Below are 57,671 nucleotides of genomic sequence, written 5' to 3'. Positions count from 1 at the left end.
TTGCTGTCGCATTTGTGTTGCTGCTGAATTTAGATAAACGATTTCTGCGCCTTGATAGGGCTTTATGCGTGCCTTTGTTGCTGGTTAATCCAATGTTTTGGGGAATGGGCAATTATTGGATCGCGGATAATCCTCAGGATGATCGTTTGCTGTCCGCTTATCAGGAACCGGGGCGTCCGGTTTTAGCAACAAAGACACCTAAGAATCTGATCGTGCTTTATGCGGAAAGCATGAAGCGCACATTGGGAAATATTGCGCATGGGGATTATAGTTTTGCTGAAATGAACCGTCTTGCGAAACAAGGTCTGGAGTTCGCCGGTGTACGCCAGGTTGAGAATACCGGTTGGTCAATGGCCGGTTTCGTGACTTCACAATGTGGTATGCCGCTGCAACCTTTCGGATTGCTGAGCCATAATATGTTTAATGAGAAAAAGGATTTCTATACGGGCATCGATTGTCTGAGCGATATATTGGGCGGCAATCAGTACCATACGGAATTTATTGATGGCGGCGATCATAATTTTGCAGGTATGGCGCCATTTTTGAAAACGCATCAATTTTCAGCAGCGTCGGGATTAGCGGAGCATAATAAAATCGCCGGTGATTACAGAAATGACTGGGGGCTTTACGATGATACGCTGTTATCGATAGCTGCTGATCGTGTCCGTGATTTAACGCAAAAGCCCAAACCTTATATGCTTTCAATCGCAACGATTGGTGCACATTTTCCGACTGGAAATCCGACACGCAGTTGCGCAGAAGCCAATATTCGGCAAGGGCTTCCTGAGATTTTGTATGCTGTCAAATGTAGTGGTTATGAAATTGAGCGCTTTGTTGAAACGCTGCGTCGTGAAGGTCTGTTGCAAAATACTTTGCTGGTGATTGTAAGTGATCATTTAATGATGAAAGCGGAGTTCGATGAAGCGTTAAACGCAGAGGACCGGATGAATTATCTGGTTGTGCTAGGGGATGATATCGCACCGGCTACAATCACCAGAGATGCAGCAATGTTTGATGTAATGCCGACAGTGCTGGACTTGCTTGGGTTTGAATTAAATAAGCAACGCGCAGGCTTGGGCGTATCTTTGTTATCTGAGCATAAGACGCTTGCAGAGCAATATGGTTATAGTCAGCTCAATGAGTTTATAACGAATGATACGCTTTTGGCTCATAAAGCCTGGCTGGATTCAAAATCGCAAAGCATTGTCGCTTTACAATAACCAACGCAATCCCGTTTATTGGTGTGATAAACGGGATTTTTGATAGGCTGATTTATCGTTTTGTATAAATAGAGCAATCAGCACAAACCTTTTTTATGAGATTTCAAAGAAAACTTACTTTTATATTTATTGCTTTTCAGGCGCGTCGTATTGCGCTGAATTTAATATAGATAATTGAAAAGACGTGTCTTTAAGGCACTGAAAAATTTCAGATAATTTTATAATCTTTCACTCGCTTATGCAATGTTTCCGGCAATTTGGCTGAGTTTTTGCAATAGCAGCAATACAGTCCTGACACGCGAAATAGCGGACTTGATTCATATTTCACTAACTATAGATGTTTTTACGCGAACAAAGAGGGGTTGACTGTGGAACAATAATAGAACAAATTACAAACATACAGGAACATATGGAGTTCATATCATGTCTGATCTGGTTCGTGATGTTATGTCATTCATTTCTATCGGTTTGTTTGTAGCAACATTTGCTATGTGGGTCGCAGCGTTCTGATCCTGATTGTTCTGCTTGCTCAGAATGTAAAAGTTACACACAGGCGGTGGTCTGCCTGTGAATGATATACAGAATGCATAGATGCATCTGGACATCATGACGGCATTGCGGGAAAAAGAGTTCTGATACTATGCGGAGTCTGTGTGGCTTTCGTTTCTAATATCTGTTCGATTTTCCCTGATTACAGAGCTGCCATGTTTTGAATATGGTTTCGCTGTAATGCTTTGAAATGCGATAGCATCATTAAACCAGTCCGGTGATGGTGTTCGCAATGACGGAGTTTATGCCTTTGCCTTCTGATGTTTCTGCTATTGCCACTTCTGAAATGTCTGCCGGAGCTCCGGCTTTCATTCATTTGCGTGTGCACTCTGCATATTCACTGCTTGAGGGGGCATTGCAAATTGGCAAAATCATTGGTCATGCCAAGGATGATAATGCTCCGGCGATTGCAGTAACAGATACGAATAATCTGTTCGGCGCGTTGGAATTTGCACAGAAAGCATCAAAAGACGGTATTCAGCCGATTATCGGTTGTATTGTTGATATTGCATTTGGCGATCATCAGCCTGAGGGGCGTGCAATCAATCGGCGTGACGCACTGGATTTGTCGCCGGTGGTGCTGCTGGCTTCTAGTGAAGAAGGCTATGCCAATATGGTGCGGCTAGTCAGTCGCTCCTATCTGGAAACAGAATCCGGCGATCCGGTGCATGTTCGTGCAGATTGGTTGCCGGATTTGTCGGAAGACGTAATCTTTTTGACGGGCGGCGCAGAAGGGCCGATTGGTAAGCCACTTAACAATGAACGGGAAGAGCGTGCACGTAGCCGTCTGGATTTTTTAAAAGGCATCTTTGGGGATCGTCTTTATATCGAGCTGCATCGTCAGCGCGGTTATGACCGTATGCTTGAATCCAGACTGGTTGATCTGGCTTATAATTATGAATTGCCTTTGGTCGCGACCAACGAGGCTTTCTTCAAGCAGAGTGAAGATTATGAAGCGCATGACGCGCTGCTGGCGATTGCTGACGGGCAGGTCATTGCTTCAGATGATCGTCGTCGCCTGACGCCGGATCATTATCTGAAATCCCAGAGTGAAATGGCAGCCTTGTTTGCTGATCTGCCGGAAGCTCTGGAAAATACGGTTGAGATTGCACGCCGCTGCCATTGGTACACGCAGACCCGTGCGCCGATCCTGCCGCGCTTTACCGGTGAGTCTGATGATCCGGAAGCCGCATTGCAGGAAGAAGCCGATGAAATGGCGCGGCAGGCACGCGAAGGTCTTGAAGAACGACTGAAGATTTTCGGCCTCGCAGAAGGGCATACCCACGAGGATTATATTAAGCGGCTGGATTATGAAGTCGGCATTATCGTCCGCATGAAGTTTCCGGGCTACTTCCTGATCGTTTCGGACTTTATCAAATGGGCAAAGCTACAGGATATTCCGGTAGGGCCGGGGCGTGGTTCCGGTGCTGGCTCGCTGGTTGCTTATGCGTTGACGATTACCGATGTTGATCCGCTACGTTTCTCGCTGCTGTTTGAGCGTTTTCTTAATCCTGATCGTGTGTCGATGCCGGACTTTGATATCGACTTTTGTCAGGATCGCCGTGAAGAGGTGATCCGATATGTGCAGCAAAAATACGGACGCGATCAGGTAGCGCAGATTATCACTTTTGGTACGCTGCAGGCGCGTGCGGTGCTGCGCGACGTTGGTCGTGTACTGCAAATGCCATACGGGCAGGTCGACAGGCTGTGTAAACTGGTGCCGTCCAACCCTGCCAATCCGGTATCGCTCGGTCAGGCGATTAATGAAGAGCCGCGTATTAACGAGGAGCGTGAGAAGGAGCCGGTTGTCGGCCGTCTTCTCGATATGTCGCTGAAGCTTGAAGGGCTGTTCCGTCACGCTTCGACCCATGCTGCGGGTATTGTTATCGGTGACCGGCCTTTGTCGGAACTGGTGCCGATGTATCGCGATCCGCGCTCTGATATGCCGGTTACCCAGTTCAATATGAAATGGGTTGAACAGGCCGGTCTGGTGAAGTTCGACTTTCTTGGTCTGAAAACGCTTACGGTTTTGAACACGGCTGTTAAGCTGATTGCCCGTAAGGGCGTCAATATTGATCTGCAAACTTTGCCGTTTGACGATCAGCTGACCTATGAAATGTTGTCGCGCGGTGAGACGGTCGGCGTGTTTCAGGTGGAATCTGTGGGTATGCGTAAAGCACTCATCGGGATGAAGCCTGACCGCATTGAGGATATTATTGCGCTTGTGGCGCTTTATCGCCCGGGCCCGATGGAGAATATTCCGACCTATAATGCGCGCAAGCATGGTGAGGAGGAAGTCGCCTCTATTCACCCGAAAATCGATCATCTGGTGAAAGAAACGCAGGGCGTTATCGTTTATCAGGAACAGGTGATGCAGATCGCGCAGGAGCTTTCCGGCTATTCGCTGGGTGAAGCGGATTTACTACGCCGCGCGATGGGTAAGAAGATCCGCGAAGAAATGGACAAGCAACGCGTCCGTTTCGTTGATGGTGCGATTGAAGGCGGTGTCGGTAAGGCGCAGGCCAATACGATTTTCGATCTGCTCGCCAAGTTCGCTGACTATGGTTTCAACAAATCCCACGCGGCGGCCTATGCGATTGTTTCCTATCATACGGCCTATCTGAAGGCGCATTATCCGGCAGAGTTTCTCGCCGCTTCGATGACCTATGATATGAACAACACGGAAAAGCTCAATGATTTCCGTCGGGATGCCATACGTCTTGGTATTGATGTTGTGCTGCCATCGGTGATGACATCCTATCGCCCATTTGAGGTGGGAGAAGGCAAGATTTTCTATTCACTGGCAGCGATCAAAGGTGTTGGCGATGCAGCTGTTGAGCACATTGTTGATAAACGGAAAGAAAAGCCGTTTGAAAACCTTGAAGATTTCTGCGAGCGGGTTGATCCGCGTATGGTCAACCGTCGTGTGTTTGAAAGCCTGATTAATGCCGGTGCGCTGGATTGTTTTGGCGTTGACCGCTCCGCATTAAGCTCCGGCATGGACAGCCTGATGGCCTATACCCAGCGCACGCAGGAAAACGCCAATAGTGGTCAGTCCGATATTTTTGGCACTGGTCTTGTGCCGAAAGAGAAGTTGCAGTTGCCGGTGGTAACACCTTGGACATCAGCGGAGAAACTGCATCGCGAGTTACAGGCCGCAGGCTTTTATCTTTCAGCGCATCCGCTGGATGATTATAATGACGCATTGCAAAAAATGCGTGTTCAGAGCTGGGCAGATTTCTCTAATGCGGTGAAAAAAGGCGCCACCAACGGCCGTCTTGCCGGAACGGTGATTAGCAAACAGGAACGCAAGACCAAGACCGGCAATAAGATGGGCATTATCGCTTTTTCTGATGCAACCGGTCAGTTTGAATCGGTACTGTTCTCGGAAGCATTGCAGCAGTTCCGCGATCTTTTGGAGCCCGGACGTTCAGTGGTGATTACCGTTTCCGCTGAAAACCGGCCGGAAGGGGTGAGTCTGCGTATTGCCACGGTTGTGTCGCTGGAAGATGAGGCCAGCCGTCTACAAAAGGCATTGCGCCTGTTTTTGCGGAATAGCGATGCGCTTGATCAGATCGTGCCTTACTTCAAAACCCGTGGTGACGGTGAGGTCAGTTTTATCGTTATCAAAGATAACGGTCAGCGCGAGGTGGAAGTTGCTTTGCCGGATCGCTATCGCATCAGTCCGCAGATCGCCAGCGCGATGAAGGCCATCAGCGGTGTGGTGGATGTCGAACTGGTGAGCTGATCCGGATTCATCGTAACGACAGGCTTGTACTGCAATATGTGTTTCATATATAGTCTATATATGGATTATATGTGAGGCCTTATGGGTATTGTAAATATTGAAGACGAGCTGCATGAGCAGCTGCGTCTTGCGAGCAAGGTGACCTGCCGTTCTATTAATGCGCAGGCTGCCTTCTGGATTAAAATCGGTATGTTGTGCGAGACCAATCCGACGCTCAGTTTTACTGAAATTATGCGCCGTGAGCTGAATGCTGCCGGTGTTGCTATGTCCTCGCTGAGTGTGAGCGAAGCATGATTAAGCAACCGCAGGAACTGGCTTTATTGGCGGAATCCGGACGCTTGCTGGCCTCTGTCTTTGAAATGTTGGATAATACCGCGCTTGAAGGCGTTTCAACGCTTGAGATTAACGACAAAGTCGAGCGCTTTATTGTTGAGGATTTGCAGTCCCGTCCGGCGAGTAAAGGCCAATATGGCTACGGCTTTGTGCTGAATTCTTCAATCAATCATGTGGTCTGTCACGGTGTGCCGTCTAAGGCAGATGTTTTGAAAAGCGGTGATATTGTCAATTTTGACATTACGCTGGAGAAGAACGGTTATATCGCGGATTCAAGCAAGACCTATTGCGTCGGCGAGGTAAATACGGCTGCCAAACGATTGGTGCGCACGGCTTATGAAGCTATGTGGATGGGCATTGCCACGGTGCGTCCAGGTGCGCGGATTGGTGACATTGGCTGGGCGATTGAGCGCCATGCCAAGCGCAATGGTTATTCGGTTGTGCATGATTATTGCGGCCACGGCATCGGCCGCGAGATGCACGAAGAGCCGCAAATTCTCAATTTCGGCAAACCCGGAACCGGCCTGTTTCTGCAACAAGGAATGGTTTTCACCATTGAGCCGATGCTCAATCAGGGGCGGCGCAACGTAAAGACCGAAGATGATGAGTGGACTGTCACAACAAAAGACGGCTCACTCTCCGCGCAGTTCGAGCATACGGTTGCGGTAACTGCAACAGGCGTATCCGTGCTGACTTTGCGTGCGGATGAAAAGAACTCGCCGCAGGCTAAGCGTCTCGGCTTGATTTCGGCCTGATAAAAGAAAGCCTGCAATTAAAACAGGCTTTCTTATTTTAGCTTTTAATATGCTGCGGTGAAGCGTTGGCGGATATGTTTACCCTGTTCTGCTTCATCGATGATGGCAACAGCCAGATCGCCGACGGTAATTTTGCTTTCGCCTTTATCATCAAAGACCGGAGAATCTTTGCCAAGACGGAATGTACCGCTGGCTTCACCCGGAACCAGCAGAATGGCTGGTGAGACGAAAGTCCAGTCCAGAGTGGTTTCGGCTTTCAGGTCATTAAGCGCCTGACGGGCACCCAGCGCGCCTTCTTTATATTCTGCCGGAAACTCAGGGGAATCCACCAATTGCTGACCGTTAATTTCAAGGCTGCCAGCGCCGCCAACTGCGATCAGACGTTTGATTCCGGCTTTCTTCACTGCTTCGGTAATGGATTTGCTGGCTTTGATATGAATATTGCGGATGTCAGCTTCCTGCCAGCCCGGATTATAGGCGGAGATCACCAGATCATGGCCTTTCAAAAGGGCAGCTAGTCCGTCCGTATCCAGCACATCGGCCTTCACAGCGGTTACATTGGCATTGGCAGCTATTTTTTCAGGGTGGCGCACGAGTGCGCTCACCTGATGACCACGTTTCACGGCTTCATTGAGCAGGGCTGTACCAACATAACCGCTGGCGCCGATGATTGCGATTTTTGACATGATGCTTACCTCATATTATAGATTTGAGAATTATTTTTAATCAGGTTACGATTGGTAACTATGTAATGCACTTTAGAAGAGCTGTGAAGAATGCACTTTAAAGTTGGCAAGTCACATCAAAGTAACTGCCTGTCTCATTCATAAAACGCGCTCTACTGCGCTTATTATGAAGATGGGCAGGGAAAGGGAGAAGGCAATGACCTCTCAGGCCAAGACCGCACAGAAGAAAAATTCCGCTACCCAGAGCGATGAAGCTGAAAAAAATACTTTGCCGCTACTGGCAGAAACAGCGGGATTCGTAACGGATGAAAATGGCACCTGTCCGATCCGCGAAGTGCTGGATCGTGTCGGGGATACATGGAGCCTGCTGGTCATCCTCAATTTGCAGCAGGGTACAGTGCGGTTTAATGCGCTGCGCCGTCTGGTGGAGGGCATCTCGCAACGTATGCTCACAGTCACTTTGCGCTCGCTTGAGCGCGACGGCTTGGTGTTACGTATTGTGCGCCCGACATCACCGCCGGAGGTCGAATATTCGCTGACCGCGTTGGGTATGTCGCTGGCCAAACCGATTGATAGTCTGGGGCAATGGGCCGTTGATAATCGCCATATGATGCGTGAAGAGCGTGCGCGCTTTGATGCCCAGCAGTGAGGAGTCCGGCAGTTAACTCTTAAGAGTATAAATACTCGGCAGTCTATTCGACATAAAACAGCAAAAGCAGTGCAACCAGCATGGCAGGCACAAGGCACAAGGCCGCCATGTTCAAAATTGCGGTCACCGGTTGCTGAAATGAAGCATTCTTTTTATAGAGCGCAGATGCCTTGAACGATTTTACACATTGGTAGATGACCAGATAGCTGCCCATGGCGATCAGTCCAAGTGTCCAGCCAGACAGGACAGTTTGTGTAGGGTGCCCCGGAACGCCGATGACCCACGGGATAATAAGCAGGCCGCAAATCGCTGCGATTAAATCCGGATAGAAGCGTATAATGAGTTTTGTCATATTCAGATGATCTCTGTCCGGAACGCATTTTGAAATCTGTGCTATCGGTTTTGAACTGAAATTCAGAACCATACAAGCAGCTAAGGCAACTTTGCCGGTTCAGCATGGCCGTTATAATGCTGTTTCAATGCTTGATTTCGGGGCATATGGGCTACAGAGCTTGACAAGACCGGCTTTCACTCCTTAAAAGCCGCTCAGGATTTCAGGACATCTTTATAGATTCCCCTGTATCTGTAGACGTGTCCCGTGAATAATTGCCTCATTCGCTGTTGCAATGTTCTGTCAGTCTTCTCAATGAGAGGACAGAGGAGGGCGCGTTTCCTTCGAGCGAGGCAGATAAGCTGCCGCGCCGGTATCACTTATAAAGGGAAATGCGATGAGTAAGCGCGAATCTTCCAAGTATAAAATTGACCGCCGTCTTGGCGAAAACATCTGGGGTCGTCCTAAATCCCCTGTAAACCGTCGTGAATACGGCCCAGGCCAGCACGGTCAGCGCCGTAAGGGCAAGCTGTCCGACTTCGGTATTCAGCTGCGTGCAAAGCAGAAGCTCAAAGGCTTCTACGGCGATATCTCTGAAAAGCAGTTCCGTAAAACTTACGAAGAAGCTGCTCGCCGTAAGGGCGATACCGGTGAAAACCTGATCGGTCTGCTGGAAAGCCGTCTGGACGCAGTTGTATACCGCGCCAAGTTCGTACCGACCATTTTTGCTGCCCGTCAGTTCATCAACCACGGTCACGTAAACGTAAACGGTCGTCGCGTTAACATTCAGTCCTACCGCCTCAAGGCTGGTGACGTTGTTGAAGTTCGCGAAAAGTCCAAGCAGCTGGTTATCGTTCTGGAAGCTGTTCAGCTCGCAGAACGCGATGTGCCAGACTACATCGTTGCAGACCACAACAAACTGACTGCAACTTACCACCGCGTTCCTACCCTGTCCGACGTTCCATACGCCGTTCAGATGGAACCAAATCTGGTAGTAGAATATTACTCGCGTTAATCGTGAGTATGGCGGAGTTCTCCGCTGTGAAATCAGAGCCGCTGCGATATTTCGCGGCGGCTTTTTTGTTTTGGATAAGCCATCTTCCCCTTTCATCAGGGGGCTGCCTTATGTATTGTCACGCAAACTGTAAGAAAAAAAATCTGGAGTGCAGGTCTATGGCAGGCTCAGTCAATAAAGTTATTCTCGTTGGTAATCTCGGTGCGGATCCTGAAATCCGCCGTTTGAATTCCGGTGAGCCGGTTGCAAATCTGCGTATCGCGACATCCGAAAGCTGGCGCGACCGCCAGAGCGGTGAGCGCAAAGATAAAACCGAATGGCACAGCGTTGTGATTTTCAATGAAAATCTGGCCAAGGTTGCAGAACAGTACCTGAAAAAAGGCGCGAAAGTTTACATTGAAGGTCAGTTGCAGACCCGTAAATGGACCGACCAGCAGGGCAATGATAAATACACGACTGAAATCGTGCTGCAGAAATTCCGTGGTGAATTGCAGATGCTCGACAGCCGTGGTGAAGGTGGTGGCGGTGGCGGCGGCCGTTTTGAAGGCGGCGGCAGCGGTGGTGATCGTTTTGCCAGCGGCGGCGGTTCATCGCGTGGCGGTGATTACGGCGGCAATAATAATAGCGGCGGTAATGACTTTGGCCGTTCCAGCCCTCAGCAACAGCAGTCCGGCGGCTTCAGCCATGATTTGGATGATGACATTCCATTTTGATTCAGACACTTAAGTGTTCACAACAGAAAAGCCCGCGGTTATCGCGGGCTTTTTGTTGTTCAGGCTCCGGTAATCAGAGAGCGGACACCATCGGCGACGAATTGCACCGCAAGAGCCGCAAGGATCACCCCGAGCAGGCGGGTGAGGATGGAGCGGCCTGTTTCCCCTAAGAAGCGATCAACGCGCTCTGCGAGCAGAAATACAACATAGGAAATAAGGATACAGGCAAGCAAAATACCGAGCAGCGCAAGTCTGGTGCCAATGGTTGGGAAAGTGCCGCCGAGCAGCACTGTGGCGGAGATCGCGCCGGGACCCGCAATCAGCGGAATGGCCAGCGGGAAGGCTGCAACATTGCGGATGTGGTCTTTGGTAATCGCGACAGTAGCGCTTTTCTCATGGCGCTCCTGACGGCGCTCAAAGATCATTTCAAAAGCAATCCAGAACAGCAGCAAGCCGCCGGCAACACGGAAGGCACCGAGCGTGATGCCAAACATCATCAGGATTTGCGCACCGGCAACGGCAAATAATGCAAGGATAATGAAGCCGATAATACTGGCGCGTTTGGCAACTTGCGCGCGTTCACGGCGATCCATACCGGTGGTGACTGCCAGAAACAGTGGCGCAAGCCCCGGTGGATCAATGGTTACGAGCAGTGTGACAAAGGCGCTGAAAAGACTGTCGTAAAAGCTCATCCGTGTTCCCGTTCTTATGTTTATGCCGCGATTGTCTTGATTATGCATGTCTTTATATTGCCTGCGCAAGATGTGTTGTCGTGCAGGGCAGAGACAGGGTGCTGGCGATCTGAAACAGGGATATTCAGTCCCGCTTTTATAGTTCCTGAGGATAATCACGGATTTGCTTCAGAAATCCTGATAAATATGCCTTTGAGGTGGAAAAACTGCACATTTGATGTGTATGAAAGCCGCTCCGGGGCAGTCGAAATTTCGTGATTTTGATGTTATGGGATAGAGTATAATCAACCAAAACTAATCGATTCTTTACGAAAGATATTTGAATAGTGACAGACCTTACTCCGCCGCCCGGTTCAGACGAATTTAACGGTATTGAACCGATTTCTATTGTGGAGGAGATGCAGCGGTCCTACCTCGATTACGCGATGAGCGTTATCGTCAGCCGCGCGCTTCCTGATGTTCGTGACGGGTTGAAGCCGGTTCACCGACGCATTCTCCATGCTATGAATGAAATGGGGCTTGCCTGGAACCGTTCCTACCGTAAATCTGCCGGTGTCGTCGGTGAAGTGATGGGTAAATACCATCCGCATGGTGACGCCTCGATTTATGATGCGCTGGTACGTATGGCGCAGGACTTTTCCATGCGCGAGCCGCTGGTTGACGGGCAGGGTAACTTCGGTTCCATCGACGGCGACAGTGCTGCGGCGATGCGTTATACCGAGTGCCGTCTGGAAAAAGTGTCTTCGGTTCTGCTTGAGGATATCGACAAGGATACGGTTGATTTTCAGGATAACTATGATGGCCGTGAACAGGAGCCTAAAGTGCTTCCGGCGCGCTATCCTAACCTGCTGGTCAATGGTTCTGGCGGTATTGCCGTTGGTATGGCCACCAACATACCGCCACATAATTTGGGCGAAGTGATCAATGGCTGTATTGCCCTGATCGACAACCCGGATATGACGCTGGAAGAAATGATTGAGATCATTCCTGGGCCGGATTTCCCGACCGGAGGTCTGATTCTCGGTCGCGCCGGTATTTATTCTGCTTATACGACAGGCCGTGGTTCTGTGCTTATGCGCGGTCGCGTAGCGATTGAGCCAATGCGCAATGATCGTGAATCCATTGTGATCACGGAAGTACCGTATCAGGTCAATAAAGCGACCATGATCGAGAAAATGGCTGAACTGGTGCGCGATAAGCGTATCGAGGGCATTTCCGATCTGCGCGATGAATCCGACCGCGACGGTTACCGTGTGGTTGTTGAGTTGAAGCGCGATGCCAATGCGGATGTGGTGCTGAATCAGCTTTATCGCTACACGCCTTTGCAGACGTCTTTCGGCTGCAATATGGTGGCGCTGAACGGTGGCAAGCCGCAACTGCTTAATCTGATGGAAGTGCTGAATGCATTCGTGCATTTCCGTGAGGAAGTTGTCAGCCGTCGTACCAAGTTCCTGCTGAATAAAGCCCGTGAACGTGCGCATGTCTTGGTTGGTCTGGCGATTGCTGTTGCCAATATCGACGAAATTATTGCGCTGATCCGCCGTGCGCCGGATCCGGCAACTGCGCGTGAGCAATTGATGACACGCCGCTGGCCGGCTGCTGATATCGCACCGCTGATCCGTCTGATTGATGATCCGCGTCATGTGCTGAACGAAGATATTACCTATAATCTATCGGAAGAGCAGGCACGTGCGATTCTGGAACTGCGTTTGCAGCGCCTCACAGCACTCGGACGTGACGAAATCGCTGATGAACTGAATAAAATCGGCGAAGAAATCAAAGATTATCTGGCAATTCTCGCCTCGCGTGAGCGCATTCTGTCCATTGTTAAGGACGAAATGGCTGCGGTTCGTGATGAATTTGCTACGCCACGTCGCACAGAGCTGACACTTGGCGGCGCTGATATGGATGATGAAGATCTCATCGCCCGCGAAGATATGGTCGTGACCGTCAGCCATGCCGGTTATATCAAGCGTGTGCCGCTGAGCACTTATCGTGCGCAGCGTCGTGGTGGTAAGGGACGCTCTGGTATGGCGACCAAAGACGAGGATTTTGTTACCCGTCTGTTCGTAGCCAGTACCCATGCGCCGGTACTGTTCTTCTCGTCGCGCGGTATTGTTTACAAAGAAAAAGTCTGGCGCCTGCCAATCGGTACTCCGCAATCTCGCGGTAAGGCATTGATTAATATGCTGCCTTTGCAACAGGGTGAGCGTATCACGACGATTATGCCATTGCCTGAGGATGAGGCAAGCTGGTCTGAACTCGACGTCATGTTCTCGACAACGCGCGGTACTGTGCGTCGTAACAAGCTGTCCGATTTCGTTCAGGTTAACCGCAATGGTAAGATTGCGATGAAGCTTGAAGAAGAGGGCGATGAAATCCTCTCGGTTGATACTTGTACCGTGAATGATGACGTACTGCTCACCGCTGCCGGTGGCCAGTGTATCCGTTTCCGTGTCGATGATGTTCGTGTTTTTGCCGGACGTAATTCGATTGGTGTGCGCGGTATCAATCTGGCGGATGGCGATAAAGTTATCTCCATGGCCATTCTTGAGCATGTGGAAGCAACACCAGCCGAGCGTACAGCCTATCTGAAACGCGTCATTGCGGAACGCCGCAGCCTTGGCTCGGATGAGGTGGAAGATATTGCAGTCGTCGGTGAAGAAGTGACCGAAGATGCGGAACTCAATGACGAGCGTTATGAAGAGCTGAAAGCCCATGAGCAGACTGTTCTGACAGTCAGCGAGTTCGGTTACGGCAAGCGTTCTTCGTCCTATGAATTCCGTATTTCCGGCCGTGGCGGTAAGGGGATCCGTGCGACGGATACATCCAAAGCGGATGAAATCGGTTCGCTGGTTGCGCTGTTCCCTGTTGAAGCAAGCGATCAGATTCTGCTGGTGTCGGATGGCGGACAGCTGATCCGCGTACCGGTTGGCGGTATCCGTATTGCTGGTCGTTCCACCAAGGGTGTGACGATCTTCAACACTGCGGATGGTGAAAAGGTTGTGTCGGTAGAACGTATTTCGGAAACCGACGAAGAAGAGGACGAAGCCTTGGAAACCGCCGGTGAACAGGCCGCGGTACAGGAAACTGCCCAGACGGGTGGTGATGAACCTGCCGCTGAATAAGCTCTAAAATCAAAACGCCCTGTCAATTTTGACAGGGCGTTTTTTATTGTCACTAGAGCATAATTCCTTCAACTTGGATCAGTTTATGGAGAAATTATGCTCTAATTTTAAAGTGTTAGAGCGAGTTTTGTGTGCCAAGTATGGCACACGGCGCTCTAAAGCATTTCACATTCAAGTTGGGAAATTTGAATGGCATGACAATGCGATAAACTAAAGTATCTAGAGCGAGCGCTATAATCCAATCTGGACTAAACCGCTCTAGACAAAGAAAAAAGGCGGTGTCTTCTCACACCGCCTTAAATAAAAGCCTGGACTGGAGGTTCCGGCTGCAACTACCCTCTAATCTAGAGGGGTATTTTGTATGTATTTAGGCCTGAATTGGGCAAAACCAAGATATTATCACTTTGTTCAGGCATGTGTAATGCGTTTTGATCGGGTGCCTCGTGCAACACGGCGTACAGAACTCAGGTCGAAAACAGACTTCTGATTGCTGAGACGTCTGGAGGCACTTTCTTCGATCATCAGGATAATGGCTGCAAACATCATCGCGACGATCATTGAGATTGCGAGAATAAATAGCATCATCATAGTATCCTTTCGCTTATATTACGCACAAGCGAGACAAAGGTTGCATAAAAACTTTCATTTTACGGTATGGGGAACCGGGTAGTGGCTTATATGGCTTGTATTATAGGCGCTTGCTTGTGAACTCTTACTGACAGCCGCATTCATGCTAGGTTCACTTTTCGAACTCGTAAACTTGTGCTTTTGATGTAAGACTGAGGCTTAGATTAAGTGGTAAGTGTCGTTTGATTTAAACAAATGAACCACTTCCGGTGATTGAAATTTGCGAACAGAATGATTAATTTAAAGTCCATGAAAACAGCTCTTTATGCAGGATCGTTTGATCCGGTCACCAATGGTCATCTTGATGTCTTGCACGGAGCCCTCCGGCTGGCCGATAAAGTGATTGTTGCCATCGGCGTTCATCCGGGAAAAACCCCGATGTTCAGCTTTGAAGAACGTGTCGCTTTGCTGCGTGAAGTAGGAGCGCAGGCTTTCGGTTCCGATAACAGCCGTATTGATTATACCAGTTTCAGTGGTCTGGTGGTCGATACTGCCAGGGGCCACAACGCAACGCTGATGATCCGCGGTTTGCGAGATGCCACAGATTTCGACTATGAAATGCAGATGGCCGGTATGAATGCAGGCATGGTGCCGGAAATTCAGACCGTGTTTTTGCCTGCTTCCCCGCATGTGCGTTTTATTACTGCCACACTGGTACGCCAGATTGCGGCAATGGGGGGCGATGTCAGCCGGTTTGTGCCGCCTGTTATTGAAAACGCCCTTCGCACAAAGCTCAAAAAATAAGATCAGCCTTAAACAGGAAACATCATGTCCTTTTTGCGTAAATTACTGGCCGTTACGGCTTTTCTCGCATTTTCAGCCACTGCCGCATTACAGCCAGCCAATGCACAGGCTGCTGATCCGGAAAACACCGTGGTTCTGACACTGAAAGACGGTGATGTAACGATTGCATTGCGTCCTGATCTGGCACCGAAACATGCCGAACAGATCAAAAAGCTTGTACGTGACGGCGCTTATAACGGCGTTGTGTTTCACCGCGTGATCGATGGTTTCATGGCGCAGACCGGTGACGTGGAATTCGGTAATGCAGATAAGAATTTTAATCCGGGTCGTGCAGGCACCGGCGGTTCGTCTTACGGCAATATTCCGGCAGAATTCTCCAAAGAACCTTTTGTTCGTGGAACAGTTGGCATGGCGCGCAGCTCATCCCCGAATTCTGCAAATTCGCAGTTTTTCATCATGTTTGACGAAGGTTCATTCCTGAATGGCCAGTATACCGTTGTCGGTCAGGTCACCAGCGGCATGGAAGTCGTCGATAAAATCAAAAAAGGCAGTAAATCTGCCAATGGTGCAGTTGATAATCCTGACCGTATCGTTAAAGCCATTGTTCTGGCTGATCGTAAATAAAAATAAGGTTGCTTTTTGTTAGACGAAAAGCATTCTGTTTGTGACTTACGCATTATCCAATGCACCTGAACGGGATGAAATACCCGTTCCGGCTTTGCAGGAAATGCTCAAATTCTAACAGGACTGCCGGTTGAGCAGTCGTAAAATATACAGGAGAGGCCCTATGGCTTATAAAGATCCGGAAAATACACTGGTACTGGAAACAACCAAGGGTACTGTTGCAATCGAACTTTATCCTGATCTGGCACCAGGTCACGTTGCCCGTATTAAAGAGCTGGCACGCGAAGGTGCTTATGACGGCGTTGTTTTCCACCGTGTAATCGATGGTTTCATGGCGCAGACCGGCGACGTGAAGTTCGGTAAGCAGGGCGGTTCCAGCTTCAACCCATCCCGTGCCGGTATGGGCGGTTCGGACAAGCCAGATCTGAAAGCTGAATTCAGCAACACCAAGCACGTACGCGGTACTTGCTCGATGGCGCGCAGCCAGAACCCGAACTCGGCAAACTCCCAGTTCTACATCTGCTTCACCGATGCGCCTTGGCTGGATCGCCAGTATTCCGTATGGGGTCAGGTTATTGAAGGCATGGATAATGTCGATACAATCAAGCGCGGTGAGCCGGTAACTGATCCGGATTCAATTACATCCGCTAAGATTGCAGCTGATCTGTAATTTATAATCTGTCTGTAGCTGATTTGAGGGCGCGTTATGGTTCAAACCGTAACGCGCCCTTTATTTTTTGCCCGCTGTTCTATATGGCAGGGCAATGCGAATTTTAGAAAAATTTGAACTCCCTGAAATTGAGGCCAGTGATGCGCGTCGATCTGTTTGATTTTGACCTGCCGGAAGAGCGTATTGCGCTGCGTCCGGTGACCCCGCGCGATCATGCAAAACTGTTGCGCGTCATTCCGGATCAGCCTTTGCAGGATCTGCATGTTGGTGATTTGCCGGATTTGTTGCGTGAAGGCGATGCGTTGGTCTTCAATGATACCAAAGTTATTCCGGCACAACTGGAAGGCACACGCGAACGTGACGGCACTGTCGCAACCGTGAGTGCGACCTTGCATATGCGTACCGGTGCTGACCGCTGGAAGGCGTTTTTGCGTCCTGCAAAGCGCGTAAAGGAAGGCGAACGTATCCGTTTCGGCCACACTGGTTCCAGCTGCTTCTTAGGCACCTTGGATGCTCTGGTTGCAGAAAAACACGACAGCGGCGAAGTACTACTGGTGTTTGATGTCTCCGGCGCTGTGCTGGATGAAGCAATTGCTTCGGTCGGGCATATTCCGCTGCCGCCTTATATTGCATCCAAACGGGCAGAGGATGCGCAGGACAGGCAGGATTATCAGACTGTCTATGCCCGTGAAGAAGGGGCTGTTGCAGCACCAACGGCCGGTTTGCATTTTACGCCGGAACTGCTGGAGCGTATTCGCGCCAAAGGCGTGGAAGAGCATTTTGTGACGCTGCATGTGGGCGCAGGTACATTCCTGCCGGTTAAGGCTGATGATACTGCTGACCACAAAATGCATGCGGAAATCGGCTATGTCTCTGCGGAAACCGCAGCAGCACTCAATCGTGTGCATGAGCGTGGCGGACGGATTATCTCTGTCGGCACCACATCGCTGCGCCTGATTGAAAGTGCAGCAGGCGAGGACGGTATTATTCGTCCGTGGTCAGGCGCGACCGATATTTTCATCACGCCCGGCTATAAGTTCCGCGCGATTGATATGTTGATGACCAATTTCCATCTGCCGCGCTCGACATTGTTCATGCTGGTCTCGGCTTTCAGCGGTTTCGAGACAATGCAGGCGGCCTATGCCCATGCCATTAGCAATGAATACCGGTTTTATTCCTATGGCGATGCCAGCCTTCTGACGCTTCGCACTTAATGGACTATGATATGACTAGTGAAAATTTTGAATTCAAAGTGCTGGCAACAGACGGCAAAGCACGTCGCGGTGAGATTACCATGCCGCGCGGCACCATCCGCACACCGGCCTTTATGCCGGTTGGCACCGCGGGCACCGTTAAAGCCATGTATATGGATCAGGTGAAAGACCTTGGCGCTGATATCATTCTTGGCAATACCTACCATCTGATGCTGCGTCCGGGTGCCGAGCGTGTGGCACGTCTAGGTGGTCTGCATGAATTTGGTGGCTGGCAAGGGCCGATCCTCACCGATTCCGGTGGTTTTCAGGTGATGTCGCTCGCGCAGCTACGCAAGCTGACTGAGCAGGGCGTAACTTTCCGTTCGCATATTGACGGCCGCGCTTATGAAATGTCACCGGAACGCTCGATTGAAATTCAGGGGCTACTGGACAGTGATATCCAGATGCAGCTCGACGAATGTACCGCACTGCCTGCGACTTTCAACGTGATGCAAAAGGCGATGGAGCTTTCTCTTCGCTGGGCTGAGCGTTGTAAAGTGGCTTTCGGCGATCAGCCGGGCAAGGCGATGTTCGGTATCGTGCAGGGCGGCGATAACGTACAGCTGCGCGAGCAATCCGCACAGGCTCTGAAGGATATGGATCTCAAAGGCTATGCCGTTGGCGGTCTGGCCGTTGGCGAGCCGCAGCAGGTGATGCTGGATATGCTGGATGTGACTTGTCCGATCCTGCCGGCGGAAAAGCCACGCTATCTTATGGGCGTTGGTACGCCGGATGATATGCTGAAATCGGTTGCGCGCGGTATTGATATGTTCGACTGCGTGATGCCAACCCGTGCAGGCCGTCATGGTCTGGCCTTTACCCGTCGCGGTAAGGTAAACCTGCGTAATGCGCGCCATGCGGAAGATCATCGCCCGCTGGATGAAATGTCAACCTGTCCGGCATCGAGCCAGTATAGCCGTGCCTATCTGCATCATCTGGTGAAATCTAATGAAGCGCTGGGCGGTATGCTACTGACATGGAACAATCTGCATTATTATCAGTATCTGATGCAGGGTATCCGCGATGCGATTGAGGCAGGCCGCTTCAACGACTTCTTTGAAGAGACAAGGGCAGAATGGGCCAAAGGCGACATTGCGCCTCTGGGATAGGTAAAAGAAAAGCGGGATTACTCCCGCTTTTTTTATTTTGTATTGAGTGCAGTGACAGCCCAAACCCGATGAGGGATAGCCAGCGGATCTTGTGAGAAATCTTTCAGTAAAACTTGAGAGAGTTCATTGTCAAAACGAACCGTCTCTTCCGATGAAAGGCTGGCTTTTACACCCGCACTGGCACGAATACGCCCGCGCCATGCTTCATGGCTGTAATAAACCGGAAGATCAAAAGAGAAGGTTTCAATGGCAGTGAAACCGGCTTCTGCTAAATCCTGCAACCATTGCGGATAAATTCCGCTGCCGCCACCATTGTCCATTTCGGATTATATTTTAGAATAAGCTGTTCGGTTGCTTCAACCACATTGCCTGTAAAGGGCAGCCAGTCGAAATGAGCAATGATGATACGGCCATTGGATTTCAGTACGCGTTTTGCTTCTTGTGCGGCTTTAGGGCGGTCAAACCAGTGCCAGCATTGTCCGGCTGTTAAAAGATCAAAACTATCAGCAGCTTCAGTCAGGTTCTCTGCTGAACCTGTCCTGTAGCGGATATGAACACCGGCTTCCTTATCCAGTTCTGCTGCTTCATCAAGCAAAGCCTGCGCCGGATCAATACCGGCAACAGTCAGCCCTTTTTGTGCGAGGCCACGGGCAACCGTTCCGGTTCCTGTGCCAATATCAAGTGCTGACTGGGCAAGGCTGATGTAGTTTTTCGCGCTTAAGGCATCGAAAAACTCCGGCGGAAAACCGGCACGAAAATTCCGGTAATCAGATGCAGTTTTACCAAAATCGATGGTTTTGCCAAAAGATTGGGTAGCCTGAATATTTTGCTTGCCGGTCATAGTACCCCACAACTCGTCTAAAATTATTCTGCTGCTTGTTTTGCCGCTTCCAGCAAGTCGCTGACCATATCCAGTGTCAACTCGTCATAATGTGAAATGATGCGGCTTGGTTCAAAATGCGACACATGCAGGTCAGTATAGCCGAAATCGACGGCAATCACCGGAATGCCTGCTGCTTTGGCAGCATCAATATCGGCGCGGCTGTCACCGACCATGATCGCCTGATGCGGATTGCCCTTTGCCTGTGCAATCGTGTCGGTCAGATGGCGCGGATCAGGTTTGCGGTAAGGGAAGGTATCCTGACCACAAATGGCGAGGAAACGATGCGCTTCGCCCATGCCTTCGAGCAATGTTTTTGCGCTGATTTCAAATTTATTGGTGCAGACAGCAAGGCCATATCCTGCATCGCTCAACCGGTCGAGGCAAGCCAGCACACCAGGATAGAAAACTGAGCTGCCCGGCATATTGCCGTTATAATGCTCCATAAACAAAGCAAACAGCTTCTGCATATCGGTATCGGTCAGTTGACGGTTTTGTGCCTGATAAGCACGTTCAATCATCACTTTAGCGCCGGAGCCGACAAACTTGCGTAAGGCAACAGGATCAGCAGGCGTCAGGCCGCCAGCGATCAGGCAATGATTGAGGCTGTCGAGCAAATCCGGAGCGGTATCGACCAATGTCCCGTCGAGATCAAACACAATAACGGGGCGCGTTGCGGAGCTGGCGGAGGAGTGAGACATATCTGGCCTTTGACTTGTCATTATTTCATAGAACGGCCATCAAAATGCGCCGCAATCATTACAAAACCTATCTGAAATGTCGCTTATTGATAGTCTTTTTCAGTAAATAGATGAAATGAGAACAATAATATATTTGCCGCGCGTGATGCCCGTGCTACAGCAGTGCGGAAATAAGCGGCATTAATGATGTTTTTGTGCTTAGTTTGCATCAACTTGTTAAGGCTTACAGCGTTTTGCAGTCAAACCTGCAGATGAAATTACGGGAAGCAGATTTATGAGTTCGGTCGATCCGCGTCAGTTGAAAATTGCCGCAGCCGCTGAGGCTTTAACCCATGTGAAAAGCGGTATGAAGCTTGGTATCGGCACCGGTTCCACAGCGGAAGAATTTGTGCGTTTGCTGGCTGTTAAAGTGGCTGAAGGCTTTGAAATCATCGGTGTGCCAACCTCCGAGCGGACTGCTGCTTTGTGTGCTGAACTGGGCGTGCCGCTGACAACGCTGGAAGAAACCCCGCATCTTGATCTGACCATTGATGGTGCGGATGAAGTCGATGGTGATCTGTCACTGATTAAAGGTGGCGGTGGCGCTTTATTGCGCGAGAAAATTGTCGCCGCTGCATCTGATGCTATGATCGTTATTGCTGACGAATCAAAAGTCGTGGACACACTCGGACGATTCCCGCTGCCGGTTGAAGTGAACCGTTTTGGCCTTGCCGCAACCAAGCTTGCGATCGAAAAAGCCATTAAGGAACTTGGTCTGGAAGCACCGTTGAGCCTGCGTATGAAGGACAGTGAAATTTTTGTGACTGATGGCGGGCATTATATTCTTGATGCATCTTTTGGCCGTATTCCGGATACAAAAGCATTATCAGACGCACTCTTCGCCATTCCTGGTGTTGTTGAGCATGGTTTGTTTATCGGGCTTGCGCGTGCTGCGGTTATCGCGGGCACCTCAGGTATCCGAACACTGTAGAGCGCACTCCGAAAAGTGTGAAACGGTTTTCGGAATCAAATGCGCGTAGAAACAAAAACACAGACTGGTTTCAACGGTTCAATATTAACTGAAACCGCTCTCGTAATTCTGAAATTCATATCTGTCCGGTAACGGTCAGAAACAAAAAAAAGATCGCATAGCCGTTGTTCCAAATGAAACCGGAAATGCACTCAAAAAAAACGGAGTATTGACCATATGACCAAGGCAATTGGCTATCGCCGTCTTATTGCGCCACTCGCGGCGCTCACAGTGTTGGCTGGCGTCAATTTCGCGCAGGCGCAGGAGGCTTCAACGTCTCATCTGGCTGCTGCGCGTGCTGCAATTGCAGCAATCGGCGCTACCGAACAGTTCGACGGCATTCTGCCACGCGCTGCACAGGCATTGAAGGCTGAGTTGATTCAGAAAGATCCGAATCTGGAAGCTATCATCACCAAAACCGTTGATGATAAAGCGATTGCACTGGCTGCACGTCGTTCCGATCTGGAAACTGAAGCTGCCCGCGTTTACGCAACTTCCTTCACAGAAGATGAGCTGAAATCCATCAGCACATTCTACACTTCTGAAGCCGGTAAAAAACTGATCTCCGAAGGTCCGATTGTTACCCGTGAAGTGCTGAAAGCTGCTGAAGTCTGGCAGAACGGTATTGCCCGTGATTTGGCGATGCAGGTTGGCGAAGTTCTGTCGAAAGCTGCCGGCAGTGCAGCCCCGGCTGCTGCCGAATAAAGGCAAGTAGTGCAGCCCACGGCTAGCTGCCGAATAAGCTTTATAAGTTTATGTAAAAAGCCCGGCCTCTGTGCCGGGCTTTTTGTTTTTATAGATTTGTGGCTTTCAGTCACTGCCCTTGTTAAATCATGTGCTAAGCAACATATTCTGAAACAGATCAAAAACTTCGGAGAATAAAATGACCAGTTATGACTATGACCTGTTTGTGATCGGCGGTGGTTCCGGCGGTGTTCGGGCAGGGCGCCTTGCAGGTAGCATGGGAAAGAAAGTCGGACTGGCTGAAGAATATCGCATGGGCGGCACCTGTGTGATCCGTGGTTGCGTACCCAAAAAGCTCTACGTTTATGCCTCCCAGTTTCCTGAGCATTTCAACGATGCTGCCGGTTATGGCTGGACGGTAGGTGAAAGCAGCTTTGACTGGTCAAAACTGGTTGCCAATAAAGTCACTGAAATTGCCCGCCTTGAAGGTTTCTATGTCAAAGGTCTGGACAATTCGAAGGTTGAGATTCTGCGCCATCGCGCTGTGCTCAAAGATGCACATACGATTGAGCTGGTTGGTGCGGGCAAGACCGTGACAGCTGAAACCATTCTGATTGCCACCGGTGGTCATCCGTTTATGGATGATGCCATGCCGGGGCATGAGCTATGCGTCAATTCCGATCAGATTTTCGATCTGTCGGAACTGCCGAAATCCATCGTCATTCAGGGCGGCGGTTATATTGCGGTGGAATTTGCCGGTATTTTCAATGGTCTGGGCGTTGAAACTACGCTGATCTATCGTGGTAAGCAGATTTTGAAAAACTTTGATAGCGATGCATTCCGCCTCGTTACAGATTCTATGATTGAAAAAGGCATCCGTATTGTTACGGAAACCAAAGTGGACGCAGTTGCGGAAGCTGAAGGCGATTATCGCCTGAATGTGACCCTCAGCAATGGTGAAGTGATTGCTGCGGATCAGGTATTGCAAGCAATCGGCCGTGTACCGAACACCAAAGGTCTTGGCCTTGAAAATGCCGGTGTGAAACAGGCAGATGACGGCTCGATCATCGTTGACGACTACTCCCGCACCAATATTGAGAATATCTGGGCTGTGGGCGATGTGACCAACCGTGTTCAGCTGACACCGGTCGCTATTCATGAGGCTATGTGCTTCCTTGAAACTGCATTTAAGGGCAATCCGGTTCGTCCTGACCATGAATTGATTCCGACCGCAGTTTTTTCTCAGCCGGAAATCGGCACGGTCGGTATGTCGGAAGAAGAGGCCGCCAAGCAATATGCGAATGTTGAAATCTATCGCGCATTGTTCCGCCCGATGCGCAACACGCTGGCCGGTCGTTTTGACAAGATGCTGACCAAGCTTGTTGTGGATGGTGATAGCCGCAAAGTGCTGGGCGCCCATGTGGTCGGCCCTGATGCCGGTGAAATGGCACAGCTGCTCGGTGTAGCCTTGAAAGCTGCGGCAACAAAAGATGATTTTGATCGCACTATGGCACTGCACCCTTCCGCAGCGGAAGAGTTTGTAACGATGTACACACCAAGCTACAGGCTGGTGAATGGCGTGCGCGAAGGCTAAATAATTAGCTCTGAAAATAAGACAGAGTGGCAGACCGGCGGTGCAAATCGCCGGTTTTTCATTGGAAAATTACAATAAGCTCTCTGAATTTTGGCAAAAATGACACGCGAGCCTGCACGTGTGCATTTGCGTCTGGTTTATTGTCTTGGGGTGGATTATATACGCAGGGTTGTTATCGCAATGGTGCGGTACAGCAGGGGATATTGAAAAAAAACTTTAACTAAAAGTTTGAAAATAACACAGGTGCTATAATGACGAAGAACTGGACACCGCAATCCTGGAGAGGCATGCCGATTAAGCAAGTGCCTTCTTATCCGGACGCGCAGGCTTTGGCCGATGTCGAGGCTCGTCTGCGTACATATCCGCCTTTGGTTTTTGCAGGGGAAGCGCGCAAGCTTACCAAGCAATTGGCCGAAGTGGCTGAAGGTCGCGCCTTCCTTTTACAGGGTGGCGATTGTGCAGAAAGCTTTGCGGAACATGGCGCGGACAATATCCGCGACTTTTTCCGCGTATTTCTGCAGATGGCTGTTGTGCTGACTTTTGGCGGCTCACAGCCTGTGGTTAAAATTGGCCGTATTGCCGGTCAGTTTGCCAAGCCGCGCTCCAGCGATATTGAATCAATCAATGGTGTGGAATTGCCGTCTTACCGCGGCGATGTCATCAACGGTATTGAGTTCAATGAAGCCTCGCGCATTCCTGATCCGAACCGTCAGGAAATGGTTTACCGCCAGTCTGCGGCAACGCTCAACCTGCTGCGTGCATTCGCACAGGGTGGCTATGCCAATCTGGAAAACGTGCATAAATGGACGCTCGGCTTTGTCTCTGACAGCCCGCAGAACGAGCGTTACATTGCGCTGGCTAACCGTATTTCTGAAACCATCAACTTCATGCGCTCTATCGGTATTACTGCAGACAGCAATCATGCGCTGCGTGAAACCGATTTCTACACCAGCCATGAAGCATTGCTGCTTGGCTATGAAGAAGCGCTGACCCGTGTGGATTCCACTTCGGGCGACTGGTATGGCACATCCGGCCACATGATGTGGATCGGTGATCGTACCCGTCAGCTTGACCATGCGCATATTGAATATTGCCGTGGTATCAAGAACCCGATTGGTATGAAATGCGGCCCGTCATTGGATGCCGATGATCTGCTGCGCCTCATTGACCGCTTGAATCCGGAAAATGAAGCCGGTCGCCTGACCCTGATCGCCCGTTTTGGTTATGACAAGGTAGAAGATCATCTGCCGCGTCTGATCCGTGCGGTTGGGAAGGAAGGCCGTAAGGTTGTCTGGTCTTGCGATCCGATGCATGGCAACACCATCACCGCAGCGGGCTACAAGACCCGTCCGTTTGATCGTGTTCTGAAAGAAGTACAGAGCTTCTTTGCAGTGCATCAGGCTGAAGGCACCCATGCCGGTGGTATTCATATCGAAATGACCGGTAAGAATGTGACCGAATGCACCGGCGGTGCACGTGCTATTTCTGCGGAAGAATTGTCCGATCGTTACCATACCCATTGCGACCCGCGCCTCAATGCGGATCAGGCTCTGGAGCTGGCGTTCCTTGTGGCAGAACTTCTTAAAAAAGAACGTGATTCACAGCCTCAAAAAATTGCGGCAAGTGCATAATTTTTAACGCATAAAATGAATTGCGGGCGGGGCTTGGTTCCCGCCCGTATTGTATCTTTTGACGGGTTTATTGCGGGGCATAATGGAACGCATATTCAAAGCATTTATCAACTCTATGCGGGCGCTGAACCATCTGGCACGCTTTGAAAAGCCGGTACAACAGGAGCTGGTTTTGCTGCTGGTGTCTTTGCCTGTGGCTTGGTTTGTGGCGACAGACATGGCTTCTTATCTGCTGCTGGTCGGCGCAGTGGTATTTCTGCTGCTGGTGGAAATCATCAACACTTCTGTGGAAGCGACCTGTAATGCAATTAGTCGTGATTTCAAAAAAGACATCCAAATTGCTAAAGATTGCGGATCGCTTGCCGTGCTGATCGCCTCAATCATATGCGCTGCGGTCTGGATTTATCATCTCTGGCCTTATGTGCCGACGCTGATGTTTCCTGTTTAAATATAGCCATATAAATTAACGTGAAGAATGAAATGGTTATGGGGCACAACAGGAGGAGAAAATAATGAGTGAGCATCAATTTGACGGGCCGCAGATGCAGAATGTTCGCTATGAGCGGGCAGATATGTCAGATGCCGATTTTCATGGTGTAAACCTTGCAAATGCTCAGTTTTACGCTGTTTTGACCAAGGCCAAATTCACAGACACAAATTTAAGTGATGCGGTTTTTGACGACGTTAATCTCTCGGGCGCGCGTTTGAACAATGTCAATTTGTCAGGAGCTTCCATTTCAGATGCCAATCTGTCCAACCTCGTTATAACTGACGCTACCTTAGCAAATGCAGAGATCAGAAATGCTGATCTGACGGGTATGCGGATAAACGGAATTCTGGTGAGCGATCTGTTCAAAGCCTATGAGCAGGTAAAAGGCTAAAAATACGGGTGCTTACTGTCCTTTATGCCGTTGAATAACCGCAGTTCTATTCGACAGTCTGCGCCCGTTTCTCATTGCAAGAAAATGGCAGTCGCGGTAATGCTGGTGACATGAGCACATTGACCACATCTCCCGATAAATTACGTATCGCAATCGCCCAGCTGAATCCGGTTATGGGCGATCTGCAAGGTAACCTCGCTAAGGCGCGCGAAGCCCGTAAAACGGCTGCTGATGCGCAAGCTGACCTGATCCTGTTTACGGAACTGTTTATCTGTGGCTATCCACCGGAAGATCTGGTTTCCAAACCGGCTTTTGTAAAAGCTTGCGAAAAGACCGTGCAGGCTCTGGCGCTGGAAACCGCTGATGGCGGACCCGGTATTATTATCGGTTCACCGTTGCAGCGTGAAAGCGGCTTGCATAATGCGGTGATGGTGCTGGATGGTGGCAAGGTGATTGCCGAGCGCTATAAGGTTGATCTGCCAAATTACGGTGAATTTGACGAGCAGCGCAATTTTCAGGCTGGCGCTATGCCGGGGCCCGTGAATTTTCGTGGTGTGCGCTTAGGTATTCCGGTTTGTGAGGATATCTGGGGCGAGCTTGGCGTGTGCGAAACGCTGGCTGAAAGCGGTGCAGAAATTCTGCTGGTGCCGAATGGTTCCCCTTATCATCGTTCCAAGATGGAAGTGCGTCATCAGGTGGCTGTGCGTCAGGTTGTTGAGACCGGTTTGCCGCTGGTCTATGCCAACCAGACCGGCGGGCAGGACGAATTGCTGTTCGATGGCGGTTCTTTTGTCATCAATGCCAATCATCATCTGGCGGTGCAATTGCCGCAATTTGAAGAGCTGGTGTCTATGACCGACTGGACACGTGGCGAGGATGGCTGGTCTTGTGCCGACGGCGACCGTACCTGGCTGCCGGAAGGTGAGGAGGCCGATTATCTCGCTTGTATGCATGGCCTGCGCGATTATGTGAATAAAAACGGTTTCAAAAGCGTTGTGCTTGGTCTGTCCGGCGGTTTGGACTCAGCGATTTGTGCCGCGCTGGCTGTCGATGCCCTTGGTAAAGACCGTGTGCATACGGTGATGCTGCCTTATCGCTATACCTCTGATATCTCGCTGAAAGATGCGAAGGATTGTGCCGAGGCGCTTGGCTGCCGTTATGACATTGTGTCGATTGCAGAGCCTGTTGAGGGCTTCCTCAATGTGCTTGAGCCGATGTTTGCGGGTACAGAGAGTGGTGTAACGGAAGAAAATCTTCAAAGCCGTGCCCGTGGCGTTATTCTGATGGCGATTTCCAACAAGTTCGGCTCCATGGTTGTAACCACCGGCAATAAATCGGAAATGGCTGTCGGTTATGCCACGCTCTATGGCGATATGAATGGCGGCTTCAATCCCATCAAAGATCTTTACAAGATGCAGGTCTATGCGCTGGCTGACTGGCGCAACCATTATCTGCCGGAAGGAGCTATGGGGCCTGAAGGCGAGGTCGTGCCGCAGAATATCATCGACAAAGCACCTAGTGCGGAATTGCGTGACAATCAAACCGATCAGGATTCACTGCCCCCATATCCGGTGCTGGATGCTGTTTTAGAGGCGCTGGTCGAGCATGAAAAAAGCGTTGAAGAAATTGTGGGGATGGGTTTTGAACGTGCTGTGGTTGAGCGTGTAGAACACCTGCTTTACATCGCTGAATATAAGCGCCGGCAATCTGCTCCGGGTGTGAAGATTACCACCAAGAATTTTGGCCGCGATCGCCGTTATCCAATTACCAACCGCTTCCGCGACCGGCATTAAAAAAACTTAGAAGAAGAAAATTATGACTGTAATCGTTCGTTTTGCACCATCTCCGACCGGCTATATCCATATTGGTAATGCTCGTCCGGCGCTTTATAACTGGTTGTTTGCGCTGAAGAACAAGGGGCAATTCATCCTGCGTTACGACGATACGGATGTGGAGCGCTCCAAAACTGAATATGCGGAAGCGATTGCCCGTGATATCGACTGGCTGGGCATCAAGCCATCCCGTGTGGAATATCAGTCAAAGCGTTTTGCGGTCTATGATGCGGCTGTTGAAAAGCTGAAATCAGCCGGTCTGCTCTATGCCTGCTATGAAACAGCCGAAGAGCTAGATCTGCGCCGTAAAATGCGCCTGACACGCAAACTACCGCCGGTCTATGGCCGTGATGCATTAAAGCTGACCGATGAGCAAAAGGCGGCTTTTGAGGCAGAAGGCCGTAAAGCGCATTGGCGTTTTCTGCTGCCAAACTTCAAAGCAACGCCGTTTGAAACCGAACGCACCGAAGTTCATTGGGATGATCTGGTACGCGGGCCACAGACGGTTGATCTGGCCTCGATGTCTGATCCGGTGCTGGTGCGTGAAGACGGCACCTATCTCTATACACTGCCATCGGTGGTGGATGATATTGATATGGGTATTACTCATATTATCCGTGGCGATGACCATGTCACCAATACCGGCGCACAGATCGCGATTTTCCGTGCCTTGAGTGATGTGGTGCCGACATTCGGCCACCACAACTTGCTCACCACAACAAGCGGTGAGGGCCTGTCCAAGCGCTCCGGCGCCTTGTCCGTGGGGTCATTGCGTGAAGCAGGTGTGGAGCCGATGGCCGTGGCCTCATTGGCTGTGCTGACCGGCACATCAGACAATATTGAGCCTGTTGCGACAATGGCAGAGCTGGCGGCGCGTTATGAGCCGTCCCATGCTTCAAAATCCAATGCCAAATTTGATCCGGCTGATCTGACTGGTCTTAACCGCGCTTTGATCCATCATCTGGAATTTGCTGATGTAGAAATGCGTCTTGCTGCGCTTGGCATCACTGGTGATAAAGCTGAAGCCTTCTGGGCGGCGGTGCGTGGTAATATTGACCACGTTAAAGATGCTGCGCTGTGGTGGGAGGTGGTCAACCGCACCGAGCCTTTCAATAATGCCGTGGCTGATGAAGACAAGGATTTCATTGCGCAGGCGTTTGATCTGCTGCCTGATGCCCCTTGGGGCAATGATATCTGGAAAGTCTGGACAGAGGCCGTGAAGGCTGCAACCGGCCGCAAAGGCAAAACATTGTTCATGCCTTTGCGTTTGGCACTGACCGGTGTTAGCTCCGGTCCTGAATTGGCCGATCTGCTACCGCTTATTGGGCGGGAAAATACGCTGGCCCGACGCGCCTGACATTTGGATCCGGCACATAATCGACAGCTTTTGAAATGGGCGGCGGGGATATCTCCGCCGCTTTTGTGTGCTTCATATCCGGTACTGCAGGAATGGAAAATACCGATTTTCCAACGCTGGCCGTGGCTTTGACAGGCACAAATTCCGTTTCTGTTTTTGATATAGTCTCAATCACAAGTGCCTGTTGTACCGGTTTGGGTTTTTTGTAGCTCTGCGGGTTGCGTTTGCGACTGGTAATCAAAGGCCGGTTTTCTTTTATAAGTTGCTCAAGGCTTCGCGGATCACGGCAGTCAGCATGGCGCATATCCGTATAGACGGCCTGCCGCATACGTCTTTGCTGAGGTGTTGCTGCCTGCATATGTATCTGCCGCAATGCCGTTTCGATACGGGGCTGAGCGGAGAGAATATAGCGACATTCTTCAGAAACAGGTCGGTTGCCGAAATTCCGCCCTGTGCAACCATAACGAGAGGCATCAGTCTTTGCCTGTTGCTGCATCTGACTGAGTTGCTGAAAGCGCTTGGCTTGGCGCATTGTCATGCTGGTTTGATAATCAATCGAACGTAATTCCTGCTCATAGGCTCGACAGAAACGGCTGGTATCCATGTTTTGTGCATGAACAGGGATACCTAATGTGACAAGGCAGGTGGTGAGTAAGGTCGTTTTACGGCGAAAAATATAAGAATAAAGTGCTTTGAAATAAACATATAAAAACATGAAATACTCCGCTCAAAAGTCATAAAATAACGATGAAATGAGTATGTATGACTATGGTAAATGACTTGTAAATTATTGATTTATAATAATAATTAGAAATTACACCCATTATTTGATGTTTTGAAGGCAGAAGTTATTAGTAACAAAAAACGCCGCGTAGTTTTCTAAACTACGCGGCGTTTTTTTATTTGTAGCGCTGAATTATGCTGGTGTGCGCTGTGAAGCCTCAACAACGGCCAGTGCTGTCATATTCACAATACCGCGCGATGTAACCGATGGTGTGAGAATATGCGCAGGACGGGCTGCACCAAGCAGGATCGGGCCGACATGCAGAGCATCGGTCACGGTCTTCAACACGTTCATGGTGATATTCGCGGCATCCAGATTAGGGAAGACCAGCAAATTGGCTTCGCCTTTCAGGCGGGAGTTCGGGAATACGCGGTCACGCTGGAACTGCGACAGAGCCGCATCACCATGCATTTCACCATCGACTTCCAGATCCGGTGCACGTTCCTGCAGAATAGCGCAGGCCTGACGCATTTTGGCAGCGCTCTTAGAATCGCGCGAACCAAAATTCGAATGCGACAGCAGGGCAGCTTTTGGCTCGATACCAAAGCGACGGATTTCTTTTGCCGCAAGAATGGTCATCTCGGCAATTTCTTCGGCGCTCGGGTCGATATTCACGTAAGTATCCGTGAAGAACAGCGTGCTGCGGGAAGAAATCAGCAGGCTGAGCGTGGACAGATCATGCAGACCGGGCTGAATACCAAGAATCTGTTTAACCAGTGTCAAATGACGTTCAAAACGACCTTCCAAGCCGCAGATCATCGCATCGGCTTCGTCGCGCACAATGGCCAGTGCCGCAATGACGGTTGGGTTGGTGCGAACGATCGAACGCGCTGCTTCCGGTGTCATGCCCTGACGGCCTGTCAGCTTATGCATCAGATCAACATAATCGCGGTAGCGCGGATCATCTTCCGGGTTGATGATGCTGAAATCAACACCAGCTTTAATCCGCAGTCCGTAGCGCTTGAGACGGGTCTCAATCACATTCGGGCGACCGATCAGTGTCGGGATTGCGATGCCTTCTTCCAGCACAACCTGTGCAGCACGCAGAACACGCTCATCTTCACCATTGGCATAGATAACGCGTTTTTTGTCGGTGGAACGGCGGGCTGCCGCAAAGACCGGCTTCATAATCATACCGGAGCGGAATACAAAGCGGTTGAGACGCTCAATATAGGCTTCCATATCCTCAATCGGACGGGCTGCCACACCGGTATCCATTGCTGCCTGTGCAACAGCTGGCGCAATACGCAGGATCAGACGCGGATCAAACGGCGACGGAATCACATAATTGGCACCAAAAACCGGTGTATCGCCGGAATAGGCACGAGCGGCCACATCGGACACTTCTTCACGGGCGAGGGCAGCAATTGCCTTCACCGCAGCCATTTTCATTTCTTCATTAATGGCTGTTGCACCAACATCCAGCGCACCACGGAAGATATACGGGAAGCAGAGAACATTGTTGACCTGGTTCGGATAGTCCGAGCGGCCGGTGCAGATAATCGCATCTTCACGCACAGCGCGGGCTTCTTCCGGCATGATTTCCGGCTTAGGATTAGCCAGAGCCATAATCAGCGGTGTTGGTGCCATTTTGGCAACCATTTCCGGCTTCAACACACCTGCGGCTGATACGCCGAGGAACACATCTGCATCTGAAATAATGTCATTCAGAGTGCGGGCATCAGTATCCTGAGCATAGACCTCTTTCCAGCGATCCATCAGCTCGTTACGGCCTTTATAGACAACGCCTTCCAGATCGTTGACCCAGATATTCTTCTGCTGTGCACCGAGGCTTACAAGCAGGTTAAGGCAGGCAAGCGCTGCCGCGCCGGCACCGGAAACGGCAAATTTGGCTTTGGTAATGTCTTTACCTGCCAGTTCCAGACCGTTCAGAACCGCAGCTGCCACGATAATAGCAGTCCCATGCTGATCGTCGTGGAAAACCGGAATGTTCATTTTAGCACGAAGCTGTTCTTCAACTTCAAAACATTCAGGTGCCTTGATATCTTCCAGATTGATACCACCGAAGGTCGGCTCCAGTGCCGAGACCACATCAACCATGCGGTTAACTTCGAGCGTATCAACTTCAATATCGAAAACATCAATATCGGCAAATTTCTTGAACAGAACGGCTTTACCTTCCATCACCGGCTTGGAAGCCAGCGGGCCGATATTGCCAAGGCCGAGAACGGCTGTACCGTTGGAGATTACTGCAACCAGATTGGCACGTGCAGTGTAATCGGCAGCCAGTGCCGGATTATCCTGAATAGCAAGGCAAGGCGCGGCAACACCCGGGGAATAGGCAAGCGCCAGATCGCGCTGGTTGCCAAGCGTTTTTGTCGGCTGAATTTCCAGCTTACCCGGCTTTGGCGAGCGGTGATAAAACAGTGCCGCTTCATCAAAATCAGAAAATTTGCGCTCTGTACCGGCGACCTGTTCAGTGCCGGTTTTATTGGCGTCGTTGGATGAATTTTTTGTCATATAATAATTGTCCAGTCAGACGATTGGGGCAGCCATCCCCGTGACAGCAAAGCAATTTCAAGAACGATACAATCGTGGGAGCGGCAAAATCAGTTTCATGGCTGATTTTATAGTCCGCTGCGATCCGTCCGAAACTGCGTTATACCAAAACACTTTGGCACATTTGTCACAAAGGGAGGCGCTTCGGACAAGCTGTACCATTTAGGTGGAATAAGGTCGTATATGGGATAATTGAGTAAGTTACAAATCACAGACTGCTCATTCATTGATGTAAAAATCAAAAAAATACGGTTTTGCGGCTTGTTGCTGAAAAAGGTCGCGCGATTATGTCTCACTTTAACAAAATCGCGCTTAACTTAAAGTCAGTTAACCCCACAATTCAGGGAGCGGCGGAGAAACAGTTGTGCCGTCATAATGCAATGCAGGTTCACGATCTTTGGTCAAGAGGAGCGGACCGTCGAGATCAACGAAATCGGCATCCTGCGCCACCATCAGAGCCGGTGCCATCGCCAGCGACGAGCCGACCATACAGCCCACCATCACCTGAAGGCCAAGCGAACGGGCTTTGTCGCGCATAATCAGCGCTTCCGTCAGACCGCCGGTTTTATCCAGCTTGATATTCACTGCATCATAGCGGTCTTTCAGCTTTTCCAGACCTTCCGATGTATGGGCGCTTTCATCCGCGCAGACAGGTACAGGGCGATTAGCCTGCAACAGATAACTGTCATCGGATGATGGCAGTGGCTGCTCGATCAACGCAATGTTGCATTCTGCTGCAACACCGATATTTCCGGCAAAATTATCTGGATTCCAGCCTTCATTAGCATCCAGAATGATTTGCGCCTTTGGTGCAGCAGCACGCACGGCGCGAATACGGTCTGCATCATTCTCGCCGCCGATTTTGACTTTAATCAGCGGATGATGAGCCAGTTTGGCGGTGGCTGCGGCCATAGCTTCCGGCGTATCAATGGAAACGGTGATGGCGGTAATCAGCGGGCGCGGGGTTAGATTGAGCAACGCCGCAGCCGTGGTGCCGGATTGCTTGGCCTGCAAATCCCACAAAGCGCAATCTACGGCATTGCGCGCTGCACCGGCCGGCATTGCAGTCTGCAATTTGAGACGCAGTGCTTCTGCCGAACCACCGGCCTTCAATAAAGGCTCAACAGCACGGATTTGTTCGCTAACTGATTCGATGCTTTCTCCGTAGCGGGCATAGGGCACACATTCGCCATGACCAGCGTGTATACCGTCACTCAATTCACACACTACGATAACAGCTTCAGTTTTGGAGCCGCGTGAGATTGTAAATTTGCCTGCAATCGGGTAGCGCTCAATAAGCAGATTAAGATTATATTGCATTGGTGCTGTCCGTAATTATAGAATTTTACGTCTGTAATGATGCATTTATAGCATTTCCAGCAAAAGTGCGAAGCGGTTTTGGCACTGGATAATGCGTAAAAACAAATAGATACAGCGGTTTTAACGTTTCAGTCTTATCTGGAACCGCTGTGGGACTATATGATACAGACGTTCGGGTTTATCAGAGAGCTGATAGATGTGAATATGTTGCTTTAGAGATGGAAATAGTCCGGCGCAGTTTTGAGCCGGTTATCACCATAAAGACTCAAGTTTTGGATCAAGTTTTGGATAATGCATGTTGACCGATAAAAAGGGTAAAACAAGTAGTAACCCAGCATCCGCACCGGAAATAAATGTGGTGCCTGATGATGCAGGGACTATTGTCACTTTATCCGGTCACTGGACTTCGCTGACGGTCGCACGCGTTGATAATCAGATGCGTAAGCTGGAAAGCGGTCTTGCTGAAAAACTGCCGTTAAAGGTTGTGAAACTGGATATGGGCGGCATATCCGGTCTCGATACTGCCGGAGCCTGGCTAATCGAGCGCCTGCGTGTGGCGCTGAGCAAGCAGCAGGTCAGCGTGCATATTGAGAATATTCGTTCGAGCTGGACACCATTGCTGGAAGAGGTTGGCGCTGCTGTTGAGCGCTATCAGGTGCCGGAAAAGCCGCAGCGTCCGTTTTTCGTGATTTCACTCCTCGATAAGCTTGGCCGGCTGATGTATGCGGCACGCGACGATTTTCTGATGTCGATGCATATTCTTGGCGCGACAATCCGCGGTTCACAGATGAAATCCGGTCGCGGTAATGGCATTGGCTATGCGGCGATTGTCAATCAGATTGACCGGATGGGCGTTGGTGCGATTCCGGTCGTGCTGCTGATGTCCACGATTATCGGCGCGATTATTGCCCAGCAGGGCGCGTTTCAGCTGCGCTATTTCGGCGCGGAAATCTTTGTGGTCGATCTGGTTGGTATTCTGGTGCTGCGTGAAATCGGGGTGCTGCTCACCGCGATTATGATCGCAGGGCGTTCCGGCAGTGCGATTACGGCTGAAATCGGCTCAATGAAAATGCGCGAGGAAACCGATGCACTGACGGTGATCGGGCTTAATCCGGTTGGCGTTCTGGTGTTTCCGCGTTTGGTGGCACTGGTTATCATTCTGCCGATGCTGACTATTGTTGCCGATCTGGCAGCGCTGGCCGGTGCCGGTTTTGTCGCATGGAGCTATTCGGGTATTCCGCCGGAAGCCTTTCTGAGCCGCCTGCGTGACGCGATTGTGACTTCAACCTATCTTGCAGGCCTTATCAAGGCGCCGTTTATGGCGATGATTATCGGTATTATGGCTTCGGTTGAAGGCATGAAGGTTAAGGGCAGCGCGGAATCACTTGGTCGTCGGGTGACGTCATCGGTGGTGAAATCTATTTTCGTTGTGATTGTCGTGGATGGATTGTTTGCGATTTTCTATGCGGCAATCGAGTTTTAAAGCGCAGCCCAAAAAGTGTGAAAGAGTTTTCGGAATTATACTGTAAATATAAAGTGTTCGAGCGACCTTGTGTAGCGCCCAAGAGGGCGCACGGCGCTCTAAAAAAGATCAGAACAATAACGGATGAATATGAGCTCTCAGGATAACCGTCAGACATTACAGCACGAGACTACAGACGCGGCATCAGACGCCGTGATTTCTGTGCGTGATGTCAGGGTTGCTTTTGGCCAGAATGTAATTTTGGACAAGCTGGATCTGGATATCCGGCGCGGCGAAGTGCTGGGTTTTATTGGTCCGTCCGGTTCCGGTAAATCCGTTCTGATGCGTACTATTCTCGGGCTGACACAGAAGAAATCCGGCCTGATTGATATTTTCGGGCAGGATGTTGATAAGGTCAATGAACGCCAGCGCATGGCCATTGATATGCGCATGGGCGTGCTGTTTCAGCAGGGGGCATTATTTTCCTCGCTGACCGTTCTGGAGAATATTCAGGTGCCGATGCGGGAATATCTCGATCTGCCACCGAAGCTGATGAATGAACTGGCGCGGCTGAAAATCGATCTGGTCGGGTTGAAGCCGGATACGGCAGAGAAATATCCGTCTGAATTGTCCGGCGGTATGATTAAGCGTGCGGCTTTGGCGCGTGCGCTGGCGCTTGACCCCGAGGTTGTATTTCTGGATGAGCCGACATCGGGGCTTGATCCGATCGGCGCGGCAGATTTTGATGATCTGATTGCCAATTTGCGCGATACGATGGGGCTGACCGTTTATATGGTAACCCATGATCTTGATAGTCTTTTTGCAATTTGTGATCGAATTGCTGTATTAGGGCAAAAGAAAGTACTGGTTGACGGTACTGTCGAAGAATTACTGAAATGCGATGACCCTTGGGTACAGACTTATTTCAATGGTAAGCGTGCGCGGCAGATTGATAAAAATGCGGCTAATCGCAGGCGTATGGGATCTTCACAGCCGAGTAAGGCAACTGACGACGGCATGACTGAAATTAAAGGCTCCCATACGGACCAAGGCACAAAACAAGATACGGAAACGAAACAGTAATGGAAACAAAAGCCAATTATGTTCTGGTCGGTATTTTCACACTTGTTGTGACACTATCTGCCTTTGGTTTCGTGTATTGGGCTGCGCGTTTCGGCGATGGTAGCGATACGCTGCCGCTGGAAATCCGTATTCCGGGTTCGGTCACCGGCCTGTCCAAGGGCAGTCAGGTGCTGTTCAACGGTATTAAGGTTGGTGACGTGCGCCAGATGTTCCTCGATCCGCTCAATCCGAATATGGTCATTGTGCAATCTGAAGTGAACCGCACCACGCCGATTACCCGCTCGACCAAAGCTGAATTGTCTTCACAGGGGCTGACAGGTATCAGTTTCGTTGAGCTTAAAGGCGGCAGCCTGATGGAACCGAACCTGATGGAAGAAGCGGAAAAAGGTGGCTATGTTGCGCGTATCAATGCTGATCCGTCGATTTTCACTGATTTGATGGCGACGGCGAAGGATATTTTTGGCCGCACTGAGCGTGTGCTTGGTGGGTTGGAGGGCTTTGTCAATGATGCCCGCGGTCCGCTGACAGATACGGTCAATAATGCCAAGACCTTTACCGATGCTCTGGCTAAAAATGCGGATGTTATCAGCGCGATCGGCGATAATGCCGCTGATGTGCAGAAAACCATTCAGGAAGCGCGCGAAATGATGCAGCGCCTGAACGAAGCTTCCAAGCGCGTGGACGGCATTATGGCTAAGGTTGATAAGATGTTGTCGCCGGATGATCGCGACGGCGTTGTTGCACAGGCAAAGGCAACACTCTCATCTATTCAGAAAACATCGGATAATTTAGACAAGCGTCTGGCACCAATTGCCGAGAATCTGTCACGCTTTTCCGGCAAAGGCCTGAGCGATGTGCAGTCGGTTGTTGTTGATAGCCGCCGTTCATTGCTGCGCATTGAACAGGCTATTTCCGATCTTGAACGTGATCCGCAGCGCATAATTTTTGGCGGTTCAGGCACCGTACCGCAATATGACGGAAGGAAACGCCACTAATGCTGAAATCTATTCTGAATTACAAGCTGGCGGTTCTTGGCGTCACAGCATTGCTGGCCGGTTGTGCTTCAAGCACACCACTGGATACATTCAGCCTCAGTACCACACAGGTACAGGTGGCGCAGAAGCGTAAGAATGTGCAGATTTTGGTGCCGACACCGGCTGCGCTTAAAGCACTGGATAGCGAGAATATCGTTATTCATGATGCTCCGGGCTCGATCACCTATCTCAAAGGCGCTCAATGGGGCGACCGTCTGACCAATCTGGTACAGGCGCGTCTGGTGCAGGCTTTTGAAAACAGCAATGCGGTTGGTGGTGTCGGTCGTCCGGGGGATGGTCTGGCGATTAATTATCAGGTTCAGGCGGATTTGCGTGATTTTGGTATTAATGCATCGTCCTCGCCGCAAACTGCCCGTATTGAACTGGCCGTGCGTGTGCTGAATGACAAAACAGGCGAAGTTCGTGCAACGCGCGTCTTTACCTCAACGGCACCAGTAAGCGGTGCAGGCAACAAAGCCTATATCCGTGCTTTGGATGCCGGTTTCAACGATGTCACCCGTCAGATCGTAGCATGGGTTGTTTCTGTTATTTAAAATCGCGGGGAACCTGAAGCGATATTGACGCGTTGGGTTATCGGAATTTTATTCTCATCATTGTTTTAAGAAAGGCGGCTTTGATGCCGCCTTTTTTCTTTTTAATTCGATGAACGAAAAATGCTCTGTCTGCTGTATAAAATGTAAGTAACAGACCAATGCGATTCTTCTATGCTGTTTAGAGCGCCGTGCGCCCTCTTGGACGCTACACAAGGTCGCTCTAACACATTATATTTACAGCATAATTTTACTTTAAGCTGATTTAAGTTTAAAGAATTATGCTGTAGGTATTCAGGGATCTACAGGGAGGACACGCCGTATGACCTTGCAACAGATACTGGCACTGGCGGTTATCGCTGTCATGATGGTGGTCTTTGTTTGGGGGCGTTTTCGCTACGATGTTGTTGCTCTGTGCTTCCTGCTGATTGCTGTCGGGCTTGGACTGGTGCCTTATGATAAGGCCTTTACCGGCTTTGCCGATGATATCGTTATCATTGTTGGCAGTGCGCTGGTTGTGAGTGCAGGTGTTGCCCGTTCCGGCCTGATGGAGGCTGCTGTGCAGCGCTTTGTACCGCATCTTAATGCGGTGCGGTTACAGATGCTGCTGCTGGTTGCCGTGGTGACAGTGCTGTCTGCTTTCGTGAAAAATGTCGGGGCATTGGCAATTATGATTCCGGTTGCGATGCAATTTGCCCGCCGCTCCAATGTCTCGCCGTCCGTGTTTTTGATGCCGATGGCTTTTGGTGCGCTGCTAGGCGGATTGATGACGCAGGTCGGTACATCGCCTAATATTGTCGTTTCCCGCGTGCGTGCGGAAATGGTGGGTGAGAGCTTTACCATGTTCGATTTTACGCCGGTCGGCGCTACGCTGGCTGTTGTCGGTATTATCTATCTGACCCTGTTTTATAAGCTGGTGCCGGAGCGTAAGCGCGAGAATGTCAGCGTCGATGAGGCGATTGAAATCCGCAATTATGTCTCTGAGGCGCGTGTGCCGAAAGGCGCAACGGTCATCGGCAAAAAAGTGACTGATCTGATGAAGCCTGCCGAAGGCAGTGCTATGGTCACATCAATTCTGCGCGATACCAAACGTGTGGCACCATTGCCGGATACGGTGATTGCTGAGGGCGATGTTATCCTTCTGGAAGGTGACCCGAAAGCGCTGGATGCCATTGTCAGCAATGGCAAACTCAAGCTGACGGAAGATCGTGTGCCTTCGGAAAACTCCGGTTCTGCTGAGATTGAAGCGGTTGAAGCGGTGATCGGCAAAAACTCGGCGCTGATCGGAACATCTGCCCGCGGGCTTAATCTTTATGAGAATTATGACGTGAACCTGCTGGCCGTGAGCCGGCAAGGGGAGCGTATCAGCGAGCGTCTGCGTGAGGTTGTGCTGCATCAGGGCGATGTGGTGGTGTTGCAGGGACGACAGGGCGTGTTGCCGCCATTATTGCGCGAACTGGGCTGCCTGCCATTGGCACGGCGTACCATTCTGCTCGGCAGTGTGCGGCGTGGGTTGATCCCGCTGTCGATCCTGCTGGTGGCGATTGCCGCAACCGCTTTAGGATTGTTGCCGGTCTCGATTGCATTTTTCGCGGCAGCCGTGGCGATGGTGGTGTTTCGTGCCATACCAGTGAGCGAGGTCTATTCCTCCGTGGATGGCCCCATCCTCGTGATGCTGGCCGCCCTTATTCCGGTGAGTGACGCGCTGCGAACGACAGGCGCTACCGATGTGATCGCCCAATGGCTGACAATTTTTGCACAGCAAATGCCACCAGCGGGTGCATTGGCGCTGATGCTGATTACAGCAATGGCGGTAACGCCCTTCCTTAATAATGCGGCAACGGTGCTGGTTATGGCGCCGATTGCCACCAGTTTTGCTGCCGGTCTTGGTTTTAAACCGGAAGCTTTTTTGATGGCAGTGGCGATTGGCGCCGGTTGTGATTTTCTTTCTCCGATCGGGCACCAGTGTAATACGCTGGTGATGGGGCCTGGCGGATATCGCTTCAGCGATTATCCGCGCCTTGGCTTGCCTTTGTCCTTTATCATCATTCTGGTGGCCGTGCCGGTGCTGATGTTCTGGTGGCCACTACAGTAAACGACGATCAACCGGCCATAAAGCCGGTTGAATCCTTCTGCCAATATCCCGCGACGAGCGTTTGATCGCGGGATTTACCCAATTGCTTGCGCCAAAAATCGCGCATGATTTTCGCATAGTCTGCTTCTGCGGCAAACCAGCCGAAACTGTCATCACCTTCCGGCCAAGGCAGGGCGCAGAGTCTGTCAGTCAGTTCTGTCATCGCAGCCTGCTGGTCGGCACTCACGATCCACTCAATCGTTACACCTTCGGGATGCGCCAGCGGTTGAATATCGGCTTGGCTATCAACAGCAATCAGCACATGGCCGGTAACATCCGGTGCAAACTCTTCCAGCATCCGCCCGACAGCGGGCAGGCCGGTGGCATCGGTGCCAATCAGATATTGTTTGGCTTGACGTAGCGGGCGGCCAACAGGCCCCATCAGGCCAACCTTATCACCGGCTTTGGCCTGTTTTGCCCACTGGCAGGCCAGTCCTTCAGTTTCATGGATATAGAAGTCAATCTCCATCCAGCCCTGTGCAATATTGAGATTGCGAATGGTGTAAGCGCGGGCGGCAGGGCGACGAGCTTCATCCGGCCAGAAAGGCAGGCCATTCGGTCCCATAATCGGCCAGACAGGTTGCGGTACATCCTCTGTCGGTAAGAGCAGACGCACATGCATGGCGCCAAACAGGGAGAAGCGCGTGAGGTCTTCACCACTGAAACGGACACGCAGCATATGCGGGGTGTAGTGATGCGCTGACACAACCATCATCTGCCGGAATTGCGGCAAAGGCTGCTCACCGGCCTGATCGCCTTCCCAGAGAATTTCCGGTGCTTCTTCCTTGGTGTAGAGCTTGATAGCAACAGCGGCGAGGTCTTTCAGCCGGCTCAAACCGACATCTTCGGATGCGCGGAGTGATACCAGATAGCCGTCAGCACGTGATTTCAGCTCGATCTGGCCGAAACTATAATGAAACGCATGCTGCTCTTCCTGCACATCATAATGCGCGTCATAGGAGTTCAGCCGGTCGATGATTGGCGGCAGATAAGCAGCACCATTATTGAGGCGGATATTGGCATAGCTATGCAAGGTGGTTGAATGCTGTGACACGGTGTTCTCGATTTGATTATTGAGCCTGCAAATAAAAAAGACAGGCAGCAAAATGCCGCCTGTCAGACTGGAGAATTTGGGCGCTTTAGCCGCCGAAACGTCCGGTAATGGCGACTTTGAAAGTGCGGCCTTTGCCTTGTTCAATGTCTGTATTGGTTGCCCAGCCGGTCTGGGCATCCGTATAGTCTTTGTTGAAGAGGTTATCGACGCCGAAGTCGAGTTTCACATTGTCTGTGACCTGCCAATTGGCAAAGAGATTGACCAGATCGGTGCGCGGATAGACCATTACACTCGTGCTAGTCGCGCGGGTGGTTCTGCCAACACTCTGATATTCAACACCATATACAAGCTTGTCTTCCAGTGCCTTCAGGCCAAGAGCTGCGCTGAAATTATGCAAAGGTGTACTGCTGAGCGATTCACCCTTGTAGATACCATCTTTCATTTCCGCGTCGGTATAGGAGGCGGCGAGGTTCACATAGCCCCACCATGTGTCATAGGTGCCTTCCAGTTCCACACCGCGCAGACGGGCAGTGCCGACATTCTCGGATGTGGTGTACTTGTCGATTTTAACGGTGTTGATGTAATCTTTCACATCGGTATGGAAGATATTCAGCTTGGTACGCAGCTGATCTCCGGCCTCGATCAGATTTTCCTGTCGCAGATTAATCCCCACTTCATAGGTGGTCGCAACTTCCGGTTTCAGGAACAGGTTCGGTTCATAGCCGGAGCCATGTGCGCCGTTTTGACGGAACACATCCTGCATATGCGGTACACGGTAACCCTGTGCATACAGGCCGTAAAACTGGATGCCTTCGATCGGTGTGATGCCGACACTCAGGCGCGGTGAAACGCGGTTGCCATCGAGGCTGACATCCTGTGACGGATTGGTCGGCGTAACTTTGCTGGTGCCGTCGAGTTTATAGCCGTCATAGCGTACAGCACCGATCAGCTCGAGCCATTTCTGATATTCGCCCTGCCATTGCACAAAGCCGCCATAGGCTTGCTGCTCACCATTGCCGAAATTATCGGTATCGGAGCGACCACGCAGCTTATAATAATCCAAACCGTAAGTGACGGTATGTTTCAGAGCCTCTGTTTCAAAGCGTGAGCTGTTATGCGCACGGAAACCGGAGGTCGAAACATCATAATAACGGGTATTGCCAAGGCTTTTCAGTGGCCAGACCTGATACTGATCATTCTCAGTCGAAGAGTGATAGGCATTGACCGAGAGATCCCAGAACGGGTTGTCATCCGGCCGGTAGGTATAGCTGCCCGTATAGGTGCTCACAATGGTATCGGCATCGAAACGGGATAGGGTCGGGGAGGCCGAGCCGCTGCTGGCGGTGATAATGTCTTCGTATTTCTGGCGGGAGATGCCGAATTTCAGTTCATGGCCTTCTGCCGGACGCATGGTAACTTTACCCATGCCGCTGATGGCTTTTTCACCCGTCCAGCGCACATAATCACCGTCGCCGTTCTTATATTCATCACTGTCGCGGTAGTTCAGATTGCCGATGATATCGATATTATCATTAAAGCGATAAGCGCCGGTGGTGCTGGTGAGGAAGCCTTTGCCATTGCTTTCATAGCGCAGCTTTTCACTCAAAGCCCATGTTTCGCCGTCATCGAGGAAATCGCGGGCATCTTTGGTTTCAAAGGCAACCACACCGCCAATCGCGCCGGAGCCATAGATGTTGGAAACGGGGCCGCGGATGACTGTTACCTGTTTGAGCAGTTCCGGCTCGATATAGAAAGAGCCGGAGCCGTGGCCAACGCGCCAGTAGTCCTGTCTCGCGCCATCCAGTGTTACAGCCACACGGCCGGACTGCTGCAGGCCGCGAATATTGATTGAAGTGGCGGGATCATCGCCGTTCAAGGATGCATGAACACCCGGTGTGAAACGGAAAATATCGGCGGCGGTCACCGGCTGAATACGGTCGATTTGCTGACGGGAAATCAGACTTGTCGAAGCAATGGCATCAATCACTGCCTGATCATTGCTAAGCGGGGAGATGGTGATGGTATCGAGTTCCAGCACTTGTTGTTTGGTTTTATCCGCGCTGGTTTGTGTTGCTGCCTGTTGTTCGGTTTTGACAGGTTTGGTTTGCGCTTGCGCAGGAGAGGCGGCCAAAGCCAGCAGTCCTAAAGTGCTAAGCACCGTTGTGCTCATCAAACGAAAAGCGGATTTTTGCGAGATATTCATATGACCCCCGAATATGCGGCCGGTGCGCAGCGGGAGAAAAATTCATGCTGCAGGCTTGCATTAAGTTGACTCGTTAACTCATGTTTAATAGGGCTATATAAATCATGATAAACAGAGTCAACTTTAATTATGCGGAACAGACATTTGTACACAAAGGTGGAAAATAATCCCGGTAAACGGCGGTTTAGCGTAAAAATCTTGCTTAGAAATGCGCTGTTTATTTTGCTGTTCGGGTTCTGCTATAGCGCTCAGGCTCAGGGAACCGCGCAGCGTATCATCACTCTGGGGCCGGATGTGACCGAGATCGTCTATGCGCTTGGCAGCAGCGATAAGATTGTTGCGCTTGACCGCAGCAGCAAATATCCCGCAGATACGGCCAATAAAACCAATGTCGGCTATCGGCGCAGTTTGTCAGCCGAAGGCGTGCTGGCGCTGCACCCTGATCTTATCATTGCATCAGAGGATATTGGCCCGCCGGAAGTGGTGGATGTGCTCAACCAGTCCGGTGTGCCGGTACTGTATATTCCGGCGATTAACAGTCGTGAGGGGTTGATTACCAAGGTCAGTCTGATTGCTGAACGTCTGAACCTGCAAGCGCAAGGCGAGGCGCTGACAAAGCAGATCGTGGCAGATTTTGACGCAGCCATGGTGCATGTGCGTAAAGTCTCGGAAGGGCGCGGCAAGAAGGTAGTGTTCTTCCACGGGCTGACCAAACTGAGTGGTGCAGGCAGTGACACAGCGGCAGATGCCTTTATCCGCCATGCGGGCGGGGTTAATCCGCTATCCGTCTATAAAGGCTATAAAGCTGTCTCCGAGGAATGGCTGCTGGAGGCCGAGCCGGATGTGGTGCTGATGTTGTCTGATGGTGCCGGTGGCCCCAAGCCGGAAGATGTGTTCTCTGTTAAAGCGCTGCAAACCACGCCTGCGGCCAAAAGCAAATCACTGATTGTGCTGGACGGTCCTTATATGCTGGGCTTCGGGCCTCGCACTGCGGAAGCAGTACGCATTCTGGCTGATGCACTCTACGGGCAGTAATTGGATTTAATCATCAATTTCAGGTGGCAGCAGCTTTTCAATATCGCGGAAAATCTGCTGCCATTCATCTTCATTCAGATCAAAAAACTTGAAACTGCGCAGCAAAAATGCACCTTCATTGGCGATAAAAGCTAAGCGGGCATTGCGCCCTTGTTCTGTTGATATATCCAGCCCGCTCAGTTGCTGACGATACCATTGGCGGGTATCTGCCAGATGTTCGGAATTGGGTATCAGTGCAGCCAGCATAGCGGCAAAGCGTGAGTCACCGAGCGGATCACTGTCACGGGTTACCCGTATATGCGCGGCAATATGGGACAGCCTGTCGGTTTTACCGTTTTTCTCGGTTGTAACCTTCTTGTCAAATTTATTGCCCCAACGGGTGAGCATGGCATCAACCAGCCCGTCTTTGGTGCCGAAACAATATTGCACACCGCCTTTGGTAATGCCTGCTGCTTTCGCCAATGCATCAACCGTCAAAGCAGTGGCACCATGCTCAACGACAATTTTCTCCGCCAGATCCAGCAAGTGATTGCGGTCAATTGTGCGGGGGCGGCCGATTTTTGTGTGTTTTTTACTTTCCATACGTATGGATTTAAATTACCGACCATCAGGTTTCAAGTGTTTATTGCAACGATCAACTCCCGGATATGTTGCAGACTTTGATTTAAACGTGCTGAAAAACAGCACATCAGAAGTGGATTTTACAATGGCATTACAAAACCGCTGGCTGGTTCTGGCCATCGTTTCGAGTGCATTATTTTTAATCGTTATTGATATGACAGTGCTTTACACAGCTCTGCCGCGCCTGACCCATGATCTTGCGGCAAGTGCTTCAGAGAAGCTCTGGATCATCAATGCTTATCCGCTGGTTGTCGCAGGGCTGCTGCCGGGTGTCGGCAGTCTTGGTGACCGTCTTGGGCATAAACGCATGTTCACATCAGGTCTCGTTGTTTTCGGGCTTGCATCGCTGACCGCCGCCTATGCACCGACAGCTGAGGTGCTGATTGCTGCGCGCGTGCTGCTGGCCTTAGGTGCAGCAATGATGATGCCAGCAACCCTGTCCATCATCCGTTTGACCTTTGAGGATGAGCATGAACGCTCATTCGCAATCGGTATCTGGGCAGCGGTCGCCTCCGGTGGTGCAGCATTCGGCCCTGTGGTCGGTGGTGTGTTGCTTGAATATTTCTGGTGGGGCTCCGTTTTCCTCATCAATGTGCCGGTTGTACTGATCGCATTGCTCTTTGCAGTATTTGTTCTGGAAAATCGTCCCGGCAATAAAAATCGCAAATGGGATCTGATCGGTTCCGTTCAGGTGATGATCGGTCTGGTCAGTGTCACCTTTGCGCTGAAAGAACTGGCAAAACGTGACAGCTCGATGGTTCTGTTTGCCGCAGCGTTGGTTGTCGGTCTTATCGCGCTGGTTGTGTTCTATCGCAGACAGCGCGCAACCAATGGCATGCTGATTGATTTCACGCTGTTCAGTAATCGTAAATTCTCGTCCGGTGTCATGGCAGCTTCGGTCTCCGCGGCGGCTTTGATTGGTGTGGAATTGGTTTTCAGTCAGCGCTTGCAGCTGGTCGCCGGTTATTCGCCGCTGGAAGCCGGCTTGCTCATTCTGCCAATTCCGCTGGCTGCATTTGTTGCAGGGCCTTTGGTGGGCTGGGGCTTGCCTAAAATCGGCGCAGCGCGGGTGCTGTGGGGCGGGATGATGATTACAGGCCTCGGCTGTACGCTTTATCTGCTCAGTTTCCAGCTACAGCCGCAGGTCTGGCTGATCGGACTGATGATTATGGGCTTTGGTGTTGGTGCGTCTATGACCGGTGCTTCGAGCACCATTATGGGCAATGCGCCGAAGGAAAAAGCCGGTATGGCTGCCTCTGTTGAGGAGGTGTCCTTTGAACTCGGCGGCGCAACCGGCGTTACGATTTTCGGTAGTCTGATGACCGCGATCTATACGGCTTTCATGGTGATACCGGCAGGTTCAGGCTTTCCTGATACCATTCGTGACAGTCTGGATGAGGCTTTGTTGCTTGCAGAAACACTGCCTGCCGATCAGGCACAGCATTTGCGCGAAATCGGTTTCATTGCCTTTGATCAGGCCTTCATGTGGGTGATTGGCACAGCAGTTCTTCTGATCTTTTCAACGGCCTTGCTGATTTTCCGGATGAACTGGAAATCCTGTGAGGCCGCTTTGAAAAAAGCATAAAAAAAGACCGGCTCATTCATTCAGAGTGAGCCGGTCTTCTTCTATATCAGTCCGTATGAAGATTATTTATCATCTTTCATACGGGCGAAATAATTCGCCAGCAACGCACCGGAAATATTGTGCCATACGCTGAAGATCGCGCTTGGAACGGCTGCCAGCGGCGAGAAATGCGCATTGGCAAGGGCAGCACCAAGACCACTGTTCTGCATGCCGACTTCAATCGCGATGGCTTTGCGCTTGGCAAGTGACATGCCGGTGAGTTTCGCAGCAGTAAAGCCGAGCAGATAGCCGATGCCATTGTGCAGCACCACAACAACAAAGATCAGCAGGCCGGACGTTGCAATCGCGCCTTTGCTGCCAGCCACAACGGCGGCTACGATCAGCACAATACCGGTCACGCTGACCAGCGGCAGGACAGGTATTGCAGATTTAACAATTCCCGGAATGAGTTTCTGTGCCACAACGCCGAGCGCCAGTGGTACGAGGATTACTTTCACAATGCTCAGGAACATTGCCATCGCATCAACCGGCAGGAACTGACTGGCAAACATCCAGACCAGAAACGGAGTGACCAGCGGTGCAGCCAGCGTTGTTACACTGGTACAGGCAACGGACAGTGCCACATCGCCTTTACCAAGATAGGTCATCACATTGCTGGATGTACCGCCCGGGCAGCAGCCGACGAGAATAACACCGGCAGCAACTTCAGGTGACATCGGAATGATCTTCGTCAGCAGCACAGCAAGCAGCGGCATAATCAGAAACTGGGAGGCAACGCCGATACCGACGTCAACCGGACGGCGTACCACTTCACGGAAATCATCCACGGAGAGGGTAAGACCCATGCCGAACATGATGATACCCAGCAGGGTCACGATATAAGGGCCGAACAGTTTAAAAGTTTCAGGGAATACAAAACCGAGGACGGCGAACAGCAGAACCCAAATCGCAAAGGTCTTGCCTACAAAGGCCGAAAAGCTCGCAAGTGCTTTCATTACAGAGTGTCCTTATTCAATAACAGACCCCGCTCTAAATTTTATGAAACGGCATAGCAAGTTATTAATGAAACAAAAAAGGTCTTATACGGGTAATAAAATGAGTCTGTTGTGCAGGCCTATAAGCCTAAAGTTTCATGGACCTAAGGTTTCATGGGCATGAACGAAAACACCCGCTGCAAGATTGCTCTCACAGCGGGTACAACAGATCGTTTGTTGATCGTTTTATCAGGCAGTCTTTTTATTGTCGCCCATTTTGGCAATGGCAAACAGGGCGATAAAGGCTGCGATACTGACATACCATGCAGGAGCACTATAGCCGAGCGAAGTGGTGCCGAGCCATGTCAGCGCTGCCGGAGCAAAGCCACCGAAAATCGTAGTGGAGATGTTATAGGCCAGCGACATACCGGTTGAACGGATATGGGTCGGGAAGATTTCAGACAGAGCAGAAGGCGCAACGCCAACCACACCGGCAACCATAATGCAGAAGCAACTCTGAACAGTGATCAGGGTGCCGAGTGTTGGCGAGTGATGCAGCCACCACAGCAGCGGATGAATTGCAAGCAGCAGCACAGTTGCAGTAATTGCCAGTGTCAGACGACGGCCGATTTTATCGGAAACAGAACCGGCAACGATACAGGCAATAGCCATCAGACTGTTACTGATCAGTGCTGAGATAAAAGCCTGTGAACCGGTGAAGCCGAATGCGCGCTGCACATAGATCGGCATATAGATGACCATCACATAAACGCTGGCTGCCCAGAGAACCGAGAAGGCTGTGCCTTTGATCAATGCACCGCGATAGGTGGTGAAAATCTCTTTCAGCGGAGCGTGGTTGGCTTTTGCTTCCGGTTTCTCATCGAATTTCGCTTTGAAAACCGGCGTTTCATCTAGTGAACGGCGCATCCACAGACCAACAGGTGCAATCAGCAGGCCAAGGATGAACGGAACGCGCCAGCCCCAGTCACCAATCTGATCTTCAGTGAGGAGCGATGTCACAGCAAGTGCAACAAAAGCACCGATAATATTGGAAAATGCCATACTGGCCTGTAGCCATGCAGCATATTTGCCTTTTTGACCTTCCGGCGCATGTTCCACCAGAAAGGCTGCCGCGCTGCCGACTTCACCACCGGCTGAAAAGCCCTGCAGCACACGGCCAGCAAGAATAATCATCGGAGCGCCGATACCGATCGCGGCATAGGTTGGTGCAATAGCAATCAGCAGCGTACCGGCTGCCATGATCATGATCGTCAGAAACAAAGCTGCTTTACGACCGGCTTTATCGGCATAAACGCCAAGTACCACCGCGCCCAGCGGGCGGATCAAAAAGCCGAGACCAAAGGCCAGAAAGGACTTGATTAGCTCGACGGTGTCATTGCCGCCAGGGAAAAAATTCTTGGCGATGTAAACGGCAAACAAAGCGTAGATTGTAAAATCATACCATTCCAGCGCATTACCGATAGAAGCGGCAGCGACAGCCTTTTTGGCATTGGAATTCGGCTTTGCTTCCGATTTGATAGTTTGATTATGCGTAACGTCCGTCATATGACAGAATCCCCCAAATATTCCAGCTGTGGTCTTTTATGTCTCATCTCCCACCAGCAATACGAGACAGTAACAATTTAACTTTGTGTCGGCAGTTGACAAAAAATGAATGTCTCCATAGCGAAAAACGAAATAGTATTTCGGCAGGGCAATATTTTTGTATTTGTGGCATATTTGGTTGATATTTATGATGAAAATCACTGATGAAGGTCTGTGCCTATGATTGAGCTGCGTCAGCTTTCTTACTTCGTTGCGGCCTGCCATCAAACCAGTTTCAGCAAGGCGGCTGAGGTTCTGGATATTGCCCTGTCAACTTTGAGTGTGGCCTTGCAGAATCTGGAAGAGGAAGTCGGCGCGCAATTGTTCCGCCGTGTACCGGCAGGGCTGACACCGACTGTCGCCGGACGGTGGCTCTATCGCGCAGCTATTCCGCTGTTGCAAGCCGAAGCTTTTACCCGTCAGGCGGCGATGCGCGACTGTAACGGGCAATGCGAATTCAGCCATTTGGTGGTTGAAGTCCAGCTGATGTTTTCACTTGGCAATGTTTCCAAAGCCATCAGCTCTGCCTTGGTTGGTTTGCAACGGGAATATCCTGATGTGTTTATTGAGCCGCATTGGGGGAGTGCTGACGGCGAGCCGCCTTTGCCGCTGACAGAGAGTGCAGAAAGCAGCCGGATTATTTTCAGTTATGAAAATAAGGGCATAGCCATCCATGACGATCCTTGGGTGCTGGCACGCAGTCTGCCGGTGCAAATCGGAGAGATACCGGCCTTGCAGGATATGCTGGCAGGCCCTGTTATTGTGCCTGCCTTGCCGGCACCATTGCTCCATGATCTTTCGGCTTATTTGCAGAAATATCCGATTAAGAACCTGCGCTTTACGCAGGATCATCCGGGAACATTGGCACGCTTGAGCGGCGAGCATCCAGATACGGCCTTTCTGGTGCCGCAAAGCACGCTCGCCAATCGTATGGGCTTGCACCGTTTGAAGCTGGTGCCGCTTGATCCGCCGCTTATCAGTCAGGTACGGGTGCATATTGCCGATCCGCATCCGGTGGCTGAGGAAACAGTGCGCCGTATTCGTGCGGCACTGGCATCCGGCGAGCCTTCAGCACTGTATCAGCCGCAATTGACCAGACGACAATTCAGCTATTTTCAGTTGATTGACAATAATCGCAATCTTACTGCTGCTGCCCGCGTGGCTAAAGTCGCACAACCGGCTATTACCGGTCAGCTGCGTAAGATGGAGCAGGTAATCGGCAAACAATTATTTGAACGCCGCCGCGATGGTTTGGTGCCAACTGAAGCAGGGCGCATCTTCCGCATCGGCAGTGATCTGATTGAAGCGCGCTTGCAATCCATGGCCGTTCATAGTGCCGGATCACTGGGGCGCAACCGGTCGCGTTTACGGATTGGTGTTCTGCCTTCTGTCAGTCAGGAGAGCACTTTGCTGGCAGGCATGACCGATGCGGTGCTGCGTTGGCGCAAAAGCCACCCGCAGATTGATTTGCAAATTCTGGAGGCGCCAACCAGTGTCTTGCAGGATTGGGTGCAGGCAGGGGTAATCAGCCTTGCCGTGCTGGAAACCGATATGCCGCACATGGCGCGTTTCAGCCTTAATGTTGAAGAACCGCTCTCATTAATCTGCCATCCCGATCTGGCAGCAGAACTCTCTCAAGATACGGGTGTTGAACTGGAAACACTGCGTCAGGTTCCGCTGGTGCTGCCGACCATGACCTTTGGCATCCGGCAATTGCTGGAAGCACAATTAAGCGAACACAACCTGTCGCTGGAGCCGGTGATTGAAATCAACTCACTGCCGATGATGATCGCGATGATCCGTCGTGAAAAGCTCGCCACTTTGCTGCCGGTCTCAGCCGTACGCCGCGATCTGGAGCAGGGCACCTTGGTCAGTCTTGAACTGAAACCGCATATTCTGCGCAGATTGTTTGTGATTTATTCCAATGCCCGCACCCTGACGGTTGCCGAAAGAGAACTGGTGCGCGAGTTGCGCGAGGCACTCACTCCATAGTCCGATTAGAGCGCCGCTCGCTCTAACACTTTAAAATTATGCCCTATAAATGAAAACAGGCGAAACCTGAGCTTCGCCTGTTCTCTTTACGGGGGAGGATTTTCTAGAGCGTGTTGCGTTTAATCGTATCCACTGTGCTCGCTCTAAATTCTTTTAATTGTCGCATGTTCGCGAACGCTAAATAAATACATTTAGCTGCGCCATGCTCTAGGTTTTACGCCAGATTGAAGTGACGGATGTTTTTCTTTTCCGCTTCGTCCAGCGCTTCTTCATATCCGGCATCGGCATAGCGCATGACACCAAGCGATGTGTCATTGGTGAGCGACAGTTCAATGCGGATATCCGCATCATCGGTACCATCGGCCACCACAGTCACACCCGCGCTGGTCATATAACCGGAATAGCCGCCGCCACCGGAATGGATGGCTACCAGATCAGCCTGCGACGAGCACATAGCCAGACCATTAATCAGCGGCCAGTCGGCAATTGCATCAGAGCCGTCACGCATATTTTCGGTCATGATATTCGGATGCGCCATGGCACCGGCATCAAGATGGTCACGGGTAAAGGCAACAGGACCGGACAATGTGCCGTCACGCACCATGCTGTTGACCGCGAGAGCGAGTTGGGTGCGCTCGCCATGACCAAGCCATGCAATACGCGCTGGCAGACCTTCAAACGGCACATGCTCACCGGCCAGATTGATCCAGTTGGTGACAATGTGGTTATCGGCAAATGCTTTGAGGATATAATTGTCGATAATGCGGATATCTTCGCGGTTATTCGACAGAGCAATCCAGCGGAACGGGCCAATCGCGCGGCAGAACAGCGGACGCAGGAAGGCTTCGGTGAAAACCGGAATGTTGAACGCATCGGCCACGCCGCCGTCTTTGGCATGGGTGCGGATCAGATTGCCATTGTCAAAGACCACTGAACCGGCTTTCTGGAAGCCAAGCATAGCCGTGACGTGACGAACGATGGAAGCGCGGCTTTCATTCATCAGTGTCTGCGGATCGCTTTTGCGCATCGCACGGGCTTCAGCCAGCGAGCGGGTTGCCGGTACATAGCCGTAAACCAGATCATGGGCGGAAGTCTGATCTGTCACGATATCCGGAATGATATTGCGCGCCAGAATTTGCTCATAAAGATCAGCGGCATTGCCGTGAACACCGATAGAGACAGCGCGTTTCTCGGCCATTGCTGTTTTGACTTGCGCCAATGCGTCGTCGAGGTCTTTGGCAATCACATCAAGGAAGCCGATATCCTTGCGCTTCTGAATACGTTCCTGATCAATTTCAACGCAGAGGGTTACTGCACCGGCCAAGCGGCCTGCGAGTGGCTGCGCGCCGCCCATACCGCCAAGACCGGCGGTGAGGATCAAACGACCGGCCAGATCATTGTTGAAGCTCTGTTCGGCAATGCGCATGAAGATTTCATAGGTGCCCTGAATAACACCCTGCGAGCCGATATACTGCCAATCACCGGCGGTGAGGCCACCCCAGCAGATCAGGTTCTGTTTTTCCCATTCGTAGAAATTTTCAGCCTTCGCCCACTGACCAACCATATTACAGTTGGCCATAATCACGATCGGTGCCTGTTTATGGGTTTTAAGAATGCCGATTGGCTTGCCGGATTGCACGACGAGGGTTTCGTCTTCTTCAATCTTATGCAGGCTTTCAACGATTTTGTCATGGGACGGCCAGTCACGGGCGGCTTTACCGAGTGCGGCATAGACCACCAGATTGTCAGGGTCTTCACCCACTGCCAGCACGTTTTCCATCAGACGCAGCAGGCCTTCAGCGCGCCAGTTCTTGCAGCGCAGCTCGGTGCCGGATGTGACGTTAAATTGTTTCTTTGACATAATAGTACTTTCTAAATCGCTAAATCAGGCCAGTGCATAATCGGCGAGGGAAATGCCGAGTGCCTTTTCGACGATCGGATATACACTCGGGTCTTTGACCGAGGCACTGAGCGGGATTTCTGTTTTGGCAATGTGGAACACCAGAATTTCCATGCCCTCATGGACATTGCCGACACTGACAGGGCTGCCATTGGTATCGAGCGTGGTGATTACATCAGGGAAGGTGGCAAGACGATTACCGTCACCATCATCCACGGCCATATATTCGTTCATCACATGCAGGATCACATCGCGGTTGACGTCACGCACGGTGATAGTGCCGATGTCGAAAGCTTCCTGTGTGTAATGCACATTCTTGGCGGTGACTTTGCCCTGTGCGAGAATGCTGCCATTGGTGGTTTTGCAGATTGCATCAATCACCGCAGTAGCATTTTTGCTCCGGGCTGCGCGGATGGCTTCACCAAGGGTCAGAGCCCGGGAAATGCCGCCGAGCGCTGCATTCTTGCGCACATAAGATGCACGCAGCGGATTACGGCAGCTGGCGATGAAACCGCCGGACATATCGGAAGCTTTGCGCAGGATCGGCGAGATTTTTGCTGTCGCGCCGCGTGTGACCAGCTCGATATAGGAGTTGGAATCACGATGACCACCAACGGCTGTCTGGATCATCTGCTCAGGGCTGTTGGCCATGCCGATGGAGCCCATGTCGCCGGTCGGATGCGCGCGGATATCGCCCACAGCATCAATCACCTTGGTACCGAGAACAGCAGAAGGCAGCCATGCATTCATGGTGCTGGACATGCCGTTCTGGCCGATCATCAGGCCATAGACTTCGTCGCCCAGCTCATACTGCAGCAGTTCAACAGCTTTGACATAGTCGATGCCGAGCATTTCCCACTGGGTGGTGCTGGCCGGTGCGCCGATAGCGGCGGCAGTGGCAATCCATGCGTCATCGGATACTTCTTCCATATCCACCAGTTCAGGCCGGCCAATGGTGACCGCAGTGGTGCCCAGCATACGGCCGTGCTCGACCCAGCCGCCACCACCGGCTGCAAAGACCGAACCGCCTGCAATTGCGGATTCCACGTCATCCAATGTTAAAATACGCCCCATAATGGCCTCCTCTTAAATGCTGTTATGCGTTTGATTGGTAACCGGAGTGCGCTCGTCAAAACGGCGCACTGCCGCAAATATTGCTGCAGCACCTGCTGCAATGTCGTGTTTTTCTGCCCATTCTTCCGGTGTGTGGCTGCGTCCGCCAAGACATGGCACAAAGACCATGGCCGCCGGTGCCAGCTGACCGACAAAGGCCGCATCATGCCCCGCACCACTGGCGAGTTGCAGATGGCTATGACCGAGCGCATCGGCGCTTTTTGCCAGATCATCCAGCAGGCCTAAGTCACAATCCATCGGCATGGTGTCAGACAGGGTTTTGAAGTTGCTGCGCTCCACACTGGCCTTTTCGGCAGCATCTTGTGTCGCCGCATCAATGCTTTCCAGAAAGCGCAGCGTTTTCTCGCGTTTGCCGGTGCGGATATCGACAATCACCTTGGCCCGTTCCGGCACCACATTGGCACCGCCCGGTTCAAGTGTGAGAATGCCTACCGTGGCAACGAAATAACCATCCGGCTCAGATGCCAAGGCTTCTGCCTGTTCACGGATTGCTGTGACGGCTTGTGCCGCTGCATAGAGCGCATCGCGGCGCATATGCATCGGCGTGGTACCCGCATGGTCAGCGGCACCCTGAAAAGAGATTTCCAGACGGGTGATGCCGACAATACCGGTCACCAGCCCCAAATCCGTTTTGCTCTGCTCCAGCACAGGGCCTTGTTCAATATGCAGTTCCAGATAGGCGGCAATATCCTTGCGCACAGCCTCTGAAAGTTTGGCCGGATTACCACCGACACGGATCAGCGCATCACCGAGGCGCTCATTCTGCGGACCCGTAAAATCGAGCATGGCATTGGTGAGCTGACCGCTCATGCCGCGGCTGCCGACACAGGACAGACCGTATTCACTCGGTTCTTCTGCGAGAAAATCCACCACTTCCAGATTGTGCTGCAATTCAATACCGGCATCACGCAAGGCACGGGCAACTTCAAGTGCCGCCACCACACCGGCAATCCCGTCAAAGCGTCCGCCGGAAGGCACAGTGTCGCTATGCGAACCCATCATAATGGTTTTGGCATGCGGCTTGGCACCGGCACGACGACCGATCAGATTACCTGCCGTATCAATACGCACCTCAAGACCGGCTGCTTTGAGCTGCTCAATCAGATAGGCGCGGCCAGCCAGAAAACGCGGCGTAAAGGAGCGGCGTGTATAAGGCTTGCCCGGCTCGGTAATATCGGCCAGCGCCATAATATCCTGCCAGAGCCGGTCACCATCGATGAGCGTGTTGGAGACCGCCATTACGCGGCTCCTTTGCGTGAGTTTGGACGTACAAAACGACCTGAACCCGGTTCCGCTGTGACCACGCCTTCAGCCATGGCACATTCACCACGCACAAATGTATGGGTGATGCGGAACGGCAGCTCGATGCCGTCATAAGGGCTCCAGCCGACAATGTTATTGCCGCTTTCTGCCGCTTTGTAGGTGTAAGGATCGCGGCGCGCCAAGACGATATCGGCATCAAGACCGGCACCGAGAGCGCCCTTGGTCTGACCGAGACGGAACAGGTTCGCCGGATTATGCGCCAGCAGGCGGGCAGCATGGCTGAGCGACAGACCTCGTTCATCCAGACCTTTGAGCAACAGCGCATAGAGTGCTTCCAGACCCGGAACGCCGGATGCGTTTTTCAGCATATTTTCATCGTTTTTACGATCAAGCGACCAGCTCACATGATCGGTGGAAACGATGGTCACATTTCCGGCGGCGAGGTGCTGCCAGATGGCTTCACGCTCGGCGCGGTTGCGCACTGGTGGGTTGATCTTGGCGCGGCCGATCAGGCGGTTGACATCATCTTCTTCACACAAGGTCAGATAGTGGATGCAGGCTTCAACCGTTGCGGCATAGCCCTGTGCGCGATAACCGGCGGCCAGTTCATAGCCACGGCCAACGGAACAATGCACCACATGGGTGGCACAACCGCTCATAGCACCGATTTCATAGACTTCTGCCATTGCCAGCGTTTCAGTCACCGGCGGGCGGCTCATGCTATGGGTCAGATAATCGGTGCGGCCGCTTTTCTCGACCTGATCGATGTAATAGCGCACCATTTCATCATTTTCATTATGAATACCGGCAATCAAACCATGACGGGCAATCGCCGAGAAACACTCATAAAGCATTTGCGGGGTGATGCGCGGAAAGCGCTCCGGATGGGTGCCGAAGGTCGAGAATTTGAAACCTGCCGCGCCGGCTTCAACCAGACCGTCAATATGCTTGGTGCCGTCTGCCGGATGCGCTGTGGCATAAAGCGCGAAATCCACGCGCGCTTCCTTGCCAGCGGATTCTACCTTGCGGGTGAAGCGCTCCGGCGTGGCGATCAGGTCGCCGTCGTCATATGGCATATCGACAATTGTTGTCACACCACCTGCAGCGGCCGAACGGGTCGACCAGATAAACTCTTCCTGATTTTTCTGGCTGCGGCTGTGTACCTGACCGTCAATCGCACCCGGCAGCACCAGATAATCCGTACCGCCATGGCTTTCACCTGCAGGGGCAGTGCCCTGACCAGTCTGAACAACGCGGCCGTCGCTGACCAGCACCCAGCCATTATCAATGACTTGATCGGGCAGAACCACTTTACCTTTGAAGACTTTATCCTGCATTGCGGTATTTCCTCATTCTGGCCGCCTGCATTGTTTTGCAATGCAGGCAGTTATGCGATTTAAAAATTACTTGGTGGCTGGCTGCGTGAAAGCGTGCAGCACCTGCACACCGGCTGCAAAATCCGGCGTGTAAATACGATCCTGATCGACGAATTTGACCTGTGCGCGATAGGTTTCCAGCAGCTTTGCGGAGGTTTTGCCGAGCGCGACTTTGCCACGCAGATCAACCGCTTGCGCTGAATGCAGCAGCTGAATGGATGACAGGCTGTACATGTTGCCGAGAATGCGCTGAAGATTGTTCACAGCCAGCGGGGCATTATTGCCAGTATCTTCAATATTGCCTGCCATGGCGAAAGTGTCGAGCGAGACCGGCATGGCCAGCTGGCGGTTTTCGGCATAGAGCGCAACAAGCGGCTTCTGCATAGCGCCGAAGGCATGGCCTTCATTCTCAGGACCGGCAAGGAAGCGCGGAAGTTTGGTGAAATCCGGATTTTCCGTGCGGATGGTCTGCATCACGATGTTCTGCGCCAGACGGGTGAGGGCGACATTCAGATTTTCCACACGGGTGGCAACCGGCAGCATATCGAAATTGGCGGTCGGATAAATCGCACCATGCACATCGCCTGCCACCTGATATTTATGCAGCTGGTTATGACTGTCAGCCG

The 57,671-nt window shown here is 51.4% G+C and carries 49 protein-coding genes (2 of these 49 only partly in view); 29 read left to right on the top strand and 20 right to left on the bottom strand.

The window, feature by feature from the left end; all coding sequences use genetic code 11:
• The 4 genes from QUF18_RS10480 to map all read left to right on the top strand — a co-directional run.
• Positions 1–1,220 carry the 3' portion of a sulfatase-like hydrolase/transferase gene (locus tag QUF18_RS10480; protein ID WP_289387013.1) on the top strand. The gene continues 370 nt to the left of window position 1, outside the view, so only the last 1,220 of its 1,590 coding nucleotides appear in the window; the start codon falls outside the window, past its left edge; its stop codon occupies positions 1,218–1,220.
• Positions 1,221–2,055: 835 nt separating this feature from the next.
• Positions 2,056–5,517 carry a DNA polymerase III subunit alpha gene (gene dnaE / locus QUF18_RS10475; protein ID WP_289387170.1) on the top strand — a complete coding sequence of 1,154 codons (3,462 nt, stop codon included), beginning with the start codon at positions 2,056–2,058 and terminating at the stop codon, positions 5,515–5,517.
• 81 nt (positions 5,518–5,598) lie between these two features.
• Positions 5,599–5,811, top strand: coding sequence for a ParD-like family protein (locus QUF18_RS10470; protein WP_289387012.1), 213 nt, complete (start codon positions 5,599–5,601; stop codon positions 5,809–5,811).
• Positions 5,808–6,605, top strand: coding sequence for a type I methionyl aminopeptidase (gene map, locus QUF18_RS10465; RefSeq protein WP_289387011.1), 798 nt, complete (start codon positions 5,808–5,810; stop codon positions 6,603–6,605). The genes QUF18_RS10470 and map overlap by 4 nt, the downstream gene beginning before the upstream one ends.
• Before the next feature lie 44 nt (positions 6,606–6,649).
• Here the strand turns inward: map and QUF18_RS10460 are convergent, their stop codons facing one another.
• Positions 6,650–7,291: an NAD(P)-dependent oxidoreductase gene (locus tag QUF18_RS10460; RefSeq protein ID WP_289387010.1), complete on the bottom strand. Its 642-nt coding sequence runs from the start codon at positions 7,289–7,291 to the stop codon at positions 6,650–6,652.
• 196 nt (positions 7,292–7,487) lie between these two features.
• On the opposite strand from QUF18_RS10460, the gene QUF18_RS10455 reads away from it, so the two are divergent.
• Positions 7,488–7,940 carry a winged helix-turn-helix transcriptional regulator gene (locus QUF18_RS10455; protein ID WP_289387009.1) on the top strand — a complete coding sequence of 151 codons (453 nt, stop codon included), beginning with the start codon at positions 7,488–7,490 and terminating at the stop codon, positions 7,938–7,940.
• Between the two features lie 43 nt (positions 7,941–7,983).
• Here the strand turns inward: QUF18_RS10455 and QUF18_RS10450 are convergent, their stop codons facing one another.
• Positions 7,984–8,292 (bottom strand): hypothetical protein, encoded by a 309-nt coding sequence (locus QUF18_RS10450; RefSeq protein WP_289387008.1) that lies wholly within the window; start codon positions 8,290–8,292, stop codon positions 7,984–7,986.
• Between the two features lie 376 nt (positions 8,293–8,668).
• On the opposite strand from QUF18_RS10450, the gene rpsD reads away from it, so the two are divergent.
• Complete coding sequence (gene rpsD / locus QUF18_RS10445; protein ID WP_289387007.1) at positions 8,669–9,286, top strand: 30S ribosomal protein S4; 618 nt, start codon at positions 8,669–8,671, stop codon at positions 9,284–9,286.
• Between the two features lie 158 nt (positions 9,287–9,444).
• Positions 9,445–9,999: a single-stranded DNA-binding protein gene (gene ssb / locus QUF18_RS10440; protein WP_289387005.1), complete on the top strand. Its 555-nt coding sequence runs from the start codon at positions 9,445–9,447 to the stop codon at positions 9,997–9,999.
• 59 nt (positions 10,000–10,058) lie between these two features.
• Here the strand turns inward: ssb and QUF18_RS10435 are convergent, their stop codons facing one another.
• The gene (locus QUF18_RS10435) at positions 10,059–10,691 is read right to left on the bottom strand and encodes a MarC family protein (protein WP_289387004.1); all 633 of its coding nucleotides are present in this window, start codon (positions 10,689–10,691) and stop codon (positions 10,059–10,061) included.
• A gap of 398 nt (positions 10,692–11,089) precedes the next feature.
• Here QUF18_RS10435 and gyrA point away from each other — a divergent pair, with 398 nt between their 5' ends.
• On the top strand, positions 11,090–13,819 hold the full coding sequence (gene gyrA / locus QUF18_RS10430) for a DNA gyrase subunit A (RefSeq protein WP_374806920.1): 2,730 nt from the start codon (positions 11,090–11,092) through the stop codon (positions 13,817–13,819).
• 408 nt (positions 13,820–14,227) lie between these two features.
• Here gyrA and QUF18_RS10425 read toward each other — a convergent pair whose 3' ends face one another.
• Positions 14,228–14,407: a hypothetical protein gene (locus tag QUF18_RS10425; protein ID WP_289387204.1), complete on the bottom strand. Its 180-nt coding sequence runs from the start codon at positions 14,405–14,407 to the stop codon at positions 14,228–14,230.
• A 288-nt stretch (positions 14,408–14,695) separates the two neighbouring features.
• Here QUF18_RS10425 and coaD point away from each other — a divergent pair, with 288 nt between their 5' ends.
• From coaD to tgt, 5 genes are all read left to right on the top strand, one after another.
• A complete protein-coding gene (gene coaD / locus QUF18_RS10420; RefSeq protein WP_289387002.1) occupies positions 14,696–15,190 on the top strand; it encodes a pantetheine-phosphate adenylyltransferase in 495 nt (164 codons plus the stop codon).
• Positions 15,191–15,214: 24 nt separating this feature from the next.
• Complete coding sequence (locus tag QUF18_RS10415; RefSeq protein WP_289387001.1) at positions 15,215–15,814, top strand: peptidylprolyl isomerase; 600 nt, start codon at positions 15,215–15,217, stop codon at positions 15,812–15,814.
• A 163-nt stretch (positions 15,815–15,977) separates the two neighbouring features.
• Entirely contained in the window at positions 15,978–16,484 is a 507-nt protein-coding gene (locus QUF18_RS10410; protein ID WP_289387000.1) for a peptidylprolyl isomerase, read from the top strand.
• 140 nt (positions 16,485–16,624) lie between these two features.
• A complete protein-coding gene (gene queA, locus QUF18_RS10405) occupies positions 16,625–17,698 on the top strand; it encodes a tRNA preQ1(34) S-adenosylmethionine ribosyltransferase-isomerase QueA (protein WP_289386999.1) in 1,074 nt (357 codons plus the stop codon).
• A gap of 11 nt (positions 17,699–17,709) precedes the next feature.
• Complete coding sequence (tgt, locus tag QUF18_RS10400) at positions 17,710–18,846, top strand: tRNA guanosine(34) transglycosylase Tgt (RefSeq protein ID WP_289386998.1); 1,137 nt, start codon at positions 17,710–17,712, stop codon at positions 18,844–18,846.
• 32 nt (positions 18,847–18,878) lie between these two features.
• Here the strand turns inward: tgt and QUF18_RS10395 are convergent, their stop codons facing one another.
• Genes QUF18_RS10395 through QUF18_RS10385 form a run of 3 tightly spaced genes read right to left on the bottom strand, consistent with a single transcriptional unit; the run spans position 18,879 to position 20,427 of the window.
• Entirely contained in the window at positions 18,879–19,127 is a 249-nt protein-coding gene (locus QUF18_RS10395) for a hypothetical protein (protein ID WP_289386997.1), read from the bottom strand.
• Positions 19,115–19,687, bottom strand: coding sequence for a class I SAM-dependent methyltransferase (locus QUF18_RS10390; protein ID WP_289386996.1), 573 nt, complete (start codon positions 19,685–19,687; stop codon positions 19,115–19,117). Before QUF18_RS10390 ends, QUF18_RS10395 begins: the two co-directional genes overlap by 13 nt.
• A 23-nt stretch (positions 19,688–19,710) precedes the next feature.
• Positions 19,711–20,427 carry an HAD family hydrolase gene (locus QUF18_RS10385; protein WP_289386995.1) on the bottom strand — a complete coding sequence of 239 codons (717 nt, stop codon included), beginning with the start codon at positions 20,425–20,427 and terminating at the stop codon, positions 19,711–19,713.
• Between the two features lie 274 nt (positions 20,428–20,701).
• Here QUF18_RS10385 and rpiA point away from each other — a divergent pair, with 274 nt between their 5' ends.
• The 8 genes from rpiA (at position 20,702) to gltX (ending at position 29,415) form a co-directional block, all read left to right on the top strand.
• Positions 20,702–21,397, top strand: a complete 696-nt coding sequence (gene rpiA / locus QUF18_RS10380; protein WP_289386994.1) for a ribose-5-phosphate isomerase RpiA — start codon at positions 20,702–20,704, stop codon at positions 21,395–21,397.
• Positions 21,398–21,613: 216 nt separating this feature from the next.
• Positions 21,614–22,141: a DUF2059 domain-containing protein gene (locus QUF18_RS10375; RefSeq protein ID WP_289386993.1), complete on the top strand. Its 528-nt coding sequence runs from the start codon at positions 21,614–21,616 to the stop codon at positions 22,139–22,141.
• 178 nt (positions 22,142–22,319) lie between these two features.
• Positions 22,320–23,714, top strand: coding sequence for a glutathione-disulfide reductase (gene gor / locus QUF18_RS10370; protein WP_289386992.1), 1,395 nt, complete (start codon positions 22,320–22,322; stop codon positions 23,712–23,714).
• Between the two features lie 251 nt (positions 23,715–23,965).
• A complete protein-coding gene (locus QUF18_RS10365) occupies positions 23,966–25,345 on the top strand; it encodes a class II 3-deoxy-7-phosphoheptulonate synthase (RefSeq protein WP_289386991.1) in 1,380 nt (459 codons plus the stop codon).
• A gap of 82 nt (positions 25,346–25,427) precedes the next feature.
• Positions 25,428–25,793 (top strand): diacylglycerol kinase, encoded by a 366-nt coding sequence (locus QUF18_RS10360; protein ID WP_289386990.1) that lies wholly within the window; start codon positions 25,428–25,430, stop codon positions 25,791–25,793.
• Positions 25,794–25,857: 64 nt separating this feature from the next.
• Positions 25,858–26,226: a pentapeptide repeat-containing protein gene (locus QUF18_RS10355; RefSeq protein WP_289386989.1), complete on the top strand. Its 369-nt coding sequence runs from the start codon at positions 25,858–25,860 to the stop codon at positions 26,224–26,226.
• 110 nt (positions 26,227–26,336) lie between these two features.
• Entirely contained in the window at positions 26,337–28,019 is a 1,683-nt protein-coding gene (locus QUF18_RS10350) for an NAD+ synthase (protein ID WP_289386988.1), read from the top strand.
• A gap of 22 nt (positions 28,020–28,041) precedes the next feature.
• Positions 28,042–29,415: a glutamate--tRNA ligase gene (gene gltX / locus QUF18_RS10345; RefSeq protein ID WP_289386987.1), complete on the top strand. Its 1,374-nt coding sequence runs from the start codon at positions 28,042–28,044 to the stop codon at positions 29,413–29,415.
• Here gltX and QUF18_RS10340 read toward each other — a convergent pair.
• The 3 genes from QUF18_RS10340 to dgcA form a co-directional block, all read right to left on the bottom strand.
• Positions 29,378–30,130 (bottom strand): hypothetical protein, encoded by a 753-nt coding sequence (locus QUF18_RS10340; protein WP_289386986.1) that lies wholly within the window; start codon positions 30,128–30,130, stop codon positions 29,378–29,380. The two genes, gltX and QUF18_RS10340, sit on opposite strands and share 38 nt — an antisense overlap.
• Before the next feature lie 201 nt (positions 30,131–30,331).
• Positions 30,332–32,680 (bottom strand): NADP-dependent malic enzyme, encoded by a 2,349-nt coding sequence (locus QUF18_RS10335; RefSeq protein WP_289386985.1) that lies wholly within the window; start codon positions 32,678–32,680, stop codon positions 30,332–30,334.
• Between the two features lie 366 nt (positions 32,681–33,046).
• The gene (gene dgcA, locus QUF18_RS10330; RefSeq protein ID WP_289386984.1) at positions 33,047–34,039 is read right to left on the bottom strand and encodes an N-acetyl-D-Glu racemase DgcA; all 993 of its coding nucleotides are present in this window, start codon (positions 34,037–34,039) and stop codon (positions 33,047–33,049) included.
• A gap of 295 nt (positions 34,040–34,334) precedes the next feature.
• Between dgcA and QUF18_RS10325 the strand changes: the two genes are divergently transcribed.
• The 5 genes from QUF18_RS10325 to QUF18_RS10305 all read left to right on the top strand — a co-directional run bounded on the left by QUF18_RS10325 (position 34,335) and on the right by QUF18_RS10305 (position 40,264).
• Complete coding sequence (locus QUF18_RS10325) at positions 34,335–35,522, top strand: ABC transporter permease (RefSeq protein ID WP_289386982.1); 1,188 nt, start codon at positions 34,335–34,337, stop codon at positions 35,520–35,522.
• A gap of 129 nt (positions 35,523–35,651) precedes the next feature.
• Complete coding sequence (locus QUF18_RS10320; RefSeq protein WP_289386981.1) at positions 35,652–36,584, top strand: ABC transporter ATP-binding protein; 933 nt, start codon at positions 35,652–35,654, stop codon at positions 36,582–36,584.
• A complete protein-coding gene (locus tag QUF18_RS10315) occupies positions 36,584–37,579 on the top strand; it encodes an MlaD family protein (RefSeq protein WP_289386980.1) in 996 nt (331 codons plus the stop codon). The genes QUF18_RS10320 and QUF18_RS10315 overlap by 1 nt, the downstream gene beginning before the upstream one ends.
• A complete protein-coding gene (locus QUF18_RS10310) occupies positions 37,579–38,172 on the top strand; it encodes an ABC-type transport auxiliary lipoprotein family protein (RefSeq protein WP_289386979.1) in 594 nt (197 codons plus the stop codon). The genes QUF18_RS10315 and QUF18_RS10310 overlap by 1 nt, the downstream gene beginning before the upstream one ends.
• A 319-nt stretch (positions 38,173–38,491) precedes the next feature.
• A complete protein-coding gene (locus QUF18_RS10305) occupies positions 38,492–40,264 on the top strand; it encodes an SLC13 family permease (protein ID WP_289386978.1) in 1,773 nt (590 codons plus the stop codon).
• Between the two features lie 7 nt (positions 40,265–40,271).
• On the opposite strand, the gene QUF18_RS10300 is transcribed toward QUF18_RS10305, so the two are convergent.
• Positions 40,272–41,357, bottom strand: coding sequence for a siderophore-interacting protein (locus tag QUF18_RS10300; protein ID WP_289386977.1), 1,086 nt, complete (start codon positions 41,355–41,357; stop codon positions 40,272–40,274).
• 85 nt (positions 41,358–41,442) lie between these two features.
• Positions 41,443–43,560, bottom strand: coding sequence for a TonB-dependent hemoglobin/transferrin/lactoferrin family receptor (locus QUF18_RS10295; protein ID WP_289386975.1), 2,118 nt, complete (start codon positions 43,558–43,560; stop codon positions 41,443–41,445).
• 198 nt (positions 43,561–43,758) lie between these two features.
• On the opposite strand from QUF18_RS10295, the gene QUF18_RS10290 reads away from it, so the two are divergent.
• A complete protein-coding gene (locus tag QUF18_RS10290) occupies positions 43,759–44,595 on the top strand; it encodes a heme/hemin ABC transporter substrate-binding protein (RefSeq protein ID WP_289386973.1) in 837 nt (278 codons plus the stop codon).
• Between the two features lie 6 nt (positions 44,596–44,601).
• Here the strand turns inward: QUF18_RS10290 and QUF18_RS10285 are convergent, their stop codons facing one another.
• Positions 44,602–45,177, bottom strand: coding sequence for a TetR/AcrR family transcriptional regulator (locus QUF18_RS10285; RefSeq protein ID WP_289386972.1), 576 nt, complete (start codon positions 45,175–45,177; stop codon positions 44,602–44,604).
• 124 nt (positions 45,178–45,301) lie between these two features.
• Here QUF18_RS10285 and QUF18_RS10280 point away from each other — a divergent pair, with 124 nt between their 5' ends.
• Complete coding sequence (locus QUF18_RS10280; RefSeq protein WP_289386971.1) at positions 45,302–46,801, top strand: MFS transporter; 1,500 nt, start codon at positions 45,302–45,304, stop codon at positions 46,799–46,801.
• A 62-nt stretch (positions 46,802–46,863) separates the two neighbouring features.
• Here the strand turns inward: QUF18_RS10280 and QUF18_RS10275 are convergent, their stop codons facing one another.
• Positions 46,864–47,796 carry a bile acid:sodium symporter family protein gene (locus QUF18_RS10275; protein WP_289386969.1) on the bottom strand — a complete coding sequence of 311 codons (933 nt, stop codon included), beginning with the start codon at positions 47,794–47,796 and terminating at the stop codon, positions 46,864–46,866.
• Positions 47,797–48,024: 228 nt separating this feature from the next.
• Positions 48,025–49,341 carry an MFS transporter gene (locus QUF18_RS10270; protein ID WP_289386968.1) on the bottom strand — a complete coding sequence of 439 codons (1,317 nt, stop codon included), beginning with the start codon at positions 49,339–49,341 and terminating at the stop codon, positions 48,025–48,027.
• A 219-nt stretch (positions 49,342–49,560) separates the two neighbouring features.
• Here QUF18_RS10270 and QUF18_RS10265 point away from each other — a divergent pair, with 219 nt between their 5' ends.
• Positions 49,561–51,372 (top strand): LysR family transcriptional regulator, encoded by a 1,812-nt coding sequence (locus tag QUF18_RS10265; RefSeq protein WP_289386967.1) that lies wholly within the window; start codon positions 49,561–49,563, stop codon positions 51,370–51,372.
• A gap of 214 nt (positions 51,373–51,586) precedes the next feature.
• Here the strand turns inward: QUF18_RS10265 and ertB are convergent, their stop codons facing one another.
• The 5 genes from ertB to QUF18_RS10240 all read right to left on the bottom strand — a co-directional run.
• On the bottom strand, positions 51,587–53,233 hold the full coding sequence (ertB, locus tag QUF18_RS10260; protein ID WP_289386965.1) for a thiourocanate hydratase: 1,647 nt from the start codon (positions 53,231–53,233) through the stop codon (positions 51,587–51,589).
• Positions 53,234–53,257: 24 nt separating this feature from the next.
• Positions 53,258–54,346, bottom strand: a complete 1,089-nt coding sequence (gene ertC / locus QUF18_RS10255; RefSeq protein ID WP_289386964.1) for a thiohydantoin desulfurase — start codon at positions 54,344–54,346, stop codon at positions 53,258–53,260.
• Between the two features lie 12 nt (positions 54,347–54,358).
• Positions 54,359–55,645, bottom strand: a complete 1,287-nt coding sequence (gene ertE / locus QUF18_RS10250; RefSeq protein ID WP_289386963.1) for an N-carbamyl-l-glutamate amidohydrolase ErtE — start codon at positions 55,643–55,645, stop codon at positions 54,359–54,361.
• Positions 55,645–57,006, bottom strand: coding sequence for a hydantoin-5-propionate amidohydrolase (gene ertD, locus QUF18_RS10245; RefSeq protein WP_289386962.1), 1,362 nt, complete (start codon positions 57,004–57,006; stop codon positions 55,645–55,647). The genes ertE and ertD overlap by 1 nt, the downstream gene beginning before the upstream one ends.
• Before the next feature lie 66 nt (positions 57,007–57,072).
• On the bottom strand, positions 57,073–57,671 hold the 3' portion of the coding sequence (locus QUF18_RS10240) for an HAL/PAL/TAL family ammonia-lyase (RefSeq protein WP_289386961.1). Its footprint extends 1,084 nt past the window's final position; only the last 599 of its 1,683 coding nucleotides appear in the window; the start codon falls outside the window, past its right edge — the gene reads right to left on this strand; its stop codon occupies positions 57,073–57,075.

Origin of the sequence: Pseudochrobactrum kiredjianiae (assembly GCF_030362795.1) — a bacterium.
Classification (GTDB): Bacteria; Pseudomonadota; Alphaproteobacteria; order Rhizobiales; family Rhizobiaceae; genus Pseudochrobactrum; species Pseudochrobactrum kiredjianiae.
This window is presented reverse-complemented; position numbering and strand designations above follow the sequence as displayed.

Coding starts and splice junctions, on each gene's coding strand:
- map (WP_289387011.1), top strand. CDS start 5,808: ATGATTAAGCAACCGCAGGAACTGGCTTTATTGGCGGAATCCGGACGC.
- QUF18_RS10340 (WP_289386986.1), bottom strand. CDS start 30,130: ATGTTTTTATATGTTTATTTCAAAGCACTTTATTCTTATATTTTTCGC.
- QUF18_RS10265 (WP_289386967.1), top strand. CDS start 49,561: ATGATTGAGCTGCGTCAGCTTTCTTACTTCGTTGCGGCCTGCCATCAA.
- tgt (WP_289386998.1), top strand. CDS start 17,710: ATGACTAGTGAAAATTTTGAATTCAAAGTGCTGGCAACAGACGGCAAA.
- rpiA (WP_289386994.1), top strand. CDS start 20,702: ATGAGTTCGGTCGATCCGCGTCAGTTGAAAATTGCCGCAGCCGCTGAG.
- QUF18_RS10415 (WP_289387001.1), top strand. CDS start 15,215: ATGTCCTTTTTGCGTAAATTACTGGCCGTTACGGCTTTTCTCGCATTT.
- rpsD (WP_289387007.1), top strand. CDS start 8,669: ATGAGTAAGCGCGAATCTTCCAAGTATAAAATTGACCGCCGTCTTGGC.
- QUF18_RS10280 (WP_289386971.1), top strand. CDS start 45,302: ATGGCATTACAAAACCGCTGGCTGGTTCTGGCCATCGTTTCGAGTGCA.
- QUF18_RS10450 (WP_289387008.1), bottom strand. CDS start 8,292: ATGACAAAACTCATTATACGCTTCTATCCGGATTTAATCGCAGCGATT.
- QUF18_RS10360 (WP_289386990.1), top strand. CDS start 25,428: ATGGAACGCATATTCAAAGCATTTATCAACTCTATGCGGGCGCTGAAC.
- QUF18_RS10270 (WP_289386968.1), bottom strand. CDS start 49,341: ATGACGGACGTTACGCATAATCAAACTATCAAATCGGAAGCAAAGCCG.
- QUF18_RS10460 (WP_289387010.1), bottom strand. CDS start 7,291: ATGTCAAAAATCGCAATCATCGGCGCCAGCGGTTATGTTGGTACAGCC.
- QUF18_RS10410 (WP_289387000.1), top strand. CDS start 15,978: ATGGCTTATAAAGATCCGGAAAATACACTGGTACTGGAAACAACCAAG.
- QUF18_RS10365 (WP_289386991.1), top strand. CDS start 23,966: ATGACGAAGAACTGGACACCGCAATCCTGGAGAGGCATGCCGATTAAG.
- QUF18_RS10320 (WP_289386981.1), top strand. CDS start 35,652: ATGAGCTCTCAGGATAACCGTCAGACATTACAGCACGAGACTACAGAC.
- QUF18_RS10375 (WP_289386993.1), top strand. CDS start 21,614: ATGACCAAGGCAATTGGCTATCGCCGTCTTATTGCGCCACTCGCGGCG.
- QUF18_RS10350 (WP_289386988.1), top strand. CDS start 26,337: ATGAGCACATTGACCACATCTCCCGATAAATTACGTATCGCAATCGCC.
- coaD (WP_289387002.1), top strand. CDS start 14,696: ATGAAAACAGCTCTTTATGCAGGATCGTTTGATCCGGTCACCAATGGT.
- queA (WP_289386999.1), top strand. CDS start 16,625: ATGCGCGTCGATCTGTTTGATTTTGACCTGCCGGAAGAGCGTATTGCG.
- QUF18_RS10425 (WP_289387204.1), bottom strand. CDS start 14,407: ATGATGATGCTATTTATTCTCGCAATCTCAATGATCGTCGCGATGATG.
- ertE (WP_289386963.1), bottom strand. CDS start 55,645: ATGGCGGTCTCCAACACGCTCATCGATGGTGACCGGCTCTGGCAGGAT.
- gor (WP_289386992.1), top strand. CDS start 22,320: ATGACCAGTTATGACTATGACCTGTTTGTGATCGGCGGTGGTTCCGGC.
- dnaE (WP_289387170.1), top strand. CDS start 2,056: ATGTCTGCCGGAGCTCCGGCTTTCATTCATTTGCGTGTGCACTCTGCA.
- QUF18_RS10310 (WP_289386979.1), top strand. CDS start 37,579: ATGCTGAAATCTATTCTGAATTACAAGCTGGCGGTTCTTGGCGTCACA.
- QUF18_RS10335 (WP_289386985.1), bottom strand. CDS start 32,680: ATGACAAAAAATTCATCCAACGACGCCAATAAAACCGGCACTGAACAG.
- QUF18_RS10315 (WP_289386980.1), top strand. CDS start 36,584: ATGGAAACAAAAGCCAATTATGTTCTGGTCGGTATTTTCACACTTGTT.
- ssb (WP_289387005.1), top strand. CDS start 9,445: ATGGCAGGCTCAGTCAATAAAGTTATTCTCGTTGGTAATCTCGGTGCG.
- dgcA (WP_289386984.1), bottom strand. CDS start 34,039: ATGCAATATAATCTTAATCTGCTTATTGAGCGCTACCCGATTGCAGGC.
- ertB (WP_289386965.1), bottom strand. CDS start 53,233: ATGTCAAAGAAACAATTTAACGTCACATCCGGCACCGAGCTGCGCTGC.
- gyrA (WP_374806920.1), top strand. CDS start 11,090: ATGCAGCGGTCCTACCTCGATTACGCGATGAGCGTTATCGTCAGCCGC.
- ertC (WP_289386964.1), bottom strand. CDS start 54,346: ATGGGGCGTATTTTAACATTGGATGACGTGGAATCCGCAATTGCAGGC.
- QUF18_RS10470 (WP_289387012.1), top strand. CDS start 5,599: ATGGGTATTGTAAATATTGAAGACGAGCTGCATGAGCAGCTGCGTCTT.
- QUF18_RS10390 (WP_289386996.1), bottom strand. CDS start 19,687: ATGACCGGCAAGCAAAATATTCAGGCTACCCAATCTTTTGGCAAAACC.
- QUF18_RS10385 (WP_289386995.1), bottom strand. CDS start 20,427: ATGTCTCACTCCTCCGCCAGCTCCGCAACGCGCCCCGTTATTGTGTTT.
- QUF18_RS10305 (WP_289386978.1), top strand. CDS start 38,492: ATGACCTTGCAACAGATACTGGCACTGGCGGTTATCGCTGTCATGATG.
- gltX (WP_289386987.1), top strand. CDS start 28,042: ATGACTGTAATCGTTCGTTTTGCACCATCTCCGACCGGCTATATCCAT.
- QUF18_RS10285 (WP_289386972.1), bottom strand. CDS start 45,177: ATGGAAAGTAAAAAACACACAAAAATCGGCCGCCCCCGCACAATTGAC.
- QUF18_RS10325 (WP_289386982.1), top strand. CDS start 34,335: ATGTTGACCGATAAAAAGGGTAAAACAAGTAGTAACCCAGCATCCGCA.
- ertD (WP_289386962.1), bottom strand. CDS start 57,006: ATGCAGGATAAAGTCTTCAAAGGTAAAGTGGTTCTGCCCGATCAAGTC.
- QUF18_RS10435 (WP_289387004.1), bottom strand. CDS start 10,691: ATGAGCTTTTACGACAGTCTTTTCAGCGCCTTTGTCACACTGCTCGTA.
- QUF18_RS10355 (WP_289386989.1), top strand. CDS start 25,858: ATGAGTGAGCATCAATTTGACGGGCCGCAGATGCAGAATGTTCGCTAT.
- QUF18_RS10455 (WP_289387009.1), top strand. CDS start 7,488: ATGACCTCTCAGGCCAAGACCGCACAGAAGAAAAATTCCGCTACCCAG.
- QUF18_RS10275 (WP_289386969.1), bottom strand. CDS start 47,796: ATGAAAGCACTTGCGAGCTTTTCGGCCTTTGTAGGCAAGACCTTTGCG.
- QUF18_RS10295 (WP_289386975.1), bottom strand. CDS start 43,560: ATGAATATCTCGCAAAAATCCGCTTTTCGTTTGATGAGCACAACGGTG.